The 57,110-nt window shown below is 63.9% G+C and carries 56 protein-coding genes and 1 pseudogene; 33 read left to right on the plus strand and 24 right to left on the minus strand.

The genetic code is table 11. The features are described 5' to 3' along the window. From ON44_RS40265 to ON44_RS40280, 5 genes are all read left to right on the plus strand, one after another. Positions 1 to 1,519: winged helix-turn-helix domain-containing protein (locus tag ON44_RS40265; protein ID WP_506333360.1), on the plus strand; the 1,519-nt coding region annotated here is incomplete at its 5' end. Next, entirely contained in the window at positions 1,494 to 2,285 is a 792-nt protein-coding gene (locus ON44_RS47515; RefSeq protein WP_051183100.1) for a hypothetical protein, read from the plus strand. The genes ON44_RS40265 and ON44_RS47515, both read left to right, overlap by 26 nt. Before the next feature lie 123 nt (positions 2,286 to 2,408). Further along, complete coding sequence (locus ON44_RS40270; protein WP_083898463.1) at positions 2,409 to 3,455, plus strand: adenylate/guanylate cyclase domain-containing protein; 1,047 nt, start codon at positions 2,409 to 2,411, stop codon at positions 3,453 to 3,455. A gap of 17 nt (positions 3,456 to 3,472) precedes the next feature. Further along, on the plus strand, positions 3,473 to 3,928 hold the full coding sequence (locus ON44_RS40275; protein ID WP_083898464.1) for a winged helix-turn-helix transcriptional regulator: 456 nt from the start codon (positions 3,473 to 3,475) through the stop codon (positions 3,926 to 3,928). A gap of 33 nt (positions 3,929 to 3,961) precedes the next feature. After that, on the plus strand, positions 3,962 to 4,237 hold the full coding sequence (locus tag ON44_RS40280) for a hypothetical protein (protein ID WP_040700099.1): 276 nt from the start codon (positions 3,962 to 3,964) through the stop codon (positions 4,235 to 4,237). A gap of 120 nt (positions 4,238 to 4,357) precedes the next feature. On the opposite strand, the gene ON44_RS40285 is transcribed toward ON44_RS40280, so the two are convergent. Continuing rightward, positions 4,358 to 5,299, minus strand: a complete 942-nt coding sequence (locus ON44_RS40285; protein WP_051183106.1) for an alpha/beta hydrolase — start codon at positions 5,297 to 5,299, stop codon at positions 4,358 to 4,360. Between the two features lie 6 nt (positions 5,300 to 5,305). Beyond that, positions 5,306 to 6,835 (minus strand): flavin-containing monooxygenase, encoded by a 1,530-nt coding sequence (locus tag ON44_RS40290; protein ID WP_245567522.1) that lies wholly within the window; start codon positions 6,833 to 6,835, stop codon positions 5,306 to 5,308. A 137-nt stretch (positions 6,836 to 6,972) separates the two neighbouring features. Between ON44_RS40290 and ON44_RS40295 the strand changes: the two genes are divergently transcribed. Next, on the plus strand, positions 6,973 to 8,199 hold the full coding sequence (locus ON44_RS40295; protein WP_157187558.1) for a PucR family transcriptional regulator: 1,227 nt from the start codon (positions 6,973 to 6,975) through the stop codon (positions 8,197 to 8,199). On the opposite strand, the gene ON44_RS40300 is transcribed toward ON44_RS40295, so the two are convergent. Further along, on the minus strand, positions 8,200 to 9,774 hold the full coding sequence (locus ON44_RS40300; RefSeq protein WP_040700102.1) for a GMC family oxidoreductase: 1,575 nt from the start codon (positions 9,772 to 9,774) through the stop codon (positions 8,200 to 8,202). It abuts the gene before it with no gap. Between the two features lie 16 nt (positions 9,775 to 9,790). Then, complete coding sequence (locus tag ON44_RS40305) at positions 9,791 to 11,518, minus strand: aldehyde dehydrogenase family protein (RefSeq protein WP_040700103.1); 1,728 nt, start codon at positions 11,516 to 11,518, stop codon at positions 9,791 to 9,793. Positions 11,519 to 11,628: 110 nt separating this feature from the next. Here ON44_RS40305 and ON44_RS40310 point away from each other — a divergent pair, with 110 nt between their 5' ends. Next, positions 11,629 to 12,810, plus strand: a complete 1,182-nt coding sequence (locus tag ON44_RS40310; RefSeq protein ID WP_051183108.1) for a PucR family transcriptional regulator — start codon at positions 11,629 to 11,631, stop codon at positions 12,808 to 12,810. Positions 12,811 to 12,874: 64 nt separating this feature from the next. On the opposite strand, the gene ON44_RS40315 is transcribed toward ON44_RS40310, so the two are convergent. The 3 genes from ON44_RS40315 to ON44_RS40325 form a co-directional block, all read right to left on the minus strand. After that, positions 12,875 to 14,137 carry an NAD(P)/FAD-dependent oxidoreductase gene (locus ON44_RS40315; RefSeq protein ID WP_040700104.1) on the minus strand — a complete coding sequence of 421 codons (1,263 nt, stop codon included), beginning with the start codon at positions 14,135 to 14,137 and terminating at the stop codon, positions 12,875 to 12,877. Next, the gene (locus ON44_RS40320; protein ID WP_040700147.1) at positions 14,134 to 14,325 is read right to left on the minus strand and encodes a ferredoxin; all 192 of its coding nucleotides are present in this window, start codon (positions 14,323 to 14,325) and stop codon (positions 14,134 to 14,136) included. The genes ON44_RS40315 and ON44_RS40320 overlap by 4 nt, the downstream gene beginning before the upstream one ends. Positions 14,326 to 14,392: 67 nt before the next feature. Further along, entirely contained in the window at positions 14,393 to 15,127 is a 735-nt protein-coding gene (locus ON44_RS40325; protein WP_040700105.1) for a hypothetical protein, read from the minus strand. Positions 15,128 to 15,293: 166 nt separating this feature from the next. Between ON44_RS40325 and ON44_RS40330 the strand changes: the two genes are divergently transcribed. The 4 genes from ON44_RS40330 (at position 15,294) to ON44_RS40345 (ending at position 19,222) form a co-directional block, all read left to right on the plus strand. Then, positions 15,294 to 15,923: a TetR/AcrR family transcriptional regulator gene (locus ON44_RS40330; RefSeq protein WP_051183110.1), complete on the plus strand. Its 630-nt coding sequence runs from the start codon at positions 15,294 to 15,296 to the stop codon at positions 15,921 to 15,923. A 209-nt stretch (positions 15,924 to 16,132) separates the two neighbouring features. After that, positions 16,133 to 16,972: an SDR family NAD(P)-dependent oxidoreductase gene (locus tag ON44_RS40335; protein ID WP_040700106.1), complete on the plus strand. Its 840-nt coding sequence runs from the start codon at positions 16,133 to 16,135 to the stop codon at positions 16,970 to 16,972. A 30-nt stretch (positions 16,973 to 17,002) separates the two neighbouring features. Continuing rightward, on the plus strand, positions 17,003 to 18,481 hold the full coding sequence (locus ON44_RS40340; protein ID WP_085998720.1) for an amidase: 1,479 nt from the start codon (positions 17,003 to 17,005) through the stop codon (positions 18,479 to 18,481). A 54-nt stretch (positions 18,482 to 18,535) separates the two neighbouring features. Beyond that, on the plus strand, positions 18,536 to 19,222 hold the full coding sequence (locus ON44_RS40345) for a winged helix-turn-helix transcriptional regulator (protein WP_063721714.1): 687 nt from the start codon (positions 18,536 to 18,538) through the stop codon (positions 19,220 to 19,222). A 24-nt stretch (positions 19,223 to 19,246) separates the two neighbouring features. Here the strand turns inward: ON44_RS40345 and ON44_RS40350 are convergent, their stop codons facing one another. Further along, positions 19,247 to 20,248: an NADP-dependent oxidoreductase gene (locus ON44_RS40350; protein WP_040700108.1), complete on the minus strand. Its 1,002-nt coding sequence runs from the start codon at positions 20,246 to 20,248 to the stop codon at positions 19,247 to 19,249. Here ON44_RS40350 and ON44_RS51550 point away from each other — a divergent pair. Beyond that, entirely contained in the window at positions 20,144 to 20,389 is a 246-nt protein-coding gene (locus tag ON44_RS51550) for a hypothetical protein (RefSeq protein ID WP_169338155.1), read from the plus strand. The genes ON44_RS40350 and ON44_RS51550 overlap by 105 nt on opposite strands. A 73-nt stretch (positions 20,390 to 20,462) precedes the next feature. Here ON44_RS51550 and ON44_RS40355 read toward each other — a convergent pair whose 3' ends face one another. Beyond that, positions 20,463 to 21,170, minus strand: a complete 708-nt coding sequence (locus ON44_RS40355; RefSeq protein ID WP_040700150.1) for an SDR family oxidoreductase — start codon at positions 21,168 to 21,170, stop codon at positions 20,463 to 20,465. A gap of 178 nt (positions 21,171 to 21,348) precedes the next feature. Here ON44_RS40355 and ON44_RS40360 point away from each other — a divergent pair, with 178 nt between their 5' ends. The 3 genes from ON44_RS40360 (at position 21,349) to ON44_RS40370 (ending at position 24,156) form a co-directional block, all read left to right on the plus strand. Then, a complete protein-coding gene (locus ON44_RS40360; protein ID WP_040700109.1) occupies positions 21,349 to 22,440 on the plus strand; it encodes an alkene reductase in 1,092 nt (363 codons plus the stop codon). Positions 22,441 to 22,513: 73 nt separating this feature from the next. Then, positions 22,514 to 23,365, plus strand: a complete 852-nt coding sequence (locus ON44_RS40365; protein ID WP_040700110.1) for an alpha/beta fold hydrolase — start codon at positions 22,514 to 22,516, stop codon at positions 23,363 to 23,365. 131 nt (positions 23,366 to 23,496) lie between these two features. After that, entirely contained in the window at positions 23,497 to 24,156 is a 660-nt protein-coding gene (locus ON44_RS40370; protein WP_040700151.1) for a winged helix-turn-helix transcriptional regulator, read from the plus strand. Positions 24,157 to 24,223: 67 nt separating this feature from the next. Here ON44_RS40370 and ON44_RS40375 read toward each other — a convergent pair whose 3' ends face one another. Further along, entirely contained in the window at positions 24,224 to 25,279 is a 1,056-nt protein-coding gene (locus tag ON44_RS40375; RefSeq protein ID WP_040700111.1) for an aldo/keto reductase, read from the minus strand. A gap of 211 nt (positions 25,280 to 25,490) precedes the next feature. Between ON44_RS40375 and ON44_RS40380 the strand changes: the two genes are divergently transcribed. Both ON44_RS40380 and ON44_RS40385 read left to right on the plus strand, forming a co-directional pair. Next, positions 25,491 to 25,997, plus strand: a complete 507-nt coding sequence (locus tag ON44_RS40380) for an SRPBCC family protein (RefSeq protein WP_040700112.1) — start codon at positions 25,491 to 25,493, stop codon at positions 25,995 to 25,997. Continuing rightward, entirely contained in the window at positions 25,997 to 27,046 is a 1,050-nt protein-coding gene (locus tag ON44_RS40385; protein ID WP_040700113.1) for an LLM class flavin-dependent oxidoreductase, read from the plus strand. The genes ON44_RS40380 and ON44_RS40385 overlap by 1 nt, the downstream gene beginning before the upstream one ends. Before the next feature lie 4 nt (positions 27,047 to 27,050). On the opposite strand, the gene ON44_RS40390 is transcribed toward ON44_RS40385, so the two are convergent. Beyond that, complete coding sequence (locus ON44_RS40390) at positions 27,051 to 27,929, minus strand: alpha/beta fold hydrolase (RefSeq protein WP_040700114.1); 879 nt, start codon at positions 27,927 to 27,929, stop codon at positions 27,051 to 27,053. 32 nt (positions 27,930 to 27,961) lie between these two features. Beyond that, entirely contained in the window at positions 27,962 to 28,810 is an 849-nt protein-coding gene (locus tag ON44_RS40395) for an alpha/beta fold hydrolase (protein WP_040700115.1), read from the minus strand. 91 nt (positions 28,811 to 28,901) lie between these two features. Here ON44_RS40395 and ON44_RS40400 point away from each other — a divergent pair, with 91 nt between their 5' ends. From ON44_RS40400 to ON44_RS40430, 7 genes are all read left to right on the plus strand, one after another. After that, positions 28,902 to 29,507: a TetR/AcrR family transcriptional regulator gene (locus tag ON44_RS40400; protein WP_040700116.1), complete on the plus strand. Its 606-nt coding sequence runs from the start codon at positions 28,902 to 28,904 to the stop codon at positions 29,505 to 29,507. A gap of 79 nt (positions 29,508 to 29,586) precedes the next feature. Then, a complete protein-coding gene (locus ON44_RS40405) occupies positions 29,587 to 30,081 on the plus strand; it encodes a winged helix-turn-helix transcriptional regulator (RefSeq protein ID WP_040700117.1) in 495 nt (164 codons plus the stop codon). A gap of 118 nt (positions 30,082 to 30,199) precedes the next feature. Further along, the gene (locus ON44_RS40410) at positions 30,200 to 31,075 is read left to right on the plus strand and encodes an alpha/beta fold hydrolase (RefSeq protein ID WP_157187559.1); all 876 of its coding nucleotides are present in this window, start codon (positions 30,200 to 30,202) and stop codon (positions 31,073 to 31,075) included. 54 nt (positions 31,076 to 31,129) lie between these two features. Continuing rightward, the gene (locus ON44_RS40415) at positions 31,130 to 33,025 is read left to right on the plus strand and encodes an AMP-binding protein (RefSeq protein ID WP_040700119.1); all 1,896 of its coding nucleotides are present in this window, start codon (positions 31,130 to 31,132) and stop codon (positions 33,023 to 33,025) included. 118 nt (positions 33,026 to 33,143) lie between these two features. Then, the gene (locus ON44_RS40420) at positions 33,144 to 33,962 is read left to right on the plus strand and encodes a mycofactocin-coupled SDR family oxidoreductase (protein WP_040700152.1); all 819 of its coding nucleotides are present in this window, start codon (positions 33,144 to 33,146) and stop codon (positions 33,960 to 33,962) included. An 11-nt stretch (positions 33,963 to 33,973) separates the two neighbouring features. Further along, on the plus strand, positions 33,974 to 34,807 hold the full coding sequence (locus ON44_RS40425; RefSeq protein WP_040700153.1) for a mycofactocin-coupled SDR family oxidoreductase: 834 nt from the start codon (positions 33,974 to 33,976) through the stop codon (positions 34,805 to 34,807). Positions 34,808 to 34,990: 183 nt separating this feature from the next. Continuing rightward, the gene (locus ON44_RS40430) at positions 34,991 to 35,977 is read left to right on the plus strand and encodes an MDR family oxidoreductase (protein WP_040700120.1); all 987 of its coding nucleotides are present in this window, start codon (positions 34,991 to 34,993) and stop codon (positions 35,975 to 35,977) included. 540 nt (positions 35,978 to 36,517) lie between these two features. Here ON44_RS40430 and ON44_RS40435 read toward each other — a convergent pair. The 5 genes from ON44_RS40435 to ON44_RS40455 form a co-directional block, all read right to left on the minus strand. Continuing rightward, entirely contained in the window at positions 36,518 to 37,315 is a 798-nt protein-coding gene (locus ON44_RS40435) for a strictosidine synthase (RefSeq protein WP_085998721.1), read from the minus strand. A gap of 38 nt (positions 37,316 to 37,353) precedes the next feature. After that, positions 37,354 to 38,214 carry an alpha/beta fold hydrolase gene (locus tag ON44_RS40440; RefSeq protein ID WP_040700121.1) on the minus strand — a complete coding sequence of 287 codons (861 nt, stop codon included), beginning with the start codon at positions 38,212 to 38,214 and terminating at the stop codon, positions 37,354 to 37,356. A 322-nt stretch (positions 38,215 to 38,536) separates the two neighbouring features. Continuing rightward, positions 38,537 to 39,367 carry an alpha/beta fold hydrolase gene (locus ON44_RS40445; protein ID WP_040700122.1) on the minus strand — a complete coding sequence of 277 codons (831 nt, stop codon included), beginning with the start codon at positions 39,365 to 39,367 and terminating at the stop codon, positions 38,537 to 38,539. A 46-nt stretch (positions 39,368 to 39,413) separates the two neighbouring features. After that, on the minus strand, positions 39,414 to 40,268 hold the full coding sequence (locus ON44_RS40450) for an SDR family NAD(P)-dependent oxidoreductase (protein WP_040700123.1): 855 nt from the start codon (positions 40,266 to 40,268) through the stop codon (positions 39,414 to 39,416). Further along, the gene (locus ON44_RS40455; RefSeq protein ID WP_040700124.1) at positions 40,265 to 41,512 is read right to left on the minus strand and encodes an NADH:flavin oxidoreductase/NADH oxidase family protein; all 1,248 of its coding nucleotides are present in this window, start codon (positions 41,510 to 41,512) and stop codon (positions 40,265 to 40,267) included. The genes ON44_RS40450 and ON44_RS40455 overlap by 4 nt, the downstream gene beginning before the upstream one ends. Before the next feature lie 120 nt (positions 41,513 to 41,632). Between ON44_RS40455 and ON44_RS40460 the strand changes: the two genes are divergently transcribed. Then, positions 41,633 to 42,208: a TetR/AcrR family transcriptional regulator gene (locus tag ON44_RS40460; RefSeq protein WP_040700125.1), complete on the plus strand. Its 576-nt coding sequence runs from the start codon at positions 41,633 to 41,635 to the stop codon at positions 42,206 to 42,208. An 80-nt stretch (positions 42,209 to 42,288) separates the two neighbouring features. On the opposite strand, the pseudogene ON44_RS54305 reads toward ON44_RS40460, so the two are convergent. From ON44_RS54305 to ON44_RS40480, 4 genes and pseudogenes are all read right to left on the minus strand, one after another. Further along, positions 42,289 to 42,573, minus strand: a pseudogene (locus ON44_RS54305) (Tn3 family transposase); the annotation flags it as partial. A 173-nt stretch (positions 42,574 to 42,746) separates the two neighbouring features. Continuing rightward, positions 42,747 to 43,730 carry a DUF4158 domain-containing protein gene (locus tag ON44_RS53855; protein WP_040700127.1) on the minus strand — a complete coding sequence of 328 codons (984 nt, stop codon included), beginning with the start codon at positions 43,728 to 43,730 and terminating at the stop codon, positions 42,747 to 42,749. Between the two features lie 428 nt (positions 43,731 to 44,158). Continuing rightward, positions 44,159 to 45,160, minus strand: a complete 1,002-nt coding sequence (locus ON44_RS40475; RefSeq protein WP_040700128.1) for an NADP-dependent oxidoreductase — start codon at positions 45,158 to 45,160, stop codon at positions 44,159 to 44,161. A 74-nt stretch (positions 45,161 to 45,234) separates the two neighbouring features. Continuing rightward, the gene (locus ON44_RS40480) at positions 45,235 to 46,098 is read right to left on the minus strand and encodes an alpha/beta hydrolase (RefSeq protein ID WP_218007757.1); all 864 of its coding nucleotides are present in this window, start codon (positions 46,096 to 46,098) and stop codon (positions 45,235 to 45,237) included. Between the two features lie 171 nt (positions 46,099 to 46,269). Here ON44_RS40480 and ON44_RS40485 point away from each other — a divergent pair, with 171 nt between their 5' ends. After that, on the plus strand, positions 46,270 to 46,779 hold the full coding sequence (locus tag ON44_RS40485; protein WP_218007758.1) for a winged helix-turn-helix transcriptional regulator: 510 nt from the start codon (positions 46,270 to 46,272) through the stop codon (positions 46,777 to 46,779). Positions 46,780 to 46,870: 91 nt separating this feature from the next. Here ON44_RS40485 and ON44_RS40490 read toward each other — a convergent pair whose 3' ends face one another. Then, a complete protein-coding gene (locus ON44_RS40490) occupies positions 46,871 to 47,695 on the minus strand; it encodes an SDR family oxidoreductase (protein ID WP_040700156.1) in 825 nt (274 codons plus the stop codon). Between the two features lie 162 nt (positions 47,696 to 47,857). Between ON44_RS40490 and ON44_RS40495 the strand changes: the two genes are divergently transcribed. The 7 genes from ON44_RS40495 to ON44_RS40525 all read left to right on the plus strand — a co-directional run bounded on the left by ON44_RS40495 (position 47,858) and on the right by ON44_RS40525 (position 54,225). After that, positions 47,858 to 48,109 carry an alpha/beta hydrolase gene (locus ON44_RS40495; RefSeq protein WP_169338156.1) on the plus strand — a complete coding sequence of 84 codons (252 nt, stop codon included), beginning with the start codon at positions 47,858 to 47,860 and terminating at the stop codon, positions 48,107 to 48,109. A gap of 234 nt (positions 48,110 to 48,343) precedes the next feature. Continuing rightward, positions 48,344 to 49,162 (plus strand): zinc-binding dehydrogenase, encoded by an 819-nt coding sequence (locus ON44_RS54495; RefSeq protein ID WP_506333361.1) that lies wholly within the window; start codon positions 48,344 to 48,346, stop codon positions 49,160 to 49,162. A gap of 441 nt (positions 49,163 to 49,603) precedes the next feature. Next, positions 49,604 to 50,083, plus strand: a complete 480-nt coding sequence (locus ON44_RS40505) for a nitroreductase family deazaflavin-dependent oxidoreductase (protein ID WP_040700131.1) — start codon at positions 49,604 to 49,606, stop codon at positions 50,081 to 50,083. 15 nt (positions 50,084 to 50,098) lie between these two features. Continuing rightward, on the plus strand, positions 50,099 to 50,524 hold the full coding sequence (locus tag ON44_RS40510; protein WP_083898469.1) for a DUF4345 domain-containing protein: 426 nt from the start codon (positions 50,099 to 50,101) through the stop codon (positions 50,522 to 50,524). A gap of 292 nt (positions 50,525 to 50,816) precedes the next feature. Continuing rightward, complete coding sequence (locus ON44_RS40515; protein WP_040700133.1) at positions 50,817 to 51,788, plus strand: NAD(P)H-dependent flavin oxidoreductase; 972 nt, start codon at positions 50,817 to 50,819, stop codon at positions 51,786 to 51,788. A 286-nt stretch (positions 51,789 to 52,074) separates the two neighbouring features. Continuing rightward, entirely contained in the window at positions 52,075 to 53,133 is a 1,059-nt protein-coding gene (locus ON44_RS40520; RefSeq protein ID WP_040700134.1) for an LPO_1073/Vpar_1526 family protein, read from the plus strand. 162 nt (positions 53,134 to 53,295) lie between these two features. Then, on the plus strand, positions 53,296 to 54,225 hold the full coding sequence (locus ON44_RS40525) for a hypothetical protein (RefSeq protein ID WP_040700135.1): 930 nt from the start codon (positions 53,296 to 53,298) through the stop codon (positions 54,223 to 54,225). Positions 54,226 to 54,689: 464 nt separating this feature from the next. Here ON44_RS40525 and ON44_RS40535 read toward each other — a convergent pair whose 3' ends face one another. Further along, positions 54,690 to 54,881, minus strand: coding sequence for a hypothetical protein (locus tag ON44_RS40535; RefSeq protein ID WP_040700136.1), 192 nt, complete (start codon positions 54,879 to 54,881; stop codon positions 54,690 to 54,692). Positions 54,882 to 55,174: 293 nt separating this feature from the next. Next, a complete protein-coding gene (locus ON44_RS40545; protein ID WP_245567525.1) occupies positions 55,175 to 56,653 on the minus strand; it encodes an ATP-dependent nuclease in 1,479 nt (492 codons plus the stop codon). Between the last annotated feature and the right edge of the window lie 457 nt (positions 56,654 to 57,110).

Below are 57,110 nucleotides of genomic sequence, written 5' to 3' on the forward strand. Positions count from 1 at the left end.
CGTCGCCTGGTTGAGCGTGGATCCGGACGACAACAATGTGGTGTGGTTGCTGGCCCATATCGTGCACGCGATCCGCCGCACCCGTCCCGAGCTCGCGACTGGTCTGACGCAGTTGCTAGAGCAGCGTTCCACCGACGCCGGGCGGCACGTGATGACGACACTGATCGATCAGATCCACGACAGCGGCGAAACCGTCGCGCTCGTGATCGATGACTGGCATCGGGTGACCAGTCGATCCTCGATCGCGGCTATGGAATTCCTGCTCGACCGCGGCTGTCATCACCTGCGGCTGATAGTGACCAGTCGCACCCGCACGGGGTTGCCACTGAGTCGGCTGCGCGTGCGCGACGAACTGCTCGAAATCGACGAGGCCGCATTGCGATTCGATGCCACCGAGACGACGGCATTCCTCAGCGGGATGAATGAACTGTCGCTGGCGGCCACCGACATGGAGAACCTGCGCCGCTCGACCGAAGGCTGGGTCGCGGCGCTGCAACTGGCGTCGTTATCGCTGCGCGGGAAGGCGGACCCGAGCACCTACATCAGCCAGATCTCCGGTCGCCACTACGCGATCGGCGAGTATCTGCTGGAAAATGTCGTCGACTCGCTCGAACCGGACATGCTCGAGTTCCTCATGCGCACCTCGGTCACCGAACGCATCTGCGGTGAGCTCGCCGAAACGCTGACCGACCGGAAATCCGGCCAGGAATTGCTCGAGGACGTCCGCCAACGTGATCTATTCCTGCGCAACATCGATGACGATCTGCAGTGGTTCCGCTACCACGGACTTTTCGCCGACTTCCTGCGCCGCCGACTCGTACAACAGCACCCCGGACTGCTTGAGCAATTGCACCTGAGGGCATCGTCGTGGTTCGCCGACCATGACATGCCGATCGAGGCGGTCGACCACGCACTCGCCGGTGACGCCCCGGAACTGGCCATGAGTCTGGTACAGGAGCGCGCCATGCAACTGCTGGACGGTTCGCGGATGGCGACCTTCCTAGGCTTGGTCGCGAAGCTGCCTGGTTCGCTGACAACGCCGAACCCGGTACTGCAAGTACAAATAGCCTGGGCGAATATCGCCTTGCAGCGCCGTGCGACCGCCATCGCCGCGCTCGACCGAGCCGACGCGGCGCTGGCGGCGGGCACAGTCGACGACGAGCAGGCCGATGAGATCCGGTTCGAGGCGGCCTTGGCCCGAACCTGCAACGATCAGGTGACGGATCGCTACGCCGAAGTACCGGCATCGGTAGTGGCGCGTGCACAGAAATTGGACCGGCCATTCCTCAGCATCATCGCGGCGGCCACAGCGGCCGCGGCGGCGCTGTATCGGTTCGACTTCGAAGAGGTCCACCGCTGGCATCGTTGGATGGCGCCGTATCGAGACCGCGCTGCAGGCCCTTTCGGGGTGATGTACTGCGATTGCATCGCCGGTATGTCCGCGGCCGAACAACTCGATATCGCCGCCGCGGAGTCCTGTTACCGGACGGCCTTTGCACCTGGCGTTGCAGACCGGTAAGCAGTCGCACGCCACCCGGCTGGCCAGTGCGTTGCTCGGCGAATTGCTATATGAGAAAGGACAATTCATCGAGGCGGAGGAACTGCTGGACATCGGGCTCGGCCCGGCGGGCGGCGCCGTGGAGTTCTTGATGGCCACCTACGGGACCGGAGCGCGCCTTGCCGCCGTTCGCGGTGATCTCGATACCGCCCAGCAACGTCTGGCAGCGGGAGCGAAGATCGCTGCGGATCTATCGCTCCCACGGCTGGCGGCGCGAATCGTGAACGAACGCGTCCGCCTCGGCCTGCCGATTACCGACACCGAACGAGAGACCCTCGACAATCTCCCGCCCTACACCGTGCAGCCCACCGCGACTCTGGCTATCGCATCCGAACTCGCACGCGATTCCGCGATCCGGCTACTGCTCGCCGAATCGTCACCCGCGGCGGCCCAGCAGGCCTGCGATAAGGCTGAACATTTCGTGCGCGAGATCAGCCGCCAAACACGACCGAGGGCCCTGCTGCTGGCTGAACTGCTGCGCGGCTGCTGCTTGTCGGCAATCGGGCAGACAGGGCGGGCGGCCGAACTGCTGGCCCCGGCACTGTCGCATTGCGCGACGCTGGGACTGGCACGGCTCGTCGCCGACAGCGGCCGTCAACTGCAGCCGGTCCTGGAAACACTCGCCGGTGCACCGTCGGAGGCTGGGCTACCGCGCTCGTTCCTGCTGCAGGTGCTGGCCCAGTTCGAACCGGCGCTACCGAACCGCAGCAGTCGATCCGACGACTAGCACTGCTGGTTCTCGGCGTCGGTGGGATAGTTCGACGATGGTGATCATTGTTCAGCTACCGGAACATAATGGTGTCGCCCATGAGTCACAATGGAGAGCCCACCATTGGAAGTTGCGTAACCGATGACCACGAATAGGCCGCCGTTGCCCGGAGACATCCGCGACAATTTGCAGAAGATCGGCGATACGGTCGATGCAATGATCCTGGGCGGTCCGCGCAAGTACACCGCCGACGAGGTGCTGAGTCGTTCCGGTATCGACCGTGAACGTGCCGAGCCTATATGGCGAGCAATGGGATTCGCGGCGCCGCCGGACGAGGAACGGGCATTCACCGACGATGACGTCGAGGCGTTGCGTCGGGCCGGGAAATGGCGTGATATCGCCGGTGTCGACGATGCGGCGATCGTCGCGATAACTCGCGCGATTACGCAATCGGTCTCCCCGTTGGCTACCTGGGAGGCTCAGTTGGCCGTCGATAACTTCCTCGACGAGGTGACAACATCCACCTCGGCTTCAGCGTTGCTGACATTCTCCGAGCAGATTTTGCCTTTGCTCGAACAAACCCACGCCTACATGTGGCGCAGGCAGGTCGCCGCGTACATCGCTCGACGGATCGCGGTCGCACAGGAGGACAGCTCGCGTCCGATCGGCACGGCGGTAGGATTCGCGGATATTTCGGGGTATACGGCCCTGACTCGCGGCGCGGGCGAATACGAGATACGTCGTTTGCTCGATGCGTTCGAGTCCGCGACCACGAATGCCGTCGGCGAGAATAGCGGTCGTATCGTGAAAATGATCGGTGATGCGGCGCTGTTCACCGCCGACCGACCGACTGTCGCCGCAGATATCGCACTCGATCTGCTTGCGGCATGGCCGGATTCCGAGCCGCCACTGCGCATCGGGGTCGCCTCGGGTCCGGTTGTGGATCGACTCGGCGATATTTTCGGGGCAACGGTGAACATCGCGAGCAGGCTGACCTCGGTCGGCGCTCCTGGCGAGGCCCTGGTCGACGAGAACATGGCACAGGCACTGGGCGAGTACGATGGCTACCGACTCGAACAACGACCTCCGGTCACCGTGCGTGGCTACGACCGTTTGGATTCCTGGCGATTGCACCGGGCGAACTTCCGGAATGATCAGTATCTCATCGCCGAGCCATCGCGAGACTGAGCGGATATTTTGTATTCATGAAGTCGACATTCTCGGACCCGGCGTGCTCGGTTGCTCGCACAGTGGAGCTGTTCGGTGATTCATGGACACCGTTGATCATGCGCGACGCGATCATGGGCGCCCGTCGCTTCGACGAATTCCGGAAATCTCTCGGCATCGCACGAAACGTACTGTCGACTCGACTTACCCGACTGGTGGAGCAGGGCGTGATGACCAAACGGCTGTACCAGGAAAACCCGCCGCGCAGGGAGTACATCCTCACCGATAAAGGACGCGACTTCTTCTCGGTTCTCATCGCGATGCGTGAGTGGGAAGCCCGCTGGCTGGATGAGGGCAGCGCTGATTCGGTCACACTACATCATTCGTCGTGCCGGCACGAGCTGACCGCGCGCACTATTTGCGGATCATGTGGTGCAGACATCGCGCTCGACGATATCGAATTCCACGTCGATCCCGCCTGTTGTGAAGGCTGATTCGCAACGGCCGGTGGCTGCTTCACTTGTCGTGTGCTCAGCTTATTGTGCGCGGCGCACAACAGGCTGTTCGAAATTCATATTGCGCGCACATTCTTCGGCGTCATCTCCGGCCATACCGTAGTGGCTTCCACCTCGCCCATGCCGGAGATGACAGCCATGCTCGAATTTTTGCAGATAATGCTGCCATTGTTTCTTTTCATCTTGTTTCCGATCCTCGTGCCGACCGCGGTGGAGGTAGTCGGGAGAATCCGCGACCATGTCGACAGGCTTCGCGTGGCGCACGCGGATCCAGGAGGTGCCCGCTGACCGAAGCGGCGGGCACGCACGGTTGTCGGTTCTACCTGCCGTCGACAGCCGATTCCAGTTCGTCCAATGCCTCCACCGCCTTATTCGTGCCCACAGCACCAAACGGGGGTGCTGACATGGTCAGCCGGGGTCGACTGCCATCACCGCATCATGAGCGTGCCGCAGCTCGCGCATGATGAAGGCAACCTGGTCGGCGAGCAGGCGCGCCTGCCATACACCGTCGTACACGTCGAAGTGATCCACCGGATAGCGCCGAACCTCGGCGCCGCCGCCCGCCCGCGCCGCCGCCTTCAGCGCAGCCGCAACGGGGACCACCGTGTCGATGTCGCCCACCTGTACCAGTAGAGGAGCCCGCACGCGGCGCACGGACCCGCCTGGTCGATTCAGCGCGAGCTCGAGTGCCACCCGCGCACAGACCTCGTTGCGCCAACTCGGCCCGGCGACCCCGGCCATCGCCTCTTGTGCGCCGTCTTTTGCCAGCACCGCGCCCGAGCCGGATGCTCCGATGGCAGGCACCAGCAGGGGCGGCCGTCCGGTAGCGGCGGCCAGCACATCGCGAACTCCATTGGCGGCGAGCCGAAATATGGGTGCCAGCCCTCCGTTTCGGGCGAGATGTGCCACCGTGGCGGGCCCATCGACGGCTGGTGTCATCGCCACGATCGCTGCGATATCAGGGTCGCCGGCCGCGATCTTCACGACATGACCGCCCGAGTACGACGTTCCCCACAGAATGATCCGACCCGGGTCCACGCCCTCGATACTGCGTGCGGCGCGGACCGCCGCACGGTAGTCGGCGCGTTGGCGCCGGTAGGAGACGAGCTGGCGCGGATTTCCCGCCGAGGCCCCGAAGCCGCGATAGTCGAAGAGCACCACGTCGAGGCCCGCGGCCGCGAAGCCTTCCGCGAATCCGAGCAGACCGGTGTCGCGGGTGCCGCTGAAGCCGTGGGCCATTACGACGCATGGTCGTCCGGTCTTCTCGAGCAATGTGTCATCGGCCGTGCGCAGATGCCATGCCGCACACGTCGTTCCGGCGCTGGGGAAGGTGATCTCTTGCTTTCTCACTACCGTTCAGCCCACCCGCACCGCAACGTCGGAATCGGTAGAGATACGGGAGGTCCGCAATGCTGGGTCTGCCACGGGGCCGCGGACGAGCCGGTCACGGTCCGCTCGGTAGCTCATCGCCATCGACCAAGGGCCGTGCGAGCCTTGCCGTGGAAGGGTTTCGGCCGCTCGTCGGACGTAACCGGCATGGAAGTCCACCATCGGTGTGAGTCGAAGCGTCGGGTCGTTGGCGACCGGGACCGCGACGTGCTCGCCGTGGTTGTCGAGGTGTGCGATGAGGCGGCACAGATGCTCGCAGACGAGGTCGACCTTCAAGGTCCACGCGGCATTGGTGTAGCCGAAGGCGAAGGCGAAGTTCGGTACTCCCGAGAGCATCATGCCCTTGTAGACCACGGCGTCGGCGACGTCGATCGGCACGCCGTCGAGGCTGAGAGTCATTGCGCGCAGCGGAATCATCTGTAGGCCGGTCGCGGTCACGACGATGTCGGCGTCGAGACTGTCACCGGTGGCGAGTTCGATTCCGCGCTCGGTGAACCGGGCGATCCGGTCGGTGACTACGGAAGCCTTGCCAGTGCTGATCGCCGAGAACAAGTCGCCGTCGCGGGCGAAGCACATGCGCTCGTGCCATGGGTCGTAGCTGGGCTTGAAGTGCTGATCGACCGGATAGCCCTTCGGCAACGCCTTTTTATTGACCCAGCGGACGAGCCGACGGGTAAAGCGGGGATAGCGACGGCTCACTGCGTAGATGACGGCGAGCCGAGTTCTGTTGATGGTCCTGCTCATCCGATATGCGATGTGCTCGGGCAGGAGCTTGCGCAGTCCGTCGGTGACCGGGTCCCGGCTCGGGATCGGGAGGATGTAGGTGGGTGAGCGCTGCAGCAGGGTGACGTGAGCGGCGGTCTCGGCCATGGCGGGGACCAGTGTGATCGCGGTGGCGCCGCTGCCGATGACCACCACCTTCCGACCGCGGTAGTCCAGATCCTGCGGCCAATGTTGGGGATGGACGATCTCGCCCGTGAAGCGCTCTTCGTCATCGAAATGCGGCCGGTAACCCTGGTCGTAGTCGTAGTACCCGGTCGCTCCGAACAGCCACCGACATTCCACGGTCGCGGTCCGGCCGGTGCCGACGTTGGACAGCTGGACTGCCCACAGTCCCCGTTGGGAGGACCAGTCGGCCGAGGCGACTTTCCAGCCGAGTCGCAGATGGGACGACAGGGTGTACTCGGCCACAGTCTCATGGAGGTAGCTCAGTATCTCCGCGCCGTCGGCGATCGCATTGTCGCGCCTCCACGGCTTGAACTCGTAGGAAAACGTCTGCGCGTCCGTGTCGGCGCGAATCCCCGGGTAGCGGAACAGGTCCCAGGTGCCGCCGATGCTCTCGCGGGCATCCACGATAAGGAACGTCTTGTCCGGCAGCTTGCTCTTCAGATGGCTGCCCGCGCCGATTCCCGAGATCCCCGCGCCCACGATCAGGACGTCGACGTATCGGATCATCTCATCCCAAGTCTCGCGGTCGCCCCTGCGCTTCGTCGCCATGGCCTGGTCCTCTCGCCTATCACTGTGTCGTGCGTTACAAGTGTCAGGTGAAGTGACCTACCTCTCAAGAGCGTTTTGCCCAAGAAGTGAATTCTAAATGGGCGTTCTGCCTATCTTTTCGGAGTTACATTCGACTGGTGACACGAGCTGGAACCCCGTTGCCGGGCGCCGACGGCGTTGTCCAAAGCGTCTGCGAGAAGCTGCTCGCTGAACCTGCCGAGGTCATGAGCGACCTGCACGATGCAGTATTCGCGGCGGCGATCGAACCCTTTCGCACCGAACCCTCGCTGGTCGCCGAGATCACGGCCAGTTCCCGCGCCAACCTGCTGCACTGGGCCGCCTCCGTGCGGAGTGCTCCGAGAGAACCGGTCACGGCGAACCTGAGTGCGGAAGTGGTCGGCATAGCCCGCGACGCATTCCGTCGAGGGGTCGAACAGATTCTGGTCACGGCATATCACGCGGGACACAATGCGCTCTGGAGGCATTGGATGCGGCTGGCATTCACCGTCTCATCCAATCCCGTCGTACTTCAGGAAGCCCTCGACGTCGCCGCTCGCTCCCTGGCCGACTTCGTCGATGTCACACTCGCCGCGCTGGCCGCTCAACTCGAATCCGAACGTGCCGAACTCACCCGGGACAGTCACGCACAGCGTTTCGAACTGGTGAGTCTCGTCCTCGAAGGGGCTCCGATGGCCAACGATCGTGCCAGCGACCGCCTCGGCTACCGATTCGAGGGGCGCCACACCGCGGCTGTGTTGTGGACGGACCCCGGGGCACCTGATCGGCGCGGCTTGCAGCGCGCGGCGGAGGCGCTGGGAGCGGTCACCCAGGCGCAGCAGACATTGGATGTCATCGCCAGCTCCACATCGGTGTGGACCTGGTTGGCCAATGCGACTGCCGTCGATGCGCAAACCCTCGCGGCGGCGACGTCGCATATCGAGGGCGTGCGCATCGCCATGGGACCGGCCGACACCGGGGTAGAGGGCTTTCGGCGCAGCCACCTGGATGCGGTCGAGACGCAACGATTGATGCAACGATTGCCGGACTTGCATTTCGCCAGCTTCGCCGACGTCCAGCTCGTGACGCTTGCAACCTATAACGAGCAGCGGGCCATCGAGTTCGTCGCCCGGACGTTGGGGCGGGTCGCGACAGCAGATGCCGAGCTCCGTGAGACATTGAGAATCTATATCCGTGAGCAATTCAGCGCGTCCCGGGCCGCACGAACGCTCTTCGCGCATCGCAATACCGTCCTCAACCGCATTCAGCGCGCGGCGGAGATGCTGCCGGTCTCACTCGATACCAACGGTCTCGAGATCGGGGTCGCCCTGGAGATCGCACACTGGCTGGGGCATCAGCCGACCTGATCAGCCGCGGATCAGGTCGGCTGCTTTCTCACCGATCAGCACGCTCGGGGCGTGGGTGTGCCCGCGGATGATGCTCGGCATCACCGATGCGTCCGCGATCCGCAGCCCTTCGACGCCTCGAACCAGCAAAGCCGGTGTCACGACGCTGGTTTCGTCGCTGCCCATCCGGCAGGTGCCCACCGGGTGGTACAGGGTATGTGAACAGGTGGTGAGGGCCTTTTCGAGTGTCTCCGCACCGGTATCTGGCGCGCCCACGGGACGAGCGACCTTGCCGAGCAGTTTTTTCAACGCGGGTGCTTCGGCGATCTCCGCGCACATGCGAAGGCCTGCCAGGATGGCCGCACGGTCGGCGCCGCCGGTGTCGGACAGGTAGCGGGGATCGATGATCGGCTTCGCCAGTGGGTTGGCCGAGCGCAACGAGATGCGGCCTCTGCTCTCCGGTTTGAGCAGGATAGATCCCATTACCACCGCGTGGCCGTACGGTTCTCCGATTCCCTCATCGAAGAATGGTGCAGGTCCGAAGATCAGCTCGAGGTCGGGCAGGTCCAGGTCCGGGCGGCTACGCACGAATCCGTAGGCCTCACCGACGTTGGAGGTGAGCATCCCGCGGTGTCTGGCAAGGTAATTGATGAGCTCCAGCGGCTTTTCCGCAGCGAACAAGCTGTCGCCTTCGACGTCGAAGCCGAGCATCGCGACCAGATGGTCCATCAGGTTCTCCCCGACCTCCGGTGCGTGGTGGACGGTCGCGATACCGTGCTCGGCGAGGTGTTCGCGATTACCGATGCCGGAGAGCATCAGTAATTGTGGACTGTTGATCGCGCCACCGCGCAGCACCACTTCCCGGCGGGCATACGCAACCTCGCGTTTGCCGCCGGACTCGAATTCGACTGCTACAGCGCGGGTTCCATCGAAGATGATGCGTGTCGCGACGGCCTCGGTACGCAGCGTCAGGTTTTTTCTGCCGAGGGTGGGCCGCAGGTAGGCGTCGGCCGTGCTCCACCGCGCGCCGCCCTTCTGTGTCACGACGGTTTCGGAGAAACCCTTCGGCTCGGGCAGATTCGGGCGCTCCACAGTGTGACCGGACTCGACCGCCGCCGCCAGCCAGGCCGCTGTGGACGGGCGCGGGCTGCGCTGCCGCGACACATGCAGTGGACCGTCGACACCTTCGTCGGGTTCACGTGCCCCCTCGAGTGCTTCGATCTTGCGGAAGTACCGTACGACCTCGGCGTAGGACCAGTCGCTTCCGGCTCGTTCGGCCCAGTCGTCGTAGTCCGCGGCGAATCCGCGCACCCACATCATCGCGTTCAGCGATGAGGAGCCGCCCAGCGTTTTGCCTCTGGGCCAATAGATTTCACGTCCGGCGAGGGCGGGCTGCGGTTCGGTGCGGTAATCCCAATCCACGGTGCTGCGGAACAGCTTGGCGAATGCGGCGGGGATATGGATGAATTTGTCTTTGTCCTGCGGCCCGGCCTCCAGCACGATGACGCTGGTAGCGGGGTCGGTACTGAGTCGGTTGGCGACGACCGCGCCCGCCGATCCGGTACCGATGACGACGTAGTCGGCGTGGGTATCCACGTGTGCTCCTGCTCGGTCAGCCGCGCAACGCAGATGCGAAGATTGCGGGCAGTTTTCCCCATCCGGGTGCTCCGGCGAAGGCGGCGAGGCGCCGTCCGGTCGTCGCCGCGGTCGTATTGTTCACAAACCACGGCGGTTTTGGCGTGAGCGACCACTCGCCGTGCAGCACTGAGCGTGGCGCGGGACGGAAGGGGCCGCGCACGACCGTTCGTTCGGGCCGGTCGATCAGGAATGCGTTGTGCACCACACCGATTCCGCTCTGAACGTCGTCGATCGTGTGGCCCGGATAAGCACCCCAGGTAGCCGCGGCGGTGAGGAACCCGGCGCCGGTCCACGCATTGATCGCGATCGTGCCGTAGCGCAGCTGCTCGATCAGTTCGTCGAATGCCGCGCCCATCGCACGGATGGTCGCCGGGTGCGCGATGACATTCACCCCGAGCGTGCCGACGAAATCATCGTTCGCCGTAGCCGCTGCCGCACGCGCGAAATCGGGTCCGAGGCCGGACAATTCGACAACTCCGAGGACTGGCGCGAAGTATTCGGTCTGCAGCAGTGTCTCGCTGCGGTCGCCGCGCAGGCCCGACATCAGCAGCCGGCCGCCGAAGTGCTCGGCGCTCGGATAGGTCGACTCGGCTGCCGCGACCCGATCGTCGCTGCCCGGGTAATACGCGGCCCGACTCGGTGCGGCGGCGTAGGCGGCGCGCAGCTCGCGAAGGAAGTCCTCCTTCTGATCCCAGTCGGCGGAAATCACGACGGCCTGTGCCGCGACACAGTTGTATCCGCCGTTGTGCAGGCGCTGGGTGACAATGTGGTCGGCCTGGAACCGCAGATCGGCCTGGCTCCACCGGCCCGGCAGCACGATGGTCGGGGAGACGCCGCCGAGTTCGCTGGTGATCGGCTTGTCGAGTCGAGGCCGACCAGCGTCCTTGCGCGCCGCGGCGTCCTCGCCGTGTCCCCAGACGATCGCGTCGTGTGTCGCGGCGCTGCCGGTCATATGCACGTGTGCGACCTCCGGATGCTGCACCAGATATTCGCCGACATCGGCTGCGCCGGTGAGGATTCGGACGGCCCCGATCGCAATGAACGGCTCCAGCACATCGGTCAGCGGCTCCAGCATCGGGTCCGTGATCGGATTCAGCTTCAAAGCGACGACGCGGTTGTGCGCGATCAGTTCGTACAGCACGTCCAACGGGGCGATCGAGGTGATGTTGCCCGCGCCGAGCACCACGCCGATGCCGTTGGTGTGAATCGGGTCGAGCTGTGCCAGCCCCGCGGCTCGGATGGCTTCGGCCCGGCCGATTCCCGGCTGCAGCCACACCTCGGCGCTGAATCCGCTCAGCAGCAAAGTGTCGAAGACCGACGTGGGCAGCACGCGGACCGTGGTGCGTCCACCGGCGGTGCCGAAATGCGCCTTCTCGAGTGGGCTGCGCCCGGCGGCGAGTGCGCGCAGGCTTTGCTCTAGTGCTCCAGCTCCGGCTGCCATCGCATAGGGGCCGGATATCCATTCCTCGCCGACCAGCGCCGTGCCTGGATCCAGCCGCTTATAGCTGACCGCCGCATCGACCCACGCTCGGGCATATTGCGCGGTTCGCTCCCGGACGCGCCCGAGCAGCTCGGCTCGTGCGGCCAAGGAGATTGCGGCCCAGGCCTTTTCGCCCTCGGCGAGGTCCGACAGTGCGGCGTCGACGGCGCCCCGCAGGTCGGTCGGCGAGTCGTTGATGGTCATAGTCGGAATTGTCCGCATCAGTGCCGTCGTGCACCATGGGCGGCGGTCGCGGGAGTAGGTGATCGACTTTGTGCGATGGCACAATCACAGTGTGGTGTGGCCCACACCGCGGGTGGTACTCTGCCGGGGTGGCCAGACCGTTGCACTCGATCGCGGCCACCGAACTCGCGAGGCAATTGCTGGACTCGGTGGACTCGATGGCCGACGAACTCGCCGACCGGATCGTCGCATCCGAGCGTGCATACCTGGACTCCCAACTGCTGACCCGGGACCAACTGCGCGGAGCCTGCCTGGACAACTTGAGCGCAATGCTCCGCTACCTTGCGGGCCGCGATCCGGTCCGGCTGGAATCCGCGCGTGCGGCGGGCAGATTGAAGGCCGAACAGGGGTTGCCGATAGCGGCGATGCTGCACGCGTACCGGCTCGGTGGTCGGTTGATCTGGGAAGAGTTGATGGTCCGTGCAGGTGGTGTCGCCCACGGTGAGCTGCTGAAGATTCCTGGCGAATTGTGGGCCCTCGTCGACCGGTACTCCGATGCCGCGGCCGAGGCATACCGCGAGACCGAAACTCTGGTCGCCTTGGCCGATATCGAGTCGCGGGCCCGGGTGATCCGGACGTTGTTCGACGACCACGCGGAGAATCCCGCTGTGGTTCTGGACGCGGCGCGTACTCTCGGCCTATCCGAGACCGGGGTGTTCGTAGTGCTTGCCGCCGAGGCTGATTCGGATCAGAACACGATGGCAGCCGCGATCGCCAAGCTGAAGGACCGTGGCATCGTTTCGATCTGGGATTTCTACGCCGATACCCGGACTGGTCTGATCTGCGCACCCACGCCCGCCGAAATCGACAGTGCCATCGACTTACTCGGTGCGGCGGTCGAAGCTCGTGCGGGCGTCAGTCGCATCTTCAGCGGTCCGCAAGGCATTGCCGCCGCGCGCGAGGAAGCCCGGCTCGCACTCGAGTGCACACCGCGTGGCGCGGTTGCGGTCACCCGCTACGAATCGGAGCCGGTCGCACTACTGGTGGTGCGGCTACCCGATGCGGCGCGCAGTGCAGCCGCACAAATCCTCGGCCCGCTCATGCAACTGCCGGAGGCGGAGCGAACGGCCTTGCTGCACACCCTCGAAGTGTGGTTCGAGTGCAAGGGCTCGACCGTGGCCGCCGCGCAGCAGATGCACTATCACCGCAACACCGTGCTCTACCGGCTGCGTAAGATTCGCGACCTCACCGGCCGCGACTGCGATCACCCGGCACAAGCGGCCGAGCTCTACATCGCGCTGCAGGCGACCCGACTGCTGCGCCCGCTGTAGATTGCTCAACAGCCTTGTAAGGCAACATATTTGGAAGCCAGACGGGGGTTGGAGCGAGCAGCTGTTATGCCTGCGACTCGGTGAGGGTCCTTCGGCGCGCCGCGTCCCGACGAGCCGTGGCGAACGCGAGAGCGTCATCCCAGCTCGACTGTTTCAGGATGAGCCCGCGGTATTTCATGATCTCGGTCGGCCGGTTCAGTGTGAGGGCTCCGATCAGGCGCGGCCCGCGGCGATACAGCGCCACCCACCGGCCGTCGACCGCGGGGTCGCCGTCCACGACGTGGACTTCATCGCAATCCGGGGACCCGACGAACTGGATTCTCGAGTCGTACCAATCGGACCAGAAATAGGGGACCGTTTCGTACGCCGACGCGTCGGCCGGATCCAACGCGTTGCGCGCCGCTGCCGCGCCCTGCTCGGCCGCAGCCGTCCAGTTCTCCATGCGATGTGTCTGCTCCATGACCCGGTTCGGCCAGCAAGCGACGTCACCGGCGGCGTAGATCACGTCCACGCCTGTCCACAACTTCTCGTCGCAGACGATGCCGTTCGACAGGTCGAGACCGGAGCCCTGTAACCACCCGGTGCTGGGGGCGATGCCGATCCCCGCCACCACCAGGTCTGCCGGAAGAATCGTTCCGTCGTCGAGCACGACCCGTTCGACGTGGTCGCCACCCTCAACGGCGCGCACCGCGCGCCCGCACAGCAGTCGGGTGCCGTTGCGCTCATGCAGAGCCGCGATCGCTTCACCCATTCGGTCACCGGCGGCTCTGACCAACGGTTTGGCAAGGGCCTCGACGATGGTGACCTCCAGGCCGCGGGCCTGCGCGGCGGAGGCCACCTCGGACCCTATGAAACCGGCGCCCACCACGACGGTGCGGGCCCCGGCGTCGAGGGCACGGCGGATCGCAATCGCGTCCTCGATGTTCCGCAGGCCGTGGACCCCGCCCATCCCCTCGGTCCCGGGCAGGGACCGAAGCGTGGCTCCCGTCGCGATGACCATTGCGTCGTATGGAACGCGGCGGTCCCCGATCAATACCTCTCGCCGCTCGCTGTTCAAGCCCGTCGCCGGTGAACCGAGGACGAGATCGACTCCGAGATCCTGCTCCAGGAACTCACGTGACTTGTACCGCGACGACTTCAGTTGGCCGGCCTTGTCCGACAGGAAGGCCTTCGAGAGCGGGGGTCGGTCGTAGGGGAGGTGCTCCTCGGCTCCGATCAGCGTGATCGAGCCGTCGAAGCCGGCCTCGCGGGCGGCCTCCACGGCTCGCAGGCCGGCCAGGCAGGCGCCGACGACCACGAAGCTGCGTATGTTCTTCGCGGTCGTCATTCGCTGATGCGCAGAGCGGATGTCGGGCAGGTCGCCACGGCTTTCTCGGTGTCCTGCCGGTCCACATCGGAGATATCGTCCTGCAGCAGGTTCAGGGTGCCTTCGTCATTCACCTCGAAAATGCCGGGTGCGATGGACTCACAGATACCGAGCCCGGTGCATTTTGTGCGGTCGACAGTTACTTTCATGGGAATCACCTTCCGGGGAGGGTGCCTGAGGGCTGGGGGTTCCTCGGCACGGGAGTTCAGTCAACCGTCAAAGTCCGCCGCGGTTCGCCGGCGGCAGCTTCGGGTACGCCGGAGCGTTGATACCGAGGCTTCCGGTGCTCGCCAGTGGTCGTACGCGCAGGAAGCAGCCGACTTTGTGCGTGTCGGTCTTGAGGGCGTGCTTCAGAGCCTTGGCGTGCCCGCCTGGTGAGTAGGCGTAGTCCTTGGCCAGTGCGAGGGTCTTCCACAGACTGATCGACGTGTGCTCGAACGGCAATTTCGAGGACACGTCGACACTGCCGCGGTGGCCGGGGTGATGGGCGGCGCGGCTGGCGGCGTGCACGTTGTTGTGCAGGAAGTTCGTCAGCTCGCCGGGGCGCACGATTCCGTGCACGATCGCCACCAGCGGTTCCTCGTCGGCGAGTGGTTCCGCGCCGTCGGCCTGCGGCGTCCACCCGTGCCAGCCGTCGGTCTCGCGATTGAACTTCACGCGGACGATTTCGCCGTCGAGGCTGAAGCGCTTCGGGCCTTCGACGGCCACCCGCAGCGGACCGCGAAACGCCGCTTCCGCTGCCTCGGGCGAGTCCCAGGCGGCAACGAGAGCGCACCCTCCGGGGAAGAGTCGCGGCATGAGCGAATGGGTCCCGTTATTGGCGTAGTTCACCGTTGCCGCGCGAAGTCCTTCCAGTCCCTTCAGCCCGCCCTTTGCGGCGCGGCGCCAACGCAGGTGTCCCCGGGGTGGACGCTCGAATATGTCGATCGTCAGGAAGTCGGCAGTTTTCACTGTGTGCTCCTCGGTTTGTCGCCGGTCCGCCTCGGGCGTCGATAGGGGTTGCCAGAAAATCGCCACCCGAGTGGAGGCATGCCGAGAGACTTTAATACAGACACAGTGTCACTACAAGTAGTCGCTCTTATATGAGATACGTTGGTGCGCGCGATAATCTGTCCCGGTGGCCGTCCTCGACAAACGCACCCGCGATGATCCGCGCCGACGCGCAACCGAGCTCGCATTCCTGCATGCCACTGAGGCGCTGCTCAACGAGGGGGGGTCGTATGCGGACCTCGCCGTCAGTCGCATCGCGGAACGTGCGGGCCGTACCAGGACGGCGTTCTATGCGCACTTCGAGGATCGCCGCGAGTTATTGCTGGCACTCGTCGAAGAGGTCGGCGGCGAGGCGTTCGCGGCTATCGAACCGTTCCTGGCGGTTGACGGTCCCGTCGAATACGACCAGCTCACGGCATCGACAGCGGGCCTAGTCGCGACCTTTCGCGACCACGCGACCCTGTTGCGGGCAGTCATCGAGGCCGCAGGCTACGACGAGAGGATAGCCGCGTACTGGGACGGTGTCCTCGGCCGCTTCGTCGATGCCGCGCGAGAGCGATTGCGAGCCGAGGGATTCGGCGAAGCCGAAGCTGCGGCGACCGCCGCCGCGCTGATCTGGATGACCGAGCGCATGTGTTACCAGCAGGCCGTTCGCGGCGGTACGGGCCTCGACGATCCCGCGGCGGTCGCCGGTATCAGCGACGTGTGGTGGAGCGTGCTGTGCGCCGCGCGGACGGGTGCCCTGCGGCAGCGCTGAGTAAGCCGCCTACATGAAAAGTACTATACATTTCGTATAGTTAGCTGTAGCGTGCGCCACATGCCTCAGTCATCGACCTATCGACGCCAAGCACCCACTTGGGTTCTGCTGCCGGGCGCACTCCGCCGACTCGGACCTCGGCCCCAGATATCCGGCGCGCGAGGTCCACTGGCCGCTGTATGCACCAGCAGGCACGGAGGACAGCTGGCATGAAGCGTTATTCACTCTCGGACAAAGTCGTCCTGATTACCGGTGCCGGTCGCGGGCTTGGCGCGGCCACTGCCACCGCACTGGCGGACCGCGGGGCGCGGGTGGTCCTGGCAGACATTGATCCGACCACGGCGCAAGGTGTCGCGGCGACCCTGCCGAGGGGCCGGGCGCTGGCGCTGAAATGCGATGTCACCCAACTCGATTCCGTCCAGGAAGCCGTGCTGCGAACACGTGAGGAGTTCGGGCGAATCGACGTGGTAGTCGCCAATGCAGGCATTCTCGGGAAGAGCGCCACATTCAGTGCGCTCACGCCCGACCAAGTGCGAGGCGTGATGTCGGTGAACGTGGACGGAGTCGTCAACACGGTGGCTGCCACGCTGGATTCGGTGATCAGTAGCCGCGGACAGCTCGTATTGGTCAGTTCGGTGTTCGCGTTCATCAATGGGGCGGGCACGATCCCGTACGCAATGAGTAAGGCCGCCGTCGAGCAATTCGGCCGAGGCCTCGGCGTCGAGTTGGCGCACCACGGAGCGTCGTGCATGACGGCGTACTTCTCGCTCATCGAGACCGACATGATCCGGCAGGGCGTGGACGCTGATCCCCACGTACTCGACCTGCTCTCAGCTTCGTCGCCCGACTTTCTGTTGAAGCGGATCCCTGCTGCAACGGCGGCCGCGGCGATCATCGACGGGCTCGAACACCGGCAACGCTCCATTACTGTCCCCGGCCGTTGGCGGCCCTTTGCCGCACTTCGAGGTGTGGTCGGACCGATCCTCGACGCGAAACTCGCACGTGATGCCTCCGTGCAGCGAGCCATTGTCCAACTCGAGAACCGCTAGTCGTTGTCGATGAACATTCGTGGAGAAACCATGTTGGATGATCTTGCATTCGCGCCCGCCCACGAGTTGCTTGCCCTCCTCGGACGCGGTGACATTTCGAGTAGCGAGCTCGTGGACCGATATTTGCAGCGAATCGAGAAGTACGACCGGCGCCTGAACTCGGTGGTCACGTTGGATCCCGAGCGCGCCCGCGCCGAGGCGGCCGAGGCGGACCGACAGCGTGCCAGTGGCAGTGCGCCGCTGGGGCCGCTGCACGGATTGCCGATCACCGTGAAAGACAGTTACGAGACGGCAGGCATGAGGTCTGTTTGTGGCCGTCGCGACCTCATCGACAACGTGCCGACGCGGGACGCGGAACCGATTGCGCGGCTGCGCCGAGCCGGGGCGATCATCATGGGCAAGACCAATATGCCGCCCGGAAACCAGGACGTACAGGCCGACAATCCCGTCTTCGGTCCGACGAACAATCCATGGAACCTCGCACGCACATCCGGTGGTTCTGCCGGTGGAGGTGCGGTGGCCACCGCAGCCGGCCTCACCGCCTTCGACTTCGGCTCGGAAATCGGCGGCTCGACCCGAATCCCGTCACACTTTGTCGGGCTGTACGGCCACAAGGCGACATGGCGATCGATCCCCTTGGTCGGCCACCTCCCACCAGGTCCGGGGACCGGTCGCTGGGCCGAGCCCGATCTCGCCTGTGCGGGCGCTCAGGTCCGCGATGCCCGCGACTTGGTTCCCATCCTCGCCGCGACGACTGGCGCCTTGACTCGTGACGGCGGCTTCAGCTACCAGCTCTCGGCGCCCAGAGCCACCGCGCTGAGCGACTTCCGCGTCGCCGTTTGGTTCGACGACCCGGGCTGCCCCATCGACTCCGAGGTCAACGCCGCCGTCGTCGACGCGATCGAGATCCTGAAGCGGGCCGGCGCGAAGGTGGAGATCCAGCCTGCCGCGTTGCCGGTCGACATCAGCGAGTCGCACGGAGTTTTCGAACCACTGGTGTACGGGCAGCTTTCGGGGGATCGCACCGGCATCACTCCGGCCTCTGCTGCCGCCATGATGGCGCGCATGATGCAGGACCCGCGAGGACCGGCGACCCGTGCGTTTCGAGGCACATTCCAGTCGCACTATGCGTGGATGCAGGCCGACGCCGCGCGTCAGGAGATCCGGGAGCGGTGGTACGAATTCTTCCGCCAGTTCGACGTCGTGCTCATGCCGGTCACTCCCACGGCCGCACCCGCGCACCACAACAAGCTGATCGATCGGTTCGGTCGGCGATTCGAGGTCGACGGCGTCGCCCGTTCATACTGGGACCAGGTCAAATGGTGTGCCATCGCCAATATTGCCGGAGCACCCGCTACGACGATTCCCGTCGGCCTGGGCAAGTCCGGGCTCCCGGTGGGTGTACAAGCGATGGGACCCGCCGGGGGGGATCTGACAACAATCGAGTTCGCGGCTCTGCTGGGCGAGCAACTCGGCGGATATCTCCGCCCTCCTGGCTATGCCGGGTGACGTGGTGCCGAGTTGGTGCAGAGTCGATCCACGCCCTTCCCTAGACTCGATTCAGTGGAGAAGTCTCGTCTATATGGGCAAGGGTGTCCGCTTGCGAGCGCCTTGGATGTGCTGGGCGAACGATGGACCCTGCTGATAATTCGGGAGTTGCTCCTCGGACCCAAGCGGTTCACCGATCTCGGTGCCAAACTGCCTGCTGCCGGACCGAATCGCCTGACGAGTCGACTTCGTCGACTCCAAGGCGTCGGTATCGTCGAGAAGACCGCCGGTGGTACCTACACGTTGACCGAGTTCGGAGAGGGACTGCGGACCCCGGTAATCGGCTTGGGTCTGTGGGGGCTCGGGTTGATGTCGGAGGGGATCGACACCGAAACGGCGCGACCCGATATGGTAGCGCTCTGTATGACGGCTGCGGTCTCCCCGAATCTCTTGTCGGGCCTGGCTTTCGAGTGCGAGGTGCACACGTACGAGAGTCCCGAGTCCGAGGCGCATGCTCACGAGATCTTCACGATGAGCGTTCGTGACTGCGCGTTGTCGGTGGTGTCCGGTCCATCGGAATCGGAGTCGGCGGTCATGCTCTACTGTTCGTCGGCGACTTTCATCGCGTTGACCATGGACACCCTCACCTTGGCGGAAGCTCGCCGGACGGGCGCGGCGCGAGTTTCAGGAAAGGGTACGGGCCTCCCGAAGCTGTTCGCGGCGTTCGCGGCCACGACCCGGGAACTCGAGCCGGCCCTGTGAGCGAGGGCCGGCTCGGCTGGCCCGTCAGCGCATCGTGACGATCACCTTGCCCTTGGCGCGCCCCTTTTCGACATAGGCCAAAGCGTCCGTGGTCGCTCGGAATGGAAAAATTCGATCCACAACAGGGTGTATAGCCCCGGAATCGATCAGGTAGCCGAGCTGACGTAGTTGCTCGCCATTTGCCTTCATGAACAAAAACGAGTAGCTCACTCCCGCGTGTTTGGCTTTTCGGCGGATCGAGAAGCTGAGAGCGCGCGTCGCCTGTATCAAAACCCAATTCGCCCCGAACTCTTTGGCGAAATCGGGTTCCGGCGGGCCTGCGACCGATATCACTTTCCCGCCGGGTTTGAGTACGCGGAGTGACTTTTCCAGCGTGTCTCCGCCCAGCGTGTCGATGACGAGATCGTAATCCTTGACGATGGTTTCGAAGTCGTCCTTCTTGTAGTCGATGACGATATCTGCGCCGAGGTCCTGCACCCACGTGACATTCGCGGTGCTGGTGGTCGTGGCGACGGTGGCGCCGAGATGCTTTGCCAGTTGGATGGTGATCGTGCCGAGGCCTCCCGAGCCGGCGTGGATCAGCACTTTCTGCCCCGCACGCAGATTCGCCTTCTCGACCAGCGCCTGCCAAGCGGTCAGGCCGACCAGCGGAACCGCGGCCGCTTGCGCCATATCCAGTGCGTGCGGCTTCTTCGCGACATCGTTCTCGTTGATTGCGATCAATTCCGCGAAAGCGCCGATTCGATCCTGGGCGGGTCTGGCGTAGATCTCGTCACCCGGTGCCAGCCCGCGAACACTCGGTCCGACCTCGAGCACGACGCCGGCGAGATCATTGCCCAGAATCAGCGGCAATTTGTACGGCAGCAGCGGCTTGAGTTCGCCGTTCCTGATTTTCAGGTCCAACGGATTGATGCTGGCGGCGTGGATCTGCACCAGGACGTCATCGTCGCGCAGTTCCGGCTGGGGGACTTCGACAACCTGGACATTGTTCTCTTTCCCGTACCGACTGACAACGAAAGCCTTCATCGTGCGCCCTTCCGGATCTGGTCGTCGGAACCGCCGTGCAGCTGTGCGATCGGGACGGCTGCGTGGTTGCTCGATATCGAGGTGACCCTTGTGTTGGTCTGTTATGGCCTTTGCTTCGTGGTGACGTCCTGGGAGTGGTAAAAGCACCACAACCAGGCTATCGCATACTATAACCAAGTTATATGTGGGATGGTAGACGTCACGTCGGCATTCCTCAGCTGCGCATCAGACGCGCGAGGCGTTCCTGCACGGGCTCGCTCAGCCATGTGCGCGCCTGTCGGCTGAGCTCGTCCGCGAGTACCTCCGCGGCGCCGGACTCGATGCCATCGAGCACCTGTCGAACCACATCCGCGGGATCGGACTTCGGCGAATCCGAGAACTTCCCCATATCGGTGTCGACGAGCCCCACGTAGACGCCCACCACCTGAACGCCGCGTGGGGCGAGTTCGGTGCGCATGGAGTCCGTCGCACTCCACATCGCCGCCTTCGATACGCCATAGCTCGCACCGACGGGAAGCCATGCGAGAACTGACGAGACGTTGACGATGGCGCCGGAGCGCTCAGCGATTCGGTCGGCGAATGCAGAAGCCAGCGCGAGCGGGCCGAACAGGTTCGTCTCCAGCTCCGCGCGAAGGCTGGCCGTGGATCGGCCGAGCACCGAGGCTCCGTGCGCGATGCCCGCGTTGTTGATCAGAACGCTGACATCGATTGCGGTCTCGGCCGCTTCGGCGACCGAGGCGGCGCTGGTGACATCGAGGTGCAGCGGAACGATGCGCGGGTCTGCCACGTGGATCTGCTGTGGGTCGCGGGCGGCGGCATAGATCTTCTTCACTCCGCGACCGAGTAGTTGCTCGACGTACTCGCGGCCCATGCCGCGATTGGCTCCGGTGACGAGCACCGTCTGATCGATGAGCGAAGTCATGGCATCCTCCTGGGACATGTATACCGATCGGTGTACATGGATCAGGCTACGTGGGTCGATAGGATCCTCGCAACAGGCTTGTTGCAGAATCAGATAGTAAATACTATCTTTTTTTAAAGTGACACCGAACGGCTCCGTTCGTCTTTCGACACCCACCCCCATCAGGAGGATCACCCGCATGTCTGTTGCTTTCAAGCCGGTACGAATCGGACCTTGGGATCTGCCGCAGTCTTTCGTCATGGCGCCGCTGACTCGTAGCCGCGCGGGGGAAGGCAACGTGCCCACGGCGATGAACGCCGAGTACTACACCCAGCGCGCCGGGGCGGGACTGATCGTCACGGAGGGGACTGCGCCCAGTGCAGTCGGCCAGGGCTACCCGACTGTGCCCGGGCTCTACACCGACGAACAGGTTGCCGGGTGGCGACTCGTCGCCGAGGGCGTGCACGGCGCCGGTGGGACGATCGTGGCTCAGTTGATGCACGTCGGGCGGGTCGCCCATGCCAGCAACAAGGGCGGTGTGGACACGATCGCGCCGAGCGCCGTCCAGGCTCCCGGTCAGATGTTCACGCTGACCGGCATGGTCGATCACGATGTGCCCCGGGCCATCGAGACCGGTGAAATCGCCGGAATCATCAGTGAGTTCGTCGAGGCCGCCCGCAACGCGATTCGTGCCGGTCTCGACGGGGTCGAGATCCACGGTGCGAACGGCTATCTGTTGCACCAGTTCCTCGATCCGACGGTCAACCTCCGCGACGACGAATTCGGCGGCGCGCCGGCGAATCGGGCTCGGTTCGTCATCGACGTGGTCGCGGCGGTCGCTGAGGCGATCGGTGCGGATCGGGTCGGCCTGCGGCTCTCGCCCGGTCATCAGTTGAACGGCATCGGCGAGGTGCCCGGTGCCGACCTCGACGAGACGTATCAGGCGGTCGTGGATGCGATCGCGCCGTTGGGTCTGGCGTACCTGAGCGTTCTGGCCAGCCCGTTCGAGTCCCTCGAACCGCTCGTCCGTGACCTCCGCACGCGGTTCGGCGGCTCGGTGCTCTTGAACCTTGGTGCTACACCGGTGCCGACGTCGCTGGAGACGGTCGAGGAATTGCTCGACAAGGGGGTGGCCGACGCGGTCGTTGTAGGTCGTGCCTTCCTCGCCAATCCCGATCTCGTAGAGCGTTGGCGCACCGGCGCTGAGCTGAACGAGGTGGACTTCACCACGCTGTACGGCGGCGGACCGCGCGGATACACCGACTACCCGAGTCTCGCCGAGATCGCCTGAGCCGCAGGCATTTTCATTCCACCGCTGGTGGTCGCGCAACCGATTGCCCGCACTACACCCTGAGGAGAACGATATGAGTACCTACACACCTGTCAACGCCGCCGAGGACAAGCATGTCGATGGGGCGTCGGCTCGTTTCACCTACCGCCGGATCGGCCCGCGCGGCGGAGTTCCGCTGGTGCTGTTGCACCGCTTCCGTGCCACCGTCGACTGGTGGGATCCGGAGTTCCTCGACCTCCTCGCCGCCGAGCGTGACGTCATCCTGTTCGACAACATCGGTATCGGATACACCGGTGGCGAAGCCCTCACCTCCGTCGAAGGGTTCGCCGCGGGCGCTATCGACTTCATCGAAGCGCTGGGGTTGACCGAGGTCGACCTGCTCGGCTGGTCCTTCGGCGGTGTCGTCGCGCAGGCGGTCACGCTCACGCGCCCCGATCTCGTTCGCAAGTTGATCGTCGCGGGCAGCGGATCGGGCCTCGCCCCGAATATGCCGACCATCAGCGAACGAGTCCTGGGAATCATGGCCAAGCCGGACGCCGATCTCGACGACATGCTGTATCTGTTCTATCCCGCAACCGAAGAGGCTCGAAAGTTGGGACTCGAACACTTCGACAAGGTTTCGGCCGCGATGCCGACGGATGCTCCGGTGGTCAGCGAAGCCGCCGCTATGGGGCAGCTCCAGGCAATCACCGCGGCGCTGGCGACGCCTTGGGAGCAGGTTGTCGCGGGGCTCGAAACGATTCGGCAGCCTGTGCTCTATGCCAATGGTTCGCACGACGTCATGATTCACGCCTTCGCGTCGTACTCCGCCGTGGAGCACCTCCCGTCGGCCAAGTTGGTGCTGTACAGCGACGCCGGCCACGCGTTCCTGTTCCAGCATCTCGCGGACTTCACGGCCGAGGTGAAGTCCTTCCTCGCCGGCTGAGCCTCGTTCTCGCGCCTGCCGCTCCAAGCGGTCAGTCGGGAGCGGCAGGCGACTTCACCGAATCGATTGATGCACGGAATGTCACGTGGCCGAGAACAATATAAAAGTGAAGTATTTACTATCATATGATTATGAATAATCGAACGTACGGCCAGAACTGTGGCCTCGCTCGTGCGCTCGACATCCTCGGCGATCGCTGGACTCTGCTTATCCTGCGTGACCTCGGTATGGGTCCGCGGAGATACAAGGACCTGGCTGAGGGGCTGCCGGGCCTCGGCACCAATCTGCTCGCCAGTCGTCTCAAGGGTCTCGAAGAAGCGGGCTTGATCGAGCGCACGGTACTTCCGCCACCGACCCCGGTCGCGGCATACGCACTCACCGGTATCGGCGAAGAGTTGCGCCCGGCGCTCGGGCTGCTGGCGGCCTGGGGGTTCAGGCATGGTGCACCGTTCGACGCCGCGGATATGACGCGTGCGGAATGGCTGGTTCAGGGACTGGTAGCCCGCGCTGAACCCGATGCTGTCGATCGGTTCGGCGGAGTCGTGCAGATCAACGTCGGCGACGAGTCCGCATGGATCGGGCCCTCGCCGGATGGCGTCCGTTTGCGACCGGGGGCGGCCCCGACATTGCCCAAAATCTCGCTGAATAGCGATATCTCGACACTCGCCGCTCTGTTGACCAATGAGCTCGATGTCGCCGATGCGGTCGAATCCGGCGCGCTCACGGTGGAGGGCGACGACGGGGAATTGCAATCCTTCCTGCGCGCCTTCAGCCTGGCGAGCACCGGCTAGTTCGTCGCTCGTGCGGGTGCGAGACTCGACGACACCCGCAACAGGCGATACACGTGTGCGAGTTCGGTTATGCCACTGGAGTATTCACAAGGAAGTCGCCTCCGATGCGGCCTCGGACCGCGTCGGCTGAGCGGGCGGCGGCATCGTGTGGCGTGCCCAGGGCAGGGTCGCTTGCCGTGGTCAATCTTGTGTACTGCTCATCCTCGAGGGGCACATCGAGCGCGGCCAGGTAGTCATCGAGCTGCGCGCTCGTGCGTGGACCGATGATCGGCACCACCACGGTCGCGCAGCGGCGGGCATGTTCTCGTTGCCATGACATTGCCACCTGGGCCGGGCTCACACCGATCTCACCGGCTACCGCGAGAACGGCATCGACGACGGCGGATTTCTGAGTTGTGTCCTCCCGCTGGATAACCGAACCCAGGGTCGTCAGCCGCCCCTCGTCGCTGGTCCGATACTTTCCGGTGAGTAGACCGCCACCGAGCGGTGAGTAGAGTGCGACACCGAGCCCGAATGCCTCTGCCATCGGCATGATCTCGCGGTCGGCGGTCCGCTCGACCAGGCTGTACTCGGTTTGTACGCCCACGATGCGTGCGCTGATTCCGCGCTCGTCGGCCAGCGTTGCGGCATGGGCGGTGCGCCATGCCGGGAAGTTGGAAAAGCCCGCGTGCAGAATTTTTCCCGCTCGTACCAGGTCGTCGACCGTTTCGACGATTTCCTCGACGGGTGTCACGAAGTCCGGCCAGTGCACCCAGTAGAGATCCAGGTAGTCCGTGCCGAGGCGGCGTAGCGATCTTTCGAGTGCTTGCACCATCACCTTCCGGCTGTTGCCGGTCTTCGATACGTGTGGTTGTGCCGTGTCGCCTTGGGTGAACTTGCTCGCCAGGACGAAGTGTTCGCGATCAGTGGATATCAGATCGGCCAGGTAGGTTTCCGACTGCCCGAACTGATAGATGTCGGCGGTGTCGATGAACGTTCCCCCGGCTTCTGCGAATGTATCGAACATCGCCCTGGAATCTTCGAACTCGGCACCGGCGCCCCAGTTGGTGCCGAAATTCGCGGTACCCAAAGCGAATTCGGATACTCGCAAACCGGTCCGCCGACCGAATGTGGTGTAGCGCATGCTCTGGTTGACCTCTCTGGCCTGCCGTCCGGACGAATCTGTAACCGGCTCCGCTTTCGTCGGTACGGCCCGTCGTCAATTGATTATGATCATAATACTATTGCTGGCGACCGGCAGCGGCGGAAGATGGACCGTGAAAGTCGGTGTCGGATACTGCGAGCCACAGGCCTCGCACGGTTGGCACATTTTGCCGAGAAGGAGGGGTCCCGCGATGGAGTGGACTGGCGCACGCTACGCAGACATACCGACGGTGGAGGTACGCATTTGGATCGCTGCCCCGCCGGAGCGGGTTTGGGCGGTGGTATCCCAGGTGGAATCGATGCCCGACATGAGCGATGAGCTCCAGTCGGTCGAGTGGATCGATGGTCCGACCGGCCCGGTCGTAGGTGCGCGATTCATCGGCCGCAGCAAGCACGATGCACTGGGGGAGTGGGCGACCACCTCGCACATCATCGAATGTGACCCGCCGCGGGTGTTCGCGTGGGCGGTCGAGGATCCGGACAACCCTACCGCGGTCTGGCGGTTCCGGCTCGAACCAAGAGACGGCGGAACCGAACTGTCGGAGTGGATGCAGATGGGCCCCGCGCGTTCGGGTCTATCGTTGGCGATCGAGCGGATGCCGGAGAAGGAACAGAAGATCGTGTTCGTACGAATGCGGGAATTCGAACGCAACATCACCAGCACGCTGGAGCACATCAAGAAGCTGGCGGAAGCGTGATGCGCACTGCGACGACAATCGAGGCATCCAGCGGGGGCCGGTGGTCGGAACAGGTCGACTTCGTGGTGGAGGCGGAAAAACTCGGACTGGACATCTGCTGGGTCGCAGAGGCCTGGGGGTCGGATGGGCCATCGGCCCTGGGGTACTACGCGGCGCGAACGGACCGGATGCTGCTCGGATCCGGGATCATGCAGATCGGTACCCGCACACCGGTTGCGGTGGCACAGACGGCTATCGCCTTGTCCAACCTCTCCGGCGGTCGGTTCCTGCTCGGTCTGGGTGCGTCCGGGCCGCAGGTAATCGAGGGCCTGCACGGTGTGCCGTTCGCGCGGCCTGTCGCCCGAATGCGGGAGACGGTGGAGATTGTGCGCCGGGTACTCGCGGGTGGGAAGATCTCGTACTCCGGCACCGAGTTCCGGATCCCATCGCCCGGTGGCGAGGCGGTGCCGATGCGCCTATCGATGCGGGCCGACCATCCGATCCCCATCTATCTCGCCACGCTGTCGCCGGCCATGCTCCGGCTGACCGGCCAGATCGCCGACGGCTGGCTGGGCACCAGTTTCGTGCCGGAGGGCGCGGCCGGCGCCTACTTCCGGTACCTGGACGAGGGTTTGACCCGCAGCGGGCGGTCCCGGGTGGATCTGGATATCTGCCAAGGCGCGGAGGTGGCGTTCGCGCCCGACGAGGATGCGTTGCGCCAGATGGTGGCCGGAAGGAAGAAAGAGTTGGCGTTCAGCCTCGGAGGCATGGGTTCGGCCTCGACCAACTTCTACAACCGGGCTTACAGTCGGCAGGGCTGGGCCGAGATCGCCGCCGAGGTGAAAGAACGTTGGCAGGCCGGAGACCGTGACGGCGCGGCTGAACGCGTGACCGACGAGATGGTGCTCGCCACCACGCTGATCGGCACCGAACCCATGGTGCGCAGTCGGTTGCGCGATTGGCGCGACGCTGGTGTCGATACCATCCGGCTCTATCCGGCGGGGGACACGTTGGACTCCAGACTGGCTACCTTGGCCAGAGCGATCGAGATCGTGCGGGACATTTCCTAGCAGGCTAGTTCGACAGGAACTCGCGCAACGCGATGATGGTCTGCTCGGCGGCCTCCTCCGGGACGAAATGCCCGCAGTCCAAACTGTGTCCGCGAACATCATCGGCGTACTGCCGCCATACCTCGAGTACGTCATAGCGGGTTCCGACGAAGCCGTGCGTGCCCCACAAAACCAGCAGCGCGCAGGTGATCCGGTGGCCTGCCGCGGCGTCGGCGTCGTCGTGTTCGAGATCGATGGAGGCGGCAGCGCGGTAGTCCTCACAGCTCGCCCGGATCGCCTCGGGGTCGCTGAAGCAGCGCACATACTCCGTTACGGCCTGTTCCTCGAATACCGCACCAGGGCCGGACCATTGCTCGAGTTTTCGGCGCAGAAAGTACTCGGGCGCGCCGCCGATCAGAACCTCGGGCAGATCGGGTTCTTCGGCGAGGAAGAACCAGTGGTCATAGACGGTTGCCAAGGAGCGGTCCACATTCGCGAAAACATGTCGGGTCGGGACGATGTCGAGGACCGCGGCTCGATCGACCCGTTCAGGGTGGTCGAGGCAGAGTCGATGTGCGACTCGGGCGCCGCGGTCGTGACCGACGATCGCGAAACGGTCGTGCCCTAAGGCTGTCATCAACCCGACCTGGTCCGCGGCCATCGCGCGTTTGCCGTACGACGAATGATCGGCTGCCGAGGCGGGTTTGCCCGAGTCGCCGTAGCCGCGAAGATCGGAGACGACGACGGTATGCGACTCGGCCAACGCCGCTGCCACCTCACGCCAGATCACATGGGTTTGGGGGTAGCCGTGCAGGAGTAGTACCGGTGGCCCCTCGCCGCCCACGCGCGCATGGATTCGGACACCCGCGACATCGATGTCGTGGGTCGTGAACTCGGTGAACATACCGTCGATCTCCTATCCGACGCGGGCGGGTCTCAGGAAGCCAGGAATTCGAGCGTCTCTCCGACGAACCTGTCGTGATGTTGGAAGATTCCGCCATGTCCGGCGTCCGGGTAGATCCGCAGCGTCGCATTCGGCAGACGTTGCGCCAGATCGAAGGAGTTGCTGGTGGGCACCATTCGATCGTCCTCACCATTGGCCACCAGCACAGGATGCTGGATGCGACTCAGGTCGGAGGGCTCCTGAACGCCCCACGCATGGATGGCTTTGAGCTGAGTGCGAAAGGCGCGCAGTGCGATTGACTTGTCACGGTCGACGGTGCGTTCCTTCAAACGCTTCACGAACGCCCGAGCCTCCGACTTGCCGTGCGGGGTTCTGGTGAAGAACAGGTACTCCTTGGGATCTTTGAAGGTGGCGACCGCCTTGAAGGTGTCACGGTAGGTCAACGAGGTCACGTTGACGATGCCTTCACCTCCCGCCGGACCGGTCCCCGCGAGGATAACCTTCCGAACCAGTCCTGGCTCTTCGCGAGCGATCACCTGCGCGACGAAGCCTCCCATCGACAGCCCCAAGAGATCGACCTGATCGAAGCCCAGTGCGCGGATAAACGCGACGGCATCTCGTGCCATCGCTGCGATCGAATCCGGTGTCGTGCCTTCGGACGCGCCGACACCGCGGTTGTCGAAGGTGATCACGCGGTGCTTCGCCGCAATGCCGTCGACCACTCGGGGATCCCAGTTGTCCAGGTTGGCGGCCAGATGATTCAAGAAGATCACCGGTACACCGGTTTCGAGACCCAGCTCGCGGTAGGTGAATCGTGTTGTGCCGACCTGCACGGATTTTGTCGGCGCATCTTTGTACAAGGTGCCGCTCGCACGCTTCATGACTTCCTCCTGTTGTAAACCGATTGGTGTACTTTTGGCTCGACGGTACTCGACCGCGCTCGGCTTGTAAACAGATCGGTATACTTGGCTCATGACTTCGCTCACCGGTACCCAGGAAACGACCCGTCGGGGAGGGCGTGGGGCGCGGCAACGCATCCTGAACGCCGCTGCGGAGCTGTTCTACAACGAGGGCATCAACGCCACCGGTGTCGAACTGATTTCGGCTAAAGCGTCGGTGTCGAAAAGAACTCTCTACCAACACTTTCCGAGTAAGACCGCGTTGGTGGAGGAGTATCTGCGCATGCTACGACAAGCCGCGGGCAACCTCGCGGACGCGCCATTGGCGGACTCCGATTCGAACCCGCGAGCGCGGCTGCTCGCTTTGTTCGACAGCCCAGACGCGGCCGATACGCCGATGCGCGGCTGCCCATTTCACAACGCGGCGGTCGAGGCGGCCGAGTCCATGCCCGGCGTACAAGACATCGTCCACGCACACAAGCGGAACTACATCGACGGGCTCACCGAGCTCGCCCGACGAGCGGGTGCCGCGGACTCACAGCTTCTGGGCAACCAGCTCGCCCTCCTCTACGAAGGGGCAGCCGCACTATCCACCTCCCTCAATGATCCGGCACCCTGGGCGCACGCCCGCGCGACAGCCGAGGTGCTCATAAATGAAGCGACGCGCGACCTCGCGTGACCGGCACGATCCGGACATCGCTGATTGCGCGCACGAGCTGCGGGATAGCCTGCGAGCAGGTGTGACATAAACTTCCATTATGGAACACAAGAGCTTCGAAGGCATGAGTTGCCCGGTTGCGCTGGCATTGGAGCAGGTTGGGGAGTGGTGGAGCATCCTGATCCTCCGTGACGCCACGCATGGCATGACTCGGTTCGAGCAGTTTCAGAAGAGCCTCGGTATCTCGCCGAACTCCCTGTCCCGTCGGCTCGGTGCACTCGTCGAGGCTGGTCTCCTGGAGCGGCGTCGTTACAACGAGCGTCCCCCGAGGGATGAGTACGTTCTCACAGAGGCAGGGCACGCGTTCCGTCCTGTACTGATCGCCCTGTACGCCTGGGGTAGTAGCTACTTCCCTCCTGAAGCTCCCAATGTTCGCCTCGTGGACAAAGAGTCCGGAATAGATGTCGATCCGATGTTGATCGACCGCTTGACGGGGCGTCCGCTCGACGACGAGCACTCGATGTTCCTGCCAGGGCCGGCCGCTGACGATCGACTCCGTGCGGCCCTCGAGGGGCGAAGCCGGCTCGTCTCCTGACTCTTCGCGGAGCTGACAGCTCTCCATGTCACTTCCATCTTCATAGTCACTTGCATAATGGTAGTGACACGGGTTACATTCGGTGCGCTACTTGCCGTCAAGTGATGAGGTGCACACAGTGAGCTCTCCAGTAACCGACCGAGCCGTCCAGCAGTACCGCTCGGTGGAGATCGAAACCAAGTACGTCGAGGTCGGCGACGTCCGCTACGCCTACCGGGAGCTGGGCCCGGATCGGCCGGTGGATACGACGCCGCTGGTCTTCCTGCACCGCTTCCGGGGGACCCTCGACGACTGGGACCCGGCCTTCGTCGACGCCGTGGCCGAGCACCGGCATGTGATTCTGTTCAGTGACGCGGCGGTCGGCTCGTCGACCGGATCACCGGCGACCAGCGTGGACGAGAAGGCCCGCAATGCCGCTTCGTTTGTGCGGGCCCTGGGCCACGATGTTGTGGATGTGCTGGGATTCTCGATGGGTGGCTTCGTCGCGCAGGCCATCGCGTTGCAGGAACCGGCATTGGTGCGCAAGGTTGTCGTAATCGGGACGGGCCCGGGCGGCAATCCGGAGACCGACCCGCACACCGACATCGTCTTCGACATCGCGCTCACTCCCGAGTACTCCTTCGAAGACGTCCGCTACCTTTTCTTCGCCGAGGGCCGTGATGCCGAGACCCAGGCCTATATCGATCGCAACGCACTGCGGGCCCACCGTGAACCCGTCGTCACGCCGGAAGTCATTCAGGTGATGGCCGGTTTGATCATGGACTTCATGGGCGGTAAAACCGGCCACTACGCCAGGCTGGGGGAGCTTCGCCAGCCGACACTCGTCATCGACGGGGACACCGACCCGTTCTTCCCGGTCAAGAACCAGTGGTTGCTCTATCGGGAGCTGCCCGACGCGCAGCTGGCCGTCTATCCGCAGGCGGGCCACGCACCACATCAACAGCACCCAGAGGCCGTGGCCGCCCAGGTCGAGCGGTTCCTCGCCCACTCGTGATCTGCCCAGACGGGCGCGGCTCTCCGCGCCCCGGGTGTCTCTGGAAGGAACACGATGACGAGCTACGAGGGCCTTTACAGCGCCTGGCGTGACGATGCGCTGGGCTACTGGACCACGCAGGCGTCCCGCATCGATTGGGAAGCGCCTTGGACTGCGGTATTCGACGAGACCATCGGCCCCTACGGCCGCTGGTTCCCCGATGCCCGCCTGAACACGAGCTACAACTGTCTCGATCGGCACGTCGACGCTGGTGCGGGCGATCGGCCCGCACTGGTCTGGGACAGTGCGATGACCGGTGAGATCGTCACACACACCTACCGCGAGCTTCGCGACCGCGTCGCGAAGGTGGCTGGAGCGCTCGCCTCGGTGGGGGTGCGCAGCGGCGATCGTGTCGTCATCTACATGCCGATGATTCCTGAGGCCGCGATCGCGATGCTGGCTTGCGCAAGGTTGGGAGCGATCCACTCTGTGGTGTTCGGCGGCTTCGCGGCCGCCGAGCTCGCAGGACGGATCGATGCCACCGAGCCACGGGCGATCATTGCCGCATCGTGCGGTCTGGAACCGAGCCGAGTGGTGGCTTATAAGCCGGTGCTCGACGAAGCGCTGGCGCAGTCGCGACACCGGCCCGATGCGTGCTTCGTGCTGCAACGCCCACAGGCGCTCGCCGAGCTCGAGCCCGGCCGCGACCTTGACCTACTGGCGGCGGAGAAGGCGGCGAGCCCGCACGATCCGGTGCCCGTCGATGCCTCAGCCCCGCTCTACATCCTGCACACCTCGGGTACGACAGGGCGACCGAAGGGCATTGTCCGCGACAACGGCGGCCACGCGGTGGCGCTCGCCGCATCCATCCCGACCATTTTCGGGCTGGCCGCGGGCGATGTGTTCTGGGCGGCATCGGATGTGGGCTGGGTCGTCGGACACTCCTACATCGTCTACGCGCCGCTGCTGGCCGGTCTGACATCGGTCATGTACGAGGGCAAGCCCGTCGGGACCCCCGACGCCGGCGCGTTCTGGCGCGTGATCGCGCGGCATCATGTCAATGTCCTCTTCACCGCCCCCACTGCGATACGTGCGATCAGGCGGCAGGACCCGGATCTGGACATGCTGGGTCGACACGACCTCTCGTCGCTGCAGGCGGTGTTCCTGGCGGGCGAGCGGTGCGACCCGCCGACGGCAACGTGGCTGCAATCGCGGATCGACAGGCCGGTCGTAGACAACTGGTGGCAAACGGAAACCGGCTGGCCTATCACGGCGCGGTTCCGAGGGGCGGAGCTGACGCCCTTCAAGCCAGGTTCGGGTGGCAGGCCCAGTCCGGGATTCGAGGTGGCCGCGCTCGGCGACGATGGTGTCCCGCTGGCAGTCGGCGAGACGGGCAATCTCGCCCTCCGTCTGCCGCTACCGCCCGGCAGCGCGCCGACGCTGTGGGGTGACGACGCGGGCTTCCGTGCGTCATACCTGGACAAATTTCCTGGTTGGTACCGCACGGGCGACGCGGGACACATCGACGAGGACGGCGACGTATGGGTCCTCGGCCGTGTCGACGACATCATCAATGTGGCCGGACACCGGCTCTCCACCGGTGCGATGGAGGAGATTCTGGCTGCGCATCCGGACGTCGCGGAATGCGCGGTGATCGGGGTGACCGACCCCTTGAAGGGCGAGTCGCCCATGGGCTTGGTGGTGCTCAAGGCTGGAATGAGCCGCGACGTGGACACCGTGCGCCGCGAATTGGTTGACATGGTTCGCAATCGGATCGGCGCAGTTGCGTCCTTCCGCAGCGCGTTCGTCGTGGACCAGCTCCCCAAGACTCGCTCCGGAAAGATCCTCCGCCGCAGTCTGCGCGACTTGGCGAACGGTGTGCCGGTGCAGATTCCGCCGACGATCGAGGATCCGAGCGTGCTGGAACACCTCCGTGGCGTCTTTGCCACTGCGGCACCTGCACTCGACTGATAACGCGCATCCATCCGATCCCGTGCCGAAAGGCATCAGTCCGAAAACGAAAGGCATCGACGCGTTTTCGGTCGACGCCAGTATCAAAATCAGGAACCAGTACAAAGGGGTACTCATCATGTCTGGACGCGTTGCGGGCAAAGTCGCCTTCATCACCGGAGCCGCTCGGGGGCAGGGCCGCAGCCATGCGCTGCGGCTCGCCGAGGAAGGTGCGGACATCATCGCCCTCGACATATGCAAGCCGTTGGCGTCGGCGCGCTATGACTTGGCAACGTCGGCGGACCTCGCCGAAACCAGGAAGGCGGTGGAAGCCCTCGGCAGGCGTGTCGTGACCGTCGAGGCCGATGTGCGAGACGAGCAGCAACTCGCGGAGGCTTTCCGTGCAGGTGTGGCGGAGATCGGCCCGGTGGACATCGTGATCGCCAACGCCGGTGTGGCCCTCTTCGCCACCGATGAACCGCACGAGGCGTGGCAGGACACGATCGACGTCAACCTCACCGGCGTCCTCAACACGCTCGAGACCGCTGTGCCTTCGATGATCGAGCGCGGTCAGGGCGGTGCGATCGTGTTGACGAGCTCAACCGCGGGTTTGCGCGGGATACTCGGCCCGTCACGAGGAGCGTTGGCGTACGTCGCCTCCAAACACGGCATGGTCGGGCTGATGCGCTCCTATGCCAACAACCTCGCCGCCCACTCGATCCGGGTGAACACGATAAATCCGACGGGCGTGGAAACGCCCATGATCGCGACCCCCTCGATCGAGACATTCCTCGAGCAGAACCCGCAGCTCGTTCCGCATATCACGAACGCGATGCCGGTCGGTCTCATCTCGGTGCGGGACGTCAGCAACGCGGTGCTCTACCTCGTGTCCGACGACGGCCGCTACGTCACCGGCACGACGTTGTCGGTCGACGCCGGCTTCAACAACAAGAACTGAGGAAATTGATCATGACTGGACGAGTTGAGGGCAAAGTTGCCTTCGTCACCGGGGCTGGGCGGGGACAAGGCCGGGCGCACGCGGTGCGGCTGGCATCGGAAGGGGCCGACATCATCGCCGTCGACCTGTGCGCGCCGATCGACTCGGTGCCCTATGCGCTGGCGAGTGAGGAAGACCTGAAGGAGACGGTCAGACAGGTCGAGGGCCTTGGGCGCAGGATCGTGGCGCGCCGAGCGGATGTGCGGGATTTCTCGGCTCTCGAGGCCGCCGTGTCGGCCGGTGTCGCCGAGTTCGGGCGCCTCGATATCGCTGTGGCAAACGCCGGGATCCTGTCGGCTGCCCCTACCGAGGCGATGTCCGAGCAGAGCTGGCAGGACATGATCGATGTGAACCTCACCGGCGTATTCCACGCCGCAAAGGCCGCGATCCCGCACATCCGGGCGGGCGGCGTAGGTGGATCGATTGTTCTGACCAGCTCCGCGGTCGGCATTCGGGCCATGCCGAATCTGCCGCACTACGTCGCCGCGAAGTCAGGGGTCATCGGGCTCATGAGGTCCATGGCTCTCGAGCTCGCCGTGGACAAGATCCGCGTCAACACCGTCAACCCCAGCATCGCCGACACACTCATGGTGCAGAACGACGCCATACACAAGCTCTTCGTACCCGATAGCGAGAGCCCGACTCGTGAGCAGGCCGCAGAGGTCTTCGCAACCCTCAATCCGATGCCGACACCCTGGGTCGATGCCGAGGACGTCGCTAATGCGGTGCTGTTCCTCGTATCGGACGAAGCCCGCTTCGTCACGGGGCTCGAGTTCAAGATCGACGCAGGATTCTGCCTGGCCTGATCCGGTGTGGCGGAGTCGTAACACCCCGCCACACAGCCAGGTTCAGTCGAATCCCCCGAGGTGTCCGGACAGCTGGTTCGGTGCGCCACTCAGCCCGGTTGTTGTACGGATCGGTAGTGGCCGGGGACCTCAGCGGGTGTTCGTAACAGCAATTGGAATTGACGACAATCCGTAGGAGACAAGATGAGGGCAGTACAAATCCTGAAGGACAACGCCGGACAGCGCGCGGAGCTCACCGAGATTCCCGACGATGAGATCGGCGAGGGTGATGTGACCATCGAGGTTGACTACTCGGCAGTGAACTTCAAGGACGGCCTGGGCGTGACCGGCGCTGTACCGGTTGTCGAACGATTCCCGATCGTCGCAGGCATCGACCTGGCCGGCACCGTTGTCGAGGCGACGGTCGAGTCAGGCTTCACCCCAGGCGATTCTGTCGCTGTCAACGGATGGGGACTTGCAGTCAGTCACAATGGCGGGTTCGCTACCCGCGCGCGGGTGCCGGCGGCGTGGATCACCAGAATTCCGCCGCGATTCACTACCTGGCAGGCAATGGCGATCGGGACAGCCGGCTACACGGCAGCCCTCAGCGTCAAGGCGCTGCAACGCCACGGGTTGACGCCGGACGCTGGTCCCGTGGTGGTCACTGGTGCCGCTGGCGGTGTCGGGTCTGTGGCGATCGCACTGCTAGCCGGGATCGGGTTCGAGGTTCACGCGTCCACCGGGCGCCTCGGTGAGAAGGACTACCTGCAGAACCTGGGGGCCTTAGAGATCATCCCGCGAGAGGATCTTGCCGAACCTGTCCAGGCGGCGCTCGGATCCGAGCGATGGGCCGGCGGCGTCGACGTCGTCGGCAGCCATACGCTGGTGAACGTTCTCAGCCAGATCCGCTACGGCGGCGTCGTGGCGAACTGTGGTCTCGCTCAGGGGCTCGAGCTCCCGGGTTCGGTCGCGCCCTTCATCCTCCGGGGTGTCACCCTGGCTGGCATCGACTCCGTCAATGCCCCCGCGAACAGCCGAAACGACGCATGGCAGTTGCTCGACGAGCATCTCGACGAGCGTCTGCTCGATGAGATGACGACCACGGTTCCGCTCCATCAGGCAGCGACGGTGGCCCAACAGGTCCTTACCGGCGCTGTGCGCGGTAGGACGGTCGTAGACGTCAACGCCTGAGTACGGCGGACACAAAACCTGCGACTTCGGCGAGCGTAGAACGCCGAGCTGTCGCCCCGCGTTCCTCGTGCGGGCCTGGGCGTGGGTGGTGCACAGCGGTTCTTCGTGCGGATGGATTGTCATCGAACGCTCGTCATGCCTTGCGCAACATCGGATCGGACCATGGCATTCGGCGGCACCGCCGAATGGTGTTCCGATCGGCCGGAAAAACCGGGCCGATCTCGGTGATCACCGAGATCGGCCGAGTTCCGTTGCGGGAGTTATCCGTTCCACGACCAGACGGGTCGTGCTTCTCGGCCCGTGAGGGCCAGTGACGCGAAAAGTCACGTTTAGCGCCTGTAGGCAGTTTGCGATTGCGAGATGTCTTGTGCCGCAATTGTTTTCCCGTGGCTGGGTTAGGTCGCCAGGCCAGATCCGGGAAAAGTCTCGGTAAGGAGTTTCCGCAGACTCATCACACGACGACTTTGCCGGGCCCATGGACCATCTGGCTCGTCCATGGAAGGCCTGCTTCGCCCTTGACGACACTGAGCTGTGGGCGGGCTACTCCTCGTAACGGGGCAGGATCTTGCTGTCGGTCACGTAGGTGAGGGCGGTGGCGACATCGTAGGCGTGGATCGCGGACACGTGCGGGGCAAGCAAGGGCGAGAGGTCCGGGGCGTGGGTGGTGTAGAACGCGTCGCGGGCAGTGTCGTCGGCGAAGCCGAGGACCACCGACGCGTGCAGGTGCTGGTCCTTCGGGTTGTCGTGGGCGACGTTCGGGGTGTCCCAGGTCTTCTCGTTCCACGGTAGGAACACCTGGGTGCGCAGCTCCTTCAGTTCTCCGGTGGCGATGAGCGCGGGAGTGAGCTCCTTCTCGAGGAACTTGTGGAACCCCACCGTGCCCTCGTCCTTCGCACGACGCAGATAGATGATGGCCCGGGAACCAGGCTTCTCGCCGGGGGCGACGTCATACCAGCGGGAGGTTCCGGGAGGGCCGGCGTGCAGGAGTGTGCGGCGGAAGATGTTGACCTCGTCCTCGAACGCGAGCGCGGTCTGCTTGCGCCCGGCCAGTGGGGACAGGGCGTTTTCGAAGGTGACTTCCGCGATACCGTCGATCTTGCGATCCTCAGGGATCGTGGTTTCGACGCCCTCGATGGCGGGCCAGCGCCCGGGGTTGTGTTCGGCGAGGTGGATCTGCCGGTACTCCGACAATCCGGGGGTGGCGGCGATAATGCCCGAGTGCGGGCCCTTCCATCGGTCCATGCCCTGCTGACGTGGCTTGTCGGTGCGCATCCACAGCAGGATCGACGAGGTGAAATGCTTCGACACGTCAGGTTTCGTCGTCCTGGTCTCGCTCATGGTCATGCCTCCCGTTCTCTTGGTGTGCGCACGGCGGGTCAGGGGGCGAGGAATCTCGCGGCGATAGGGGCGAACTTCTGCCAGTACTGGAAGATGCCGCCGTGTCCAGAGTTCGGGTAGATGATCAACTCGCTGTTCTTGATCCGCTGGTGCAGGTCCTCGGACAGGACGGACGGGACCATGCGGTCGTTGTCGCCGTTGGCGATCAGCGTGGGCTGGGTGATGACGGACAGGTCGGAAGGAGTGGAGCGTCCGTACTTCGCGATCGCCTTCAGCTGGGTCTGGAACGCGGAGACCTTGATGTTCTTGTCCCGGTCCGTGGTGCGTTCCTTGAGCCGCTTCACGAATGCCTTGCCGGCCCTCTTGCCTTCGTCGTCGCGGTTGAAGAAGAGGAACTCCTTCGGGTCGGAGAAGGTCACGGCAGCGCGGAGCGTGTCCCAATAGGTGGTGCCGATGACCTTGTCCATGTCCTTCCCGCCGCGGGGGCCGGTGCCGGTGAGGACGAGCTTGCGGACCAGATCGGGGTGCTTGACGACGAGGTCCTGGGCGATCATGCCACCCATGGAGAAGGAGAAGATGTCGATCTTGTCGTACCCGAGGCCCTTCGTGATGAAGGTGTAAGCGTCGTCGGCCGCCTTTTCGAGGGTGTCGGGGACGCGGCCGCTGGATGCGCCGACACCGAGCTGGTCGAAGGTGATGACTCGGCGGTTCTTCGCGATGGCGTCCACGATGCGCGGGTCCCAGTTGTCGAGGGTGCCGGCGAGGTGCACGAAGAAGACCACCGGGATCTCCTCTACGGGGCCGAGCTCGCGGTAGGCGAACGTGTCGCCTCCCGCGATGAGGGTCTTCGCGGGTGCGTTCGCGTACGAGGTGATGACGGGTTCGTCGGCGGTGCTCATGGTGCTTCTCTCCTCTTGGGGGCGGGTTGAATGCAGTTGCTGACTTGGCGGTGGGTGCGGTGGTCGGAGCACCTCGACGTGTGGTCGGTGCGCGATGTGTTGCAATCGAGATGATCGCGAGCAACTTCGCGCGTCGCGCCTCGGCTGTGGCTCCGGTACGAACGTCGATCAGGGCGGCGGCAGGTCGAGAGCTCCGTAACTGACATCAGCTTCGGACCAGCGGGAAGAAGTAGTCACTCAAACCATCCTGACTCCGTAGGTGGGTTGCGGTGCCCCTCGTTGAAGGCCATTCTGATGCATTCTGCTGGTAGCCGGATGGTTACTAGGCGAGGAATTGCAACGCGTCGGGCACGAAATCCCGGTGGTGCTGGAAGATGCCGCCGTGCCCGGAGTTCGGGTAGATCTTCAGTTGTGCGTTGGGCAGCCGGCGCGCCATATCGGCGGAGTGGCTGCTGGCGACCATGAGGTCGTTATCGCCGTTGGCGACCAAGACCGGGTGGGCGACGACGGACAGGTCGTCGGGCTGGGAGCGGCCGGCGTGCCGGATGGCCTTGATCTGGGCGATGGCAGCCTGGATCGAGATCCGCTTGTCGCGGTCGGCAGTGCGTTCTTTGAGACGGCGCAGGTAGTCGGCCGCGGCCTGTTTGCCCTCGGGATTGCGGGGGAAGAACAGGAAGTTGCGGGGATCGCTGAGGGTGAGCAACGCTTTGAGGTAGGCGAGGCCGACGATGGAGCCCATCTTGTCGATGCCGCCGCCACCGCGCGGCCCGGACCCGGCCACGATCAGGCGGCGGACCAGTTCGGGGGCTTGCAGGACCACCATCTGGGCAACACCGCCACCGAGCGAGAACCCGAGAAGATCGACTTTCTGCAGACCGAGTGCGCGGATGAACGCGATGGCGTCGGTGCCCATCTGTTCGACGGTGGACGGCACCGATCCCCCGGTGGCGCCGACGCCGCGGTTGTCGAAGGCGATGACGCGATGGTGTGCGGCGATGCCGTCGATGACGCGGGGGTCCCAGTCGTCGAGGACCGCGGTCAGATGGTGCAGGAACACCACGGGGACCTCGGAGGGTTTGCCGAGTTCGCGATAGGTGAAGGTGGTGCCGTTGACATCGATGGTGCGGTTGGGTGCGTCTTTCCAGGTAATCATTGCGGGCCTTTCAGTAGATCCTGTGTATGTGTCGGGCGAGGGCCGGTCAGGGGGCGATGGCGCTGCGTGCGTCGAGTTCGGTCAGCGCGGCCAGGATTCGCGTGTTTCGTGCCAGTTGCGGGTCCAGAGCCGGGGCGAGGAGTCCGCGCAGCGCTGAGATGGGTTTCCAGCGAGACGGAGCCATGACCTGAGGCGATCGGTGCACGAGTCCTTCGACGAGTGCTGTTGCTGCGGCGCTCGGTTGGAGTCGTTTGAGCAATGGCCGCGGTAGGGCCGCGAGGAGCTCCTCGACGAGAGGATCGGCGTCGACGCCGTGTTTGATCATGTCGGTGTCGATCAGGGAGAAGTAGGCGATCGTGGTCGAGACGCCGTACGGGGCCAGCTCCGCCCGCAGCCCGCGACCGAGTTGTTCCACAGCGGCTTTGCTCATCGCGTACGGGATGGTGCCCAATCCGTTGAGGAACGCGAACACCGAACTGATGAGCACGAATTGGCCGCGGTGCGCGATGACCTGATCGGCGGTTGCCTGCACGGTGTTGACGACACCATTGACGTTGACCGCCATGACCGCATCGATCGATGCGATCGGTGCGGTGCGCAGTGTGGCGGTGCGGGGCAGGATGCCGGCGTTGGCGATCGCAATGTCGATCCGTCCGAAACGGTCCACGGCCTCGGCGACGGCAACGTCGAGGGTGGCGCGTTCACGGACATCGGCGACCACCCCCAGCATCGAACGCGCAGACGTGTGTTCAGCGAGTTGCGCGGTGTCGGGATGGATGTCGACGATGACCACCTTTGCGCCACGGCGCAGCAGTTCACGGGCGGTGGCATGGCCGATTCCACCGGTGCCGCCGGTGATCAGCACGACCTTGTCACGCAGGTCGTAGGGTGCGCGGGTCACCGGATCCCCCTCTTCGGGCGCAGCGTCGTCCGGCCGTTGCGGGCCAGCATGGCCACCGTGGTCGCGAGCCGGCCCCGGTTGAGGTCGGGTTCCAGGCCTGCACCCAGGCGGTGCAATTGGTCGGTGTTCCAGCTGATGTTGAGCACGCCGTCGAGCGCCTTCACATCGACGAATCTGCCCAGGACACGGCGCATCCCGTACCGCAGGTCGTGGGTCTGCAACGCAGCGATCCGCTCGGACAGAATCGCCGCGGCCGCGTCCGGGGTCGTGACGGTCGGTCGAGCCAGCCCCACGACATCGCAATCGTTGGTGAGAAGGGCGCCCTCGATGGCCGCGCGCGATCGGAACCCGCCGGTGACGGCCAGTGGCACCGCACCGGCCAGTTCGCGCACCGTACGGGCGTAGTCGAGGAAGTAGGCCTCGCGGTCGCGGGTACTGGCGGCTGCTGAGCCCGACATGGCCGGCGACTCGTAGTTACCGCCACTGATCTCGATCAGGTCCAGACCCTCACCGGCCAGCGCGGACACGACCGCACGTGACTCGTCCTCGCTGAACCCGCCGCGCTGAAAGTCCGCCGAGTTCAGTTTGACGCTCACCGCGAAGCCCGGTGACACTCGGGCGCGGATCCGGCGGACGATCTCGAGCAGGAACCGCCTCCGACGGATCGGGTCGCCACCCCACTCGTCGTTGCGCAGGTTGGTCAGCGGGGACAGAAACTGGGTGACCAGGTATCCGTGGGCGCCATGGATCTGCACACCATCGAACCCGGCCGCCTCACAGACCACCGCGGCCGTGGCGAAACGTTCGATGATGTCCTCGATCTCGGGCGAGGTCAGCGCCCGTGGCGTCGGTGACCCGGGCAGACTCATCGCCACAGCACTCGGCGCCACCGGGGTGTGACCCAGCGCCAGTGGGTTGGACTGACGCCCGGGGTGGTTGAGCTGAACCCAGATCGGCACGCCGGCGTCATGGGCCGACTTGGCCCACCGGGTCAGTGCGTCCAGATCACGATCGTCCTCGATCACCACGTTGCCGGGCTCCCCCAACTGGGTGCGATCGATCATCACATTGCCGGTGACGAGCAATCCGTAGCCGCCCTGGCTCCACCGCCGGTACAGCCGCTCGAGGCGGCCGTCGGGTGCGTGCGCCGGGTCGGCAAGCGCCTCGCTCATCGCGGCCTTCATCAGCCGGTTCGGGAGCACCTGCCCGCACGGCAGGGTCAACGGATCGTGAGGTGACGTCATAACAAGTAAGACCCTTCGGTTTTGCGCCGTTAGCTTATGATCGTAATATTACGACCATAAGCCAATGTGGTAGACTTTGACAAGTGCGAGATTTCGACAGCGATCGGGAAGTCAGTAGCAATGCCGAGATATGACGCGAAACACAAAGCCGAAACCCGGCGCCGGATCATCGATACGGCCAGTGCGCGCTTCAAGCGGGCCGGCATCGACGCATCAGGCATCGCGACACTGATGTCGGATGCAGACCTGACCAACGGCGCGTTCTACGCACACTTCGCCTCGAAGAGCGATCTGGTGGCCAACGTGATGGCCGATCAGCTGCGCATCCAATACGAGACCCTGAGCGTGCTACCGCCCGGACGCGCAGCAATCGAAGAGTTCGTGCGCGAGTATCTTTCGCCGTATCATCGCGACCACCCAGAATCAGGCTGCCCCAACGCCGCCCTGCTCGACGAAGTCGGCCGCTGCGACGATGCCGTGCGCCAGGCTTACACCCACGGCATGCAAGCCATCGTCAACGAGATCGCCGCGCGCTTGTCCCCATATGACCCCGCCGGAGCGCGCACCACCGCACTGGGACTGTTCACCACCCTCGTCGCCACACTGCAACTTGCCCGCGCCGTCTCCGACCCGACACTGTCCGACGAGATCCTGGCCTCTGGGATCAGCAATGCCCACAAGCTTCTCGAAACGTAACGCGTACAGGCACTTTCATTCTTCAGGGGGACTGTGAGAAAAAACAACCGGGAACGGTCCAGTTTGACCTCGCCGTAAGGCAGGACGTGTTCCCAGAACAGTGGTGTCACCCCGCGCTTGTCCGCGGCGGTGACGAGGATGTGGCCGGTGTCGGGGTCGTCGATGAGGTCCTGGATCATCAGGGTGTTGACGTAGACGAGAGATGCTTGCACGATTCGCAGGCACTGCACGCTCAGCTCCTGCTCGTCGACCCGGTTGGACGACAGTTCGCCGGTCTTGCCGTAATAGCGCGGTTCCACGACTCGATGACGTTGAGCCCTTCCTCGATCTCCCGCTGAAGTTCCCGGCTGCGCAGGAACTAGCATAAAAAGATCGTCTTCTGAGCGCGGCGCAGCCCGGTCAGAAAGTCCTTATTCACGCCGGTGCCGGGGGCTGGGATCCACCGTCATCCGACTCGCCGAGCACCTCGGCGCGCACGTCGCCACGACCGCGAACGGTCGCGACACCGACCGCCTGCACGCGCTCGGCGCCGATATCGTCATCGACTACACCCAGGAAGACTTCGCGCAGATGCTGTCCGGGGTACGACTTCGTACTGGACTCGCTCGGCGGGAAGAACCTCGAAAAGTCCATCATCGTACTCAAACCCGGAGGCCTGGCAATCGGAGTCGCGGGCCCACCCGACGCCGGCCTCGCCAAGCAGTTGGGCCTGCCGCGTTTCATGAGGCTGCCACTGGGTCTGCTCAGCCGTCTTCCGGATCGACGAGCAGTGCTTCCACAGCCATGGCAGCGACGAGCTGGCGGCCCTGCACGCCGCGACGTGGGTGAACGACTCGGGCCCGTCCGGCGTCGCGGCAAGGGCGTGTTCACCCCGTCGTCGAAGGGCATGACCGGCGCGCTGGCGCGGGTGCGGGACTTGAGTGTCCAACAGCCCCAACAACGTTGCCGCCTCGCCGCCGCGCAGCTGGCCCGCCAGGTGCGTCCACAACCGCGCATCGGCGGCCTGCTTGCCCTCGGTCACCAGCCGTTCCAGCGTCGTGATACCCGGCAGCAGCGCGTTGCGTTCCCGCAGCCAGCGCGCCGCGCCGGCGGCCAGCACCTTCGGGCCGTCACCGGTCATCCACGCCTGATCGGTCACCCACGCCAACAACTCGCCTTCGACCTCGCCGAACGGCACCAGCCCGTAAACGGCGACGATCTCGTCCTGATGGTCATAGCGGGTCTGCTTGCGATCGGTGTACGCCTTCACACACGTCGGGTCGTCGATCCCGAGCTGCTCGGCCAGATACTCGACCAGCTCGACCGGGACATCGACAGGATCCGGCAAGAACATCCCGAGATAGCGCACGGTCACCACTTGCAGGGCGAAACCCAGCCGGTTGCTGTCTCGGCGCCGGTCGGCGATCAGCTTGCGGTCCTCGTCGTCGAGGTGGAAGAACCGCTCCAACTCCACCCGCGACAACACCGGGAACCGCCCGTACTCCACAGCGCCCTCATCACGCACAGCCGCACATGAAACCACCAGCGGCCCAACACCGCTCGCAGTTCGACCGAATCAGCGGAACCAAAACACCTGGTCTGCGACCCAGGAATGCTAAGCGCGACTTTGTCGCTACTGGCCCTCACAGGCCTTCTCATAGCCGACTGGTGATCTCTCATTCCAGTTTCACACGCAGAGGCATCGATGGCAGTGCGCGATGCTAGCTTGCGCATTTGGGGTGGATGCAGCCATACACCCGGCGACACGATGCGCCGCAGGTGTGTTCGGGTCGGGTCCTTGGGATCTTTGAAGGTGGCGACCGCCTTGAAGGTGTCACTGTAGTGTTGCCGAGTACCCGCGTCAGCGACGACCTACGCTTCGCGCCCGCTGCATCGAAACGGTCTACGCCATCACAAGTCTCACACGTTCCGTATCTCACACTTCGACGGAATCTGTCCAGCTCAATCCCGTCATTCCATCGAGACTACGACCTTGCCGGCTTTGGTGCGGCCCTGCTCGACGTACGCCATCGCCTCGAGCGTCTGGTCGAACGGGAATGTCCTGTCGATGACCGGGCGGAGCTGACCATTGTCGTATAGGGCGCCGATCTTGCGCAGCTGGGAGCCGTTGGCCTGCATGAAGAAGAACTGGTAGCGCACGCCCAGCGCCTTGGCCTGCTTGCGGACCTTGCGACTGAGCAAGTTCATGGCCAAACCGATGAACGTTGGGGCGCCGAGCTGCTTGGCGAACCCGTCGTCCGGCGGGCCGACGACACCGATGGCCAGGCCGCCAGGCTTCAGCACTGTCAGCGACTTTTCGAGGTTCGCCCCGCCCAGGGAGTCCAGCACCAGGTCGTAGCCGGAGAGTACCTTCGAGAAATCTTCCTTGGTGTAGTCGACGACGATGTCGGCGCCGAGGCTCCTGACCAACTGCTCGGTGTCGGTGTCCGTTGTTGTCGCTACCGTGGCGCCGAGGTACTTGGCGAGCTGGACGACCGTCGACCCGAGGCCACCGGCACCGGCGTGGATCAGCACCTTCTGACCTGGCTTCACGTGGGCACGCTCGACGAGAATCTGCCAGGCGGCCAAGGCCACCAGCGGCACCGCGGCTGCCTCTTGGAGGGTGAGCGAGGCCGGCTTCGGCGCGACGTCGTCCTGGTCGATCGCGATGAACTCCGCGAAGCCTCCGATCCGCAGGTCGCGTGGACGGGCGTAGACCTCGTCGCCGACTTTCAGGCCGCGTACGGCGGAGCCGATGCGCGTTACGACGCCGGCTACATCGTGGCCGAGCACGAACGGACGCTTGTACTTCAGGAGCTGCTTGAACTCCCCGTTGCGGACCATTTTGTCCAGCGGGTTGATACTGGTGGCGCTCACTCTGACCAGGACGTCGCGGTCTCCGACGGTGGGCTCGGGTACCTTTGCGGCGCGTGCGCCGTCCTTGCCGTACTTCTCGACTACGAATGCCTTCATGTCAGGCAGCCTCCTGCGTGATCTTCTTGATGGTTTCTTGGCGGTCGATGTGATTGGTGGAGCCGTTCTTCTGCTTATGCGCCGAGGTGCCGGCGGAGCCACTGGCCCATCTGCTGGATGGCCTGGTCCACCTCGGGTACGCGTCCCGCTCCCAAGATGAAGGAGTGCTGTCCTTCGGACATGGCGTGGACTTCGGAAGTGACTTTGAAGTCCACGAGTCGGCGGGCGAGCTGGGCGCCGTCGTCGGCGAGGGTCTCGTACTCGCCGTAGTGGACGATCGTGGGCGGCAGACCGGTCAGATCGGCGTTCACGAGGCTGATCTCGGGGTCGGTGAAATCTACTGCGGGGTCCTGCAGCCAGGCTCCTCTGAATAACTCGAGGGTATTTCTGCTGAGCATCTTGTCCGTTGCCTCGTTGCCGTCCACCGCCGCGTTCCGGAGGGTGAGGTCGGCCCACGGCGAGACGCTGACGATCGCACCGGGGGTGGCCTCGCCCTGCGCGAGGAGGCGGAGGGGCAGCATGACCGCGAGGGTGCCGCCGATCGAATGGCCCGTGCTGCCGATGTTCCGCGGCTCGTAGCCCTGGGACAGCAGCCATCGGTAGGCCGTCTCGGCATCGTCGAGCTGCGCCGGGTGGGGGTGTTCGGGCGCCAGGCGGAAATCCACGACGAGGGAGCGGGCGCCGGCCGCCTTGGCGATGTGGCCGGCGGCCTTGCGGTCGGAGTGCATCGAGGCGGTGACGGATCCGCCGAAGTGGAAGTGGAGCAGCGCCCGGTCGGGGTCGGCGCCCTCGGGGATGGCCCAGAGGGCGGGGACGCCGTTCGCGTCCACTTCGGCGTAGGTGACGCCTTCCGGTTCGGTCGACGCCCGGTGGTTCGTCTCGACGATGTCGCGGACGACGGCCAGGTCGAGGCCCGGTGTCGACGACTTGGCGCTCACGCTCGCAAGGAACTGCGCGAACTGCTGTGCCTCTGGGCTTACTCCCATGGTGACGCTCCTTCGCGGGTCGCTGCCACGCCGACTTCTCGTATGCAGCCAGGTTGATGTGCTGGTCGCGACCCTACTAGCTGAGTATAGAAAAGTAAACTCAGACTCGGATAGAATCACGCTATGGATGCGTGGACCCAAACTCTTCAGGGCGTCGGCATGGACCCCCACCTCGACCGGGACATGTCGAACTGCTCGATCGCGCGGACCCTCGAGATCGTTGGTGAGAAGTGGACGATCCTGATCCTCCGTGAGGTCATGTACGGCTCGTCCCGGTTCAGCGACTTCGAGCACGTGCTCGGCTGTCCTCGCAACCTCCTCGCGGCGCGGCTTCGGATGCTCGTGGAGGAAGGGATCTTAGCGACCGAGACCTACAAGGAGCCCGGCTCGCGGAGCCGCCCGAAGTACGTGATCACCCCGAAGGGGATGGATCTGGCGCCGGCTGTGATGGGGCTCCTGCAGTGGGGTGACCGTTACCGCGCCGACCCGGAGGGCCCGGCCGTACTGGCGCGACACCGCGCATGCGGCGCGCACGTCGACGTCCAGATTCGTTGCGAACACGGCCACTCGGTCCAGGCGGAAGACATTGAGAGCATCCCCGGCCCCGCTTTTCGCATGAGGCCGGTGAAGTGAGCTGAGAGCAGTCGTACCAGCTGCGAACTCGTTTGTCAGCGGACCCGCGGCGAGTTGGTTGCTGGGCCGGTTCCGAGCGACCGACAAGGACTCACTTCGAAGTGGTGGCTGCTGATAAGACCGCGTCGTTGACGGCTGTGGACGTTATCGCGACAACGAATTTCTGTGCCCGACTGGCGTTGTCGCACAGGTAACGACGCTTGGGGCGCTTCGATGTCAGTGCGTGGTCGACGGCCTTCACGACCTTCTGGGGATCGCCCGCGAATTTTTGCATGCGGCCCAACAGCTTCCGAGTCCCAGCAAGGTGTGATGTGTATAGTTCGCGATGCTCGTCGGTCAGTTGCGCGGTCATTCGGTCGTGCTCGTCGAGCATGCCACCCCACATGTCGGTACGGGTGGGCCCGGGCTCGATGAGCGAGACAGGGATCCGCCACGGGCGCAGCTCCATTCGGAGTGCATCGGCCAAGGACTCGACTGCATACTTCGATGCGCTGTAGGCGCCGCTACCTGGTGTCGTGATCAACCCACTGACCGATGACATGAACACCACCCGTCCACCTGCTTCACGTATTTTCGGCAGCACCGCCTGCGTCACTCCGATCTGGGCCGTCACATTGACCTCGAGTTGCCGTGACAACTCATCGAGGCGCAACCCCTCCACCGGCCCGTTCACGATGATGCCGGCATTGTTGACAACGCCGTTCAGTTCAGTGGGGAGTCGATCGGGAAGCGCGGCGATGCCGGACCTGTCGGTGATGTCGAGGGGGATCGCGTGCACATTGGGTAAGTGATCGAGGCTTTCTAGGGCGGCATCGGATCGAGCGGTGGCATACACGTCCCAACCTCGTCCGCTCATGTGCTCGGTGATCGCCAGACCGATCCCCCTGCTGGCACCGGTAATCAATACAGAAGGCATGTGTTCTCGTCTCTCGTCGTCGTATGTCAACTGGTGAGGCTGGTCGGGCCCGGTGACCAATGCGCCATTGATCGCCGATGTATACCGTTTGGTGTACTTCTTGGCGACGGTACGCCGCCTAGCGCGCAATGTAAACCGATCGGTGTTCTTGCGTGAGTGTTGGTGTCGTGCGCTGTCCCCTTCGGGCTACCGCCTCCCACCTTCGTGTCCTGGGGGACCTACGAGGTCCTCGAAGGCGAGGACGAGGAGTTCGCGCAGCGCGTCGAGGACGCCGGTGTCGACACCGCATCGCTGGCAGTCGCCGGCGGACAGCACTCCTACGTCTACGGCACCGGCCGGGTCCCGGAGGTCGACGCGGCGATCACCCAGATAGCGACGTGGGTCGGGTCGAAGCTTGACATCAAGACGTCGTAGCCGGCGGCCTCCCGACCGACACCGTCAGCTTCACGAGGAAGGTCCACGAACCCATGCTTGCCGCACGATTGAACCTCGACACCCGCGACTTCGCAGTCACGGAGGTGCCCGTCCCGACGCCTCCGCCGGGCTGGGTCCGAGTGCGGGTTCGTTCTGCCGGGGTCTGCCTTACGGACCTGCACCTGATCCACGGCGCTGCACCTGCAGTCGGGGGACCTGACCCTTGGGCACGAGATCGCCGGCGAGGTCGATCTCCCCGGCCCCGACGTCACCGGGTGGTCTCAGGGTGATCGGGTTGCGATCTCCGTCCTGCACCAGCGGCCGGACGGCGAGTTCACGATCGGCGTCGACTTCGACGGAGGGTGGGCCGAGTACGTCGTCACGCCCGCCTCCACCCTGGTCTGGATTCCGGACTCCCTGCCTTTCGGCATCGCTTCGATCGTCCCCGACGCGATCTCGACACCGTGGGCGGCGATCACCCAGACCGCTCAGGTCAGGCCGGGGGAAGCTGTCGCGGCCTGGGGTGTCGGCGGTGTTGGCACACATGCGATCCAGCTGTTGCGCTTTATTGGGGCCGCCCCGATCATCGGGGTCGACCCGCGAGAGGAGGCCAGGGAGCGCGCGCTGCGCCTCGGGGCCGACTTCGTCATCGATCCGACGACAGAGGATCCGGTGGAGCGGATCAGGAGCTTGACCGGCGGCCGTGGCGTCGACGTGGCCTTCGACTTCGTCGGAAGCTCCCTGGTAGAGGCCCAGCTGCTCCGGGCCGCCGCACCGCGCGGTCGCGCGATCTTCGTCGGTGTGAACATGCGGCCATTCGTGCTCGACGTGCCTGCCCTCATGGTCATCATGCGCCAGCAGATCCGCGGACACTTTGCCAACGGCCCGGACGCGATCCCCGACCTCATCGACCTCATCGACCTCATCGCTCTCGGTCGCCTCGACTTCTCGGATTCCATCAGCGGGCACTTCGCCTTGACCGACGCCGCCATGGCCGTCCAGGCCCTCGAGAAGAAGACCGGTGATCCCGTGCGGTTGGTGCTCGTCCCCTGACTGGGATGGCAGGTCGTGCGGAACGCACACCCCCGACCAGGAGTCCACGATGCCGAAAGACAGTTTGCTGTCGATCCCCTTGGACCGCGTGCTGTGACAGGAGGCGGCCTGGACGGGTGAACAGGAATTGGGCTGATTCGCCGGTTTCACCCACTCTGTCGCTTATTGCGATCGAGTCCTCTTGGTCGGCCGCGGATCGACCGCTCGGGCAACGCCTTGCACACGCGTCTATAACGAAGTTACAGTTGTGTGGGTCTGCACCAGAGCTCGGCACTTCATGGCCGAGCCGCATCCGGTGGCTCCAGCCGAATCTCTGATGAAAGTGAAAGACATGAAGGCATTTGGACACACCAACATCAACGACGACGACAAGCCAAACGCCGCGCGGCCGGTGGCGGCTCGACGCAGCGCGCGATTACGTTCCAGGAGGAGCTGAGCTACATGACAACGCCGAAACGCCCCAGCTGGTTGGATTCTCCGCTGCTACCGAAGATCACGCGGTATGCCAGCAGGGTGCACGTGTGGATCTATCGCCGCACCCGCGGGCGGATCGGTGCCCAATTGCGCGTCGGTGCCGCATTCGGCAAGCCGGTACCGACCCTGCTGCTCGAACACCGTGGGCGTAAGTCCGGCAAGACCTTCGCGACACCGCTGTTCTACATCACCGACGGCCCCAACATCATCGTCGTCGCGTCGGCCGCTGGATCGCCTGAGAACCCGCAGTGGTACTACAACCTGCTGGCACATCCTGACACCCATATCGAGATCGGCGGCGCTCGCCGCGCGGTGAGTGCGATCGAAGCCGACCCGCGAGAGCGAGCGCGGCTGTGGCCACGACTCGTAGCGGCCTACACCGACTTCGACTCGTACCAGAGTTGGACTGACCGCGAGATCCCTGTGCTCATCCTCGAGCAACGCTGATGGAAGGACATTCGAATGAACGACACGCCAGCGCAGCTCGCGTCCAAACCCGGTGGTAGTCGCAGTCGGCGAAGATTGCAGTGGACACTAGCGGCGCTGGCGGCGATACCCGTGACCAGCGCCTTGGGCGAGATCATTCGTGGTCCTCGAGGAGTGCCAGGCGGTTCGCCGGACGTGGCGCCGACACTGGATAGCGCTCTCCGATATGCCAATGTGTTCAAGTTCGCGGTGGGGCCGGTCATCTGGTCCCAGCTATCACGCGTCGAGCGATCGCCGGCCCTTACTTTCGCGCTGACAACCGTGTTCATCGGCGGTCTGGCCCGCCTGAGGTCATGGCAACAACGCGGGCGACCGCACCCCGTCTCGGTGGCGGCGGTCGTGCTCGAAAACGCCGGAATGCCGATCCTGCTTGCCTGGCAGAGACGCATCTCCTCACGTTGAGTGAGATCGGCAGATCGATTTCAGCCCGGTGGTGGGATCTGGCGGACGTACGCGGTGATCGACTTCGCCGCAAAGTATTTTTTTGCCTGGCGGTGAAGGGCACGCGGACTGCCTGCAAGGCGGACGCGCTGGCCTGCAGGAGCTTCAGAACATCGCTGGAGGAAGTACGGGCAAGAACGCTCGTGGCTGACTACTACTGGGCCTGTGGCTCTGGGCTGCTGGCCTCGAGGAAATCCTCGGGTGGCAGCACCAAGCTTTGCTACGTTTACGACTCACCGAAGGAACCGCACCAATGAGCCTGCCGCCCATCCTGTCCGAACGCCTGCGCCTGCCCGCAGTCGCGTCACCCATGTTCCTCGTCTCCGGTCCGGAGTTGGTCATCGCGCAGTCGCGGGCCGGAATCGTGGGCTCGTTCCCGTCGCTGAATGCACGGCCGCAGTCGCAGTTCCGTGAGTGGCTGGTGCGTATCAATGAGGAACTCGCCAAGCACGATGCCGACAATCCGGATCAGCCCTCGGCCCCGTATGCCGTGAATCTCATTGTGCACAAGAGCAATGAGCGGCTCGAGGAAGACCTGGCCACTGTCGTCGAATTCCAGGTGCCGATCGTCATCACCTCGCTCGGTGCGCGGGCCGATGTCAATGAGGCCGTGCACTCCTACGGTGGCATCGTGCTGCATGACGTCATCAATAATGTCTTCGCACACAAGGCCGTCGAGCGCGGCGCAGACGGTCTGATCGCGGTAGCAGCGGGCGCGGGCGGCCACGCCGGAGCCCAATCTCCCTTCGCTCTCATTCAAGAAATCCGCGCCTGGTTCGACGGTCCACTGCTGCTCTCGGGCGCCATCGGCCACGGCCGTTCCGTTCTCGCCGCGCAAGCCGCGGGCGCGGACCTCGCCTACATCGGCTCGGCCTTCATCGCCACTGAAGAAGCCAATGCCGCACCGGATTACAAGCAGATGATCGTCGACTCCACTGCCGCGGACATCATCTACTCCAGCCGCTTCACCGGCGTCCACGGCAACTACCTCCGTCCCAGCATCACGGCGGTGGGCCTCGATCCCGACAATCTGGGTGACCGCGGCCCGTCGGCCATGGACTTCGGCACCGACAACTCGCAGACCACCGAAGCCAAACCCTGGCGCGACATTTGGGGCTCCGGCCAGGGCATCGCCACCACCACCGCGGTAACCCCCACCGCCCATGTGGTGGATCGCCTTGCCGGCGAATACGCCGAAGCCAAGGCCAGACTCCAGCAACTCTGACGCCCAACCGCTCATGAATCCCGCTGGCGGTCCGGAATATCTGAATTTGGAGCACAGCGTGCCCGATCCGGGTGCGGCGGTGGTCAGGTGATGCCGAAGTCTTTGAACGGATCATCCTCGCTCATCGGCTGTGTCCATCCGCCAGCGCATCCCCAGCGACCAGGCAACGCGCATTCACTATTGGACAATCCTCAGCGTATCTCACCGACCCACAAGGACACGCGATCGCGAACGGCCCCGACCTTGACTATTATTTGAATCAGGCCCATCTTGGTTGGCCGCAATAATGACTAACCAACACCAACAAGCTCGCGATGGGGCCCTCCAGATCCAGGGCGCTGGCTCCGTCGTGGTGAACTTGGGCGAGGTTGCACGTGAGCAGGCCAAAGAGATAGCCATGCAAACATTTCGCGAGAACATGCTAGTTCTCGCTGGAGCGGCGAGGAAGATTGCTGACGGTCGTGCTCGTGATTTTATCGACCTCCTCATCGACAAGCTTATTAGTGGGTTCGGCAACCTTGATGGCTTTAAAGATCCGGGCGTGCTGTCGGCGGTGTATGATGCTCAAAAAGGCTACGCGGAGACCGGCGATCGTTCGCTCGGAGATCTGTTGTCCGACCTTCTTGTGAAGCTCGCCGCTACCGAGGGGGAAGAACAGTCCTCTCGAAAAGTGATCTTCAGGCAAGCGCTGAGATGCGCGCCATATATCTCGGCATCACAGACGCGCGCCTTAGCTGTCATCTCGATAATGCAATACCGAGCTCCGCGAGTTTCTACGCTAGAAGAGTTGGTTGAATGCCTCGATACGCGACTGAATCCATTCTATGGAAAAATACCAATTAACCCCATCGAATACGATCACATGAGTGCGTGTGGTGTCGGCTTTCAGCTACTCGGTGAGCCAGCGTATCGGCAGATCGCCTCCAAGTATCCGAGTATCTGTTACGATTCATTTTCTCACGATTTGGCCGATCGTGAACTGCGCGGATGTGACCCGAAATACTACGAATCGATCACAGCGTCAGAGAACGCGGGCTACCGGTTCACAGACGCTGCGATTAACAAGTTCGTTGTCCGGGACGAAAGTGCCGATCTTGTAAACGTTATCAATAGCTGGGCGGGAAATTCGGTCAGAGACTTGTATCAAAAACTGGCTTGGCTGCCCGAAATTATAAGAGAACGCATCAAGGAATTGAATTCCGGTCTTTCTCTCATTCTGGATCAGTATGATGCTTCGAGGGCTAATAATTTTCAATTGACTGCGGCCGGTCTGGTGATTGGATTTCAAGCGTGGAAGCAAGCCGCTCCGGAAATGACACCTGATATTGAATCTCTACTAGATTAGCAACCACTATGTTCGGACCGGGCAACCACGTCACGCATTAGCATTGGCGCTCCGTTGTGTGACCAGCCTTATACGATGGTGCGTAGGATTGAGCCCTAGCTCGACGACGTGACTGAGAGTATCCAGTCTATGCTCCGATTGTCTTGACGAGAGGAACCGCAGATGCCGACGAGTATCGCCGAGTTCGAGGATGAGACCGCGTACGAACGATATGTTCTGGAGCATACGGCTTCGTTTTTTCCAAAAGTCGATGGACGCAGCATTATCGAGTTGGGTGACGGCGGAACGACAAGCGCGAACGTTCATGTTCCTCCCGCGCGAGTGCGGGTGCTCGTCAACGACGGAACTCAGTCTTACGACGGCAGCGATGGCGTCGATCTACGAGTCGTTAGAGCGATGATCTTCGGTGCGGCGTGGAAAGTACTCGATCTGCTTGTTGAACTGAGCCTGAACCAGGGTCCCGCAGCGAAGAACCGCTATCGAATCGAGTTCAAGACACAGCAGGCCACTGACGGAAATGTGTCGCCGCTGGCGCCCTTAAGCACGATGCCTGATGTGTGGAATAGGGTGATGATGAGCTACGTTGCAACCACCGCGTTGAGACATTCGCTGGTTCATCGCTGCCTTGAGGTCGATCGTACGACCGGCACAATGACCGCAACCTCTGACCCAAGAGATCCTCCAGCGTTGCCAATGACTGCCGATGAGCAAGTGGCATTCTGTCGAATCGCAGATGGGGTCGCGCAAGCAGTTATTACAGGCAAGTTGGCACCGCGGCAAGAGGACTCCGTGAGGTGGCTGCTCGATCAGCTCGTGGCTCATCATGGCAAGGACCTGTATGGCGTGACCGCGAAAGACGGCCTGGTTCCCGAGGTAATCATTCGGCCGACCCTCGGCGCGACGAACGACGTGACAATCGACTTTGCGAGCGTGCGGCAGCGTGCCCTTCACGCCGTTGGAGGTGTGTCGTACTATGATTTACGCATCCATCTACCAAATGGCTGGATCCTTGCGACCCCTCTGGAGGATGCCCCTGACGGGCGGCTGACGTTCTCCATCGATCAGCTGCCAGCTTGGCTCCGACGAATGTAGGCATTCCGACAGCACACGGCAACCTGCCTGCACATCCAGTTCTATCCCGGTCGATCACCTCGTAGAGGGCCGCATAACCACTCCTCGCCCCTGCAGCGCTTTCCACACACTTCCTTTTGCTTTGCTGAGTTGCCGTGCAACAGCGTTGAGGGACTGGCCCTCCATGTAAAGCCTTACGGCCCAGTCGATCTCTCCCTCCGTCATCGGCTGGTTCCGCATCTCCACCCCATGCGCCTGGAGGATCTTCAGCAGCCCACCCTTCGACAAGCCGTACTGCTCGCACAGTCGGGTAGTGGATGCACCGCCTCTGTAGCCGTCGACAAGTTCAGCGATGGTGGTAGCTGAGAGTCGGCGATCCAGCCGCCGTGGCCGAACCGTACTGCTATCTGTCGGCGAAGGCCGGCGGGCCGGAGCATCGTCGATCTTGGCGATCACCTTCCGGAGCCAGTCCGGTTCCCACTGTTTCAAATACCGTCCGCTAACCCCGAATTCGGCAAGCGATCGTTGCGCAGGAGGACGGTCAGCAGCAGCGACAGACACACGACCATGAACATCTTTGCCCAACTGGTCGGGATCAAGGTGGTGAGGACAGCACCGAGGTGCAGGGTTACCGAGGCCGGGTCTGCATTACTCCAGCGGGTCGATGTCGCGGTCAACGGTGTTGGTCGTACACCGGCTCCAAGCCCTTTTGCCCAGGCAGTGGCACTTAAATGTCAGACCTCTGGGGTACAACTATCTGGACGGAAGGGGCGATATGACGCACGACAAGGACGATGAGACGGCACCCAACCCCAATGGTTGTCGGTGGTGCGGTGTCGACCGGGAAGAGCATCTCCAACGCTGGGCGCCGACCGTCAAATGGCATACGTGGGTCGAGCCCACCGCTGCGCAACGCAAGAAGCGGATGCTGGAGCGGCGGGCTCGACCCAAGCGATCGGTGGAGGATTTGTTAGCCAGCTAACGCTCGCAGGTCAGCGAAGGCGTCCCGGAGTTCCCTCGGTACGTCCTCAGGGCGATCGAGTCGGACGGCTACCTCCCACAGCATCGCAGGCTTGCCCGACGGGTGCTGGTCGCTGTGCTCCTTCAGCATGCGCTCGACTCCGGCGCTGAACTTCTTCTGCCCACGGTGAGCGGCGAAATGCTCCGGCGTCCAGTCGCCGGCCCGCGGCCAAGCATCATTCGCGGTCCGTGCCCAAGTTTCGTCGTCGAACAGTTCTTCCAATTCATCGACGCGCGACCTCTGGCCCAACATTCTGGAGACGTTGTCCTTGTCCTGGCCGAAGTGCCTGGCGAGGTTGTTCTGGCTGAAGATCCGGCTCTTCCTCTCACTGTCCGCGTCGATCATCAGCATCACATTGCGCCCATGCTTGTGAAGGTAGCTGGCGAGTTGCAATGCGCCGTCGTTGCCGCCGCAGGCCCACAACGCGATCCCCGCGGCCTGCAACGACATATCCTCGGACAGGTTGAACAGGATCGGGATCACCAACTGCTCGGTCTCGCCTTCAACCGCGAGAAAGCAACGCTCATGAAGCAGAACGGAATTGCGAAGGCCGACCGCGGCGGCGATCGCACCGAGGTGGCGGTCGAACTCGGCGTGTTCCGCACTGCCCAAGCGCTGCATCACCGTTCGGCGGGTGTCGTCCAACTTGAGCAGCACGACGTCGCGGATATCCACACCATCGATGAGGTTCATGGAGTGCGTGGCGACGACAACGCTGACGTGCTTTGCCATCCCCTGCCGACGGATAATTCCCATGACCTCGCGCTGGAAATGATAGTCCAGATGCGTGTCGGGTTCGTCGTAGGCAACAATGACCTGTACCTGAGGCTCGGCCTCCGGATCCTCTTCGCCAGCAGGTTCAGTCAGCAGCTCGCTGGTTCCCTCCCATACTGCCATCGAGATACGGCGAGCGCTGCCGCGCCCGGAGTGGTCCAACCGCACCTGCTCGCCGGACGCTCGCTCCAAGCGCAGAGCGGTCGAGCGCAGGGTCGGTGTGAAGCTCACATCGGGTTCGACTGTGACTGTGGCGATGTCACCGCAGCGCTCTAGAATGTGGTCCGCTAACGGCTTTGCCTCGATGGTCATCCGCTCGCAGGCGTCGGTCTCCAGCTCGCGGATACGCCCCTGGACGTCTTCCTCGGCCACGTAGCTCTTGAACCGGACTGCCAGCACGGAACGGATCGCTGCCTCGGGGTCCGCGGAGTGACCTTGGAATTCCGCGATGCGCGGAATTCGGTCCGTCAACGCGGGTGGAATTCCGCTCCAGCCTTCGCCACTGGAATGCTCTCGTCCGTACTCGACCAACCACTCCAACAGCTTCGGTTTGGTCAGCTTTGCCGCCGACTGGTTCCCGAATTTGCTTGCCAGAGTCTTGAGTTCGGGTACCAACTTTCCGCTGAGATCCCGCAACTCTTCATCGTCGGGCACTGGTCCCCACATCTCGTAGCGGGGCGCGAGATCCGCTACGGCACAGCGCCGCAGCCGCGCCCTAGCGGGTAGATCGAACTTCTCCTGTTCCCAGGTGTCCAGACGGAAATCCCCGACCACTTCGGTGATCGGACAGCGGCCACCGGACTCGCCGGAGAGGTAGGACCGGTCGTCCTCGGTCAAGGCGTGCGAGTTGAGGAGGAAGGCTAGCGCGTTGAGCGCTGCGGACTTTCCGCCGTCGTTCGGACCGGCGAGGATCGTCGGACTGCCGATCGGAATGTCCGTGACGTCGGCGAGCGAACGAAACCCGCGCACGGAGTACTTCTCAAGATGCACTTGCCAACCATCCAGGGCCGATTGTCGTGCAGGTCATTTCCCGAACCATCGCCCAAACCCCAACACGGGCGGTGGTGCACAAAACTTACCAGCCGCGACGGCGTGTGAAGAATCGACACAC

Source organism: Nocardia vinacea NBRC 16497 (assembly GCF_000308835.1).
Taxonomy (GTDB): domain Bacteria; phylum Actinomycetota; class Actinomycetes; order Mycobacteriales; family Mycobacteriaceae; genus Nocardia; species Nocardia vinacea.

Coding starts and splice junctions, on each gene's coding strand:
- ON44_RS40270 (WP_083898463.1), top strand. CDS start 2,409: ATGACCACGAATAGGCCGCCGTTGCCCGGAGACATCCGCGACAATTTG.
- ON44_RS40275 (WP_083898464.1), top strand. CDS start 3,473: ATGAAGTCGACATTCTCGGACCCGGCGTGCTCGGTTGCTCGCACAGTG.
- ON44_RS40290 (WP_245567522.1), bottom strand. CDS start 6,835: ATGGCGACGAAGCGCAGGGGCGACCGCGAGACTTGGGATGAGATGATC.
- ON44_RS40305 (WP_040700103.1), bottom strand. CDS start 11,518: ATGCGGACAATTCCGACTATGACCATCAACGACTCGCCGACCGACCTG.
- ON44_RS40315 (WP_040700104.1), bottom strand. CDS start 14,137: ATGACGACCGCGAAGAACATACGCAGCTTCGTGGTCGTCGGCGCCTGC.
- ON44_RS40320 (WP_040700147.1), bottom strand. CDS start 14,325: ATGAAAGTAACTGTCGACCGCACAAAATGCACCGGGCTCGGTATCTGT.
- ON44_RS40335 (WP_040700106.1), top strand. CDS start 16,133: ATGAAGCGTTATTCACTCTCGGACAAAGTCGTCCTGATTACCGGTGCC.
- ON44_RS40340 (WP_085998720.1), top strand. CDS start 17,003: ATGTTGGATGATCTTGCATTCGCGCCCGCCCACGAGTTGCTTGCCCTC.
- ON44_RS40350 (WP_040700108.1), bottom strand. CDS start 20,248: ATGAAGGCTTTCGTTGTCAGTCGGTACGGGAAAGAGAACAATGTCCAG.
- ON44_RS40355 (WP_040700150.1), bottom strand. CDS start 21,170: ATGACTTCGCTCATCGATCAGACGGTGCTCGTCACCGGAGCCAATCGC.
- ON44_RS40360 (WP_040700109.1), top strand. CDS start 21,349: ATGTCTGTTGCTTTCAAGCCGGTACGAATCGGACCTTGGGATCTGCCG.
- ON44_RS40365 (WP_040700110.1), top strand. CDS start 22,514: ATGAGTACCTACACACCTGTCAACGCCGCCGAGGACAAGCATGTCGAT.
- ON44_RS40370 (WP_040700151.1), top strand. CDS start 23,497: ATGAATAATCGAACGTACGGCCAGAACTGTGGCCTCGCTCGTGCGCTC.
- ON44_RS40375 (WP_040700111.1), bottom strand. CDS start 25,279: ATGCGCTACACCACATTCGGTCGGCGGACCGGTTTGCGAGTATCCGAA.
- ON44_RS40380 (WP_040700112.1), top strand. CDS start 25,491: ATGGAGTGGACTGGCGCACGCTACGCAGACATACCGACGGTGGAGGTA.
- ON44_RS40385 (WP_040700113.1), top strand. CDS start 25,997: ATGCGCACTGCGACGACAATCGAGGCATCCAGCGGGGGCCGGTGGTCG.
- ON44_RS40390 (WP_040700114.1), bottom strand. CDS start 27,929: ATGTTCACCGAGTTCACGACCCACGACATCGATGTCGCGGGTGTCCGA.
- ON44_RS40395 (WP_040700115.1), bottom strand. CDS start 28,810: ATGAAGCGTGCGAGCGGCACCTTGTACAAAGATGCGCCGACAAAATCC.
- ON44_RS40400 (WP_040700116.1), top strand. CDS start 28,902: ATGACTTCGCTCACCGGTACCCAGGAAACGACCCGTCGGGGAGGGCGT.
- ON44_RS40405 (WP_040700117.1), top strand. CDS start 29,587: ATGGAACACAAGAGCTTCGAAGGCATGAGTTGCCCGGTTGCGCTGGCA.
- ON44_RS40415 (WP_040700119.1), top strand. CDS start 31,130: ATGACGAGCTACGAGGGCCTTTACAGCGCCTGGCGTGACGATGCGCTG.
- ON44_RS40420 (WP_040700152.1), top strand. CDS start 33,144: ATGTCTGGACGCGTTGCGGGCAAAGTCGCCTTCATCACCGGAGCCGCT.
- ON44_RS40425 (WP_040700153.1), top strand. CDS start 33,974: ATGACTGGACGAGTTGAGGGCAAAGTTGCCTTCGTCACCGGGGCTGGG.
- ON44_RS40430 (WP_040700120.1), top strand. CDS start 34,991: ATGAGGGCAGTACAAATCCTGAAGGACAACGCCGGACAGCGCGCGGAG.
- ON44_RS40435 (WP_085998721.1), bottom strand. CDS start 37,315: ATGAGCGAGACCAGGACGACGAAACCTGACGTGTCGAAGCATTTCACC.
- ON44_RS40440 (WP_040700121.1), bottom strand. CDS start 38,214: ATGAGCACCGCCGACGAACCCGTCATCACCTCGTACGCGAACGCACCC.
- ON44_RS40445 (WP_040700122.1), bottom strand. CDS start 39,367: ATGATTACCTGGAAAGACGCACCCAACCGCACCATCGATGTCAACGGC.
- ON44_RS40455 (WP_040700124.1), bottom strand. CDS start 41,512: ATGACGTCACCTCACGATCCGTTGACCCTGCCGTGCGGGCAGGTGCTC.
- ON44_RS40460 (WP_040700125.1), top strand. CDS start 41,633: ATGCCGAGATATGACGCGAAACACAAAGCCGAAACCCGGCGCCGGATC.
- ON44_RS40475 (WP_040700128.1), bottom strand. CDS start 45,160: ATGAAGGCATTCGTAGTCGAGAAGTACGGCAAGGACGGCGCACGCGCC.
- ON44_RS40485 (WP_218007758.1), top strand. CDS start 46,270: ATGGATGCGTGGACCCAAACTCTTCAGGGCGTCGGCATGGACCCCCAC.
- ON44_RS40490 (WP_040700156.1), bottom strand. CDS start 47,695: ATGCCTTCTGTATTGATTACCGGTGCCAGCAGGGGGATCGGTCTGGCG.
- ON44_RS40505 (WP_040700131.1), top strand. CDS start 49,604: ATGACAACGCCGAAACGCCCCAGCTGGTTGGATTCTCCGCTGCTACCG.
- ON44_RS40510 (WP_083898469.1), top strand. CDS start 50,099: ATGAACGACACGCCAGCGCAGCTCGCGTCCAAACCCGGTGGTAGTCGC.
- ON44_RS40515 (WP_040700133.1), top strand. CDS start 50,817: ATGAGCCTGCCGCCCATCCTGTCCGAACGCCTGCGCCTGCCCGCAGTC.
- ON44_RS40520 (WP_040700134.1), top strand. CDS start 52,075: ATGACTAACCAACACCAACAAGCTCGCGATGGGGCCCTCCAGATCCAG.
- ON44_RS40525 (WP_040700135.1), top strand. CDS start 53,296: ATGCCGACGAGTATCGCCGAGTTCGAGGATGAGACCGCGTACGAACGA.